Source organism: Cellulomonas humilata, from assembly GCF_013359775.1.
GTDB lineage: Bacteria > Actinomycetota > Actinomycetes > Actinomycetales > Cellulomonadaceae > Cellulomonas > Cellulomonas humilata.
In genome coordinates, this window is sequence record NZ_JABMCI010000066.1 from 55,712 (window position 1) to 111,136 (window position 55,425).

63 protein-coding genes and 1 tRNA gene (2 of these 64 only partly in view) are annotated in these 55,425 nt (G+C 70.4%); 53 read left to right on the forward strand and 11 right to left on the reverse strand.

The window, feature by feature from the left end; all coding sequences use genetic code 11:
• The 3 genes in view from HP550_RS12305 to HP550_RS12315 are tightly spaced (at most 59 nt apart) and all read left to right on the forward strand, a layout consistent with a single transcriptional unit that may run on beyond the window.
• A protein-coding gene (locus tag HP550_RS12305) for an MFS transporter (protein WP_343048151.1) crosses the window boundary here: on the forward strand, positions 1-450 show its 3' end. The gene continues 927 nt to the left of window position 1, outside the view; 450 of the gene's 1,377 nt are visible here — the last part of the coding sequence; the start codon falls outside the window, past its left edge; its stop codon occupies positions 448-450.
• 19 nt (positions 451-469) lie between these two features.
• Positions 470-1,738: an MFS transporter gene (locus HP550_RS12310; RefSeq protein ID WP_246280828.1), complete on the forward strand. Its 1,269-nt coding sequence runs from the start codon at positions 470-472 to the stop codon at positions 1,736-1,738.
• A 59-nt stretch (positions 1,739-1,797) separates the two neighbouring features.
• Positions 1,798-2,901 carry a UDP-N-acetylmuramate dehydrogenase gene (locus tag HP550_RS12315; RefSeq protein ID WP_175348201.1) on the forward strand — a complete coding sequence of 368 codons (1,104 nt, stop codon included), beginning with the start codon at positions 1,798-1,800 and terminating at the stop codon, positions 2,899-2,901.
• Here HP550_RS12315 and HP550_RS12320 read toward each other — a convergent pair.
• The 8 genes from HP550_RS12320 to HP550_RS12355 form a co-directional block, all read right to left on the reverse strand.
• The gene (locus tag HP550_RS12320) at positions 2,823-3,263 is read right to left on the reverse strand and encodes a GntR family transcriptional regulator (RefSeq protein ID WP_175347982.1); all 441 of its coding nucleotides are present in this window, start codon (positions 3,261-3,263) and stop codon (positions 2,823-2,825) included. The genes HP550_RS12315 and HP550_RS12320 overlap by 79 nt on opposite strands.
• Positions 3,260-4,183 (reverse strand): hypothetical protein, encoded by a 924-nt coding sequence (locus HP550_RS12325; protein ID WP_175347983.1) that lies wholly within the window; start codon positions 4,181-4,183, stop codon positions 3,260-3,262. Before HP550_RS12325 ends, HP550_RS12320 begins: the two co-directional genes overlap by 4 nt.
• 64 nt (positions 4,184-4,247) lie before the next feature.
• Positions 4,248-5,279, reverse strand: coding sequence for an adenosine deaminase (locus HP550_RS12330; protein WP_175347984.1), 1,032 nt, complete (start codon positions 5,277-5,279; stop codon positions 4,248-4,250).
• Positions 5,276-5,959 carry a response regulator transcription factor gene (locus HP550_RS12335; protein ID WP_175347985.1) on the reverse strand — a complete coding sequence of 228 codons (684 nt, stop codon included), beginning with the start codon at positions 5,957-5,959 and terminating at the stop codon, positions 5,276-5,278. Before HP550_RS12335 ends, HP550_RS12330 begins: the two co-directional genes overlap by 4 nt.
• Positions 5,956-7,500, reverse strand: a complete 1,545-nt coding sequence (locus HP550_RS12340; RefSeq protein WP_175347986.1) for a sensor histidine kinase — start codon at positions 7,498-7,500, stop codon at positions 5,956-5,958. Before HP550_RS12340 ends, HP550_RS12335 begins: the two co-directional genes overlap by 4 nt.
• A 49-nt stretch (positions 7,501-7,549) precedes the next feature.
• Positions 7,550-8,386 (reverse strand): ABC transporter permease, encoded by an 837-nt coding sequence (locus tag HP550_RS12345; protein ID WP_175347987.1) that lies wholly within the window; start codon positions 8,384-8,386, stop codon positions 7,550-7,552.
• Positions 8,383-9,228 (reverse strand): ATP-binding cassette domain-containing protein, encoded by an 846-nt coding sequence (locus HP550_RS12350; RefSeq protein WP_175347988.1) that lies wholly within the window; start codon positions 9,226-9,228, stop codon positions 8,383-8,385. Before HP550_RS12350 ends, HP550_RS12345 begins: the two co-directional genes overlap by 4 nt.
• Positions 9,229-9,234: 6 nt before the next feature.
• A complete protein-coding gene (locus HP550_RS12355; protein WP_175348203.1) occupies positions 9,235-10,464 on the reverse strand; it encodes a pyridoxal phosphate-dependent aminotransferase in 1,230 nt (409 codons plus the stop codon).
• Between the two features lie 256 nt (positions 10,465-10,720).
• On the opposite strand from HP550_RS12355, the gene HP550_RS12360 reads away from it, so the two are divergent.
• The 5 genes from HP550_RS12360 to rplA all read left to right on the forward strand — a co-directional run bounded on the left by HP550_RS12360 (position 10,721) and on the right by rplA (position 13,483).
• Positions 10,721-10,793, forward strand: a tRNA-Trp gene (locus HP550_RS12360).
• Between the two features lie 150 nt (positions 10,794-10,943).
• Positions 10,944-11,237: a preprotein translocase subunit SecE gene (secE, locus tag HP550_RS22360; RefSeq protein WP_056088859.1), complete on the forward strand. Its 294-nt coding sequence runs from the start codon at positions 10,944-10,946 to the stop codon at positions 11,235-11,237.
• A 107-nt stretch (positions 11,238-11,344) separates the two neighbouring features.
• Positions 11,345-12,172, forward strand: a complete 828-nt coding sequence (nusG, locus tag HP550_RS12370) for a transcription termination/antitermination protein NusG (protein ID WP_175347989.1) — start codon at positions 11,345-11,347, stop codon at positions 12,170-12,172.
• A gap of 79 nt (positions 12,173-12,251) precedes the next feature.
• Entirely contained in the window at positions 12,252-12,683 is a 432-nt protein-coding gene (rplK, locus tag HP550_RS12375; RefSeq protein WP_175347990.1) for a 50S ribosomal protein L11, read from the forward strand.
• A gap of 83 nt (positions 12,684-12,766) precedes the next feature.
• Positions 12,767-13,483, forward strand: a complete 717-nt coding sequence (rplA, locus tag HP550_RS12380; RefSeq protein WP_175347991.1) for a 50S ribosomal protein L1 — start codon at positions 12,767-12,769, stop codon at positions 13,481-13,483.
• Positions 13,484-13,556: 73 nt separating this feature from the next.
• Here the strand turns inward: rplA and HP550_RS12385 are convergent, their stop codons facing one another.
• Entirely contained in the window at positions 13,557-14,543 is a 987-nt protein-coding gene (locus HP550_RS12385) for a phosphotransferase family protein (RefSeq protein WP_175347992.1), read from the reverse strand.
• 44 nt (positions 14,544-14,587) lie between these two features.
• Entirely contained in the window at positions 14,588-16,315 is a 1,728-nt protein-coding gene (locus HP550_RS12390) for a trypsin-like peptidase domain-containing protein (RefSeq protein WP_175347993.1), read from the reverse strand.
• 291 nt (positions 16,316-16,606) lie between these two features.
• Between HP550_RS12390 and HP550_RS12395 the strand changes: the two genes are divergently transcribed.
• From HP550_RS12395 to HP550_RS12615, 45 genes are all read left to right on the forward strand, one after another.
• A complete protein-coding gene (locus HP550_RS12395; protein WP_246280829.1) occupies positions 16,607-17,236 on the forward strand; it encodes an RNA polymerase sigma factor in 630 nt (209 codons plus the stop codon).
• A complete protein-coding gene (locus HP550_RS12400; protein WP_175347995.1) occupies positions 17,233-17,736 on the forward strand; it encodes a carboxypeptidase regulatory-like domain-containing protein in 504 nt (167 codons plus the stop codon). The genes HP550_RS12395 and HP550_RS12400 overlap by 4 nt, the downstream gene beginning before the upstream one ends.
• A gap of 5 nt (positions 17,737-17,741) precedes the next feature.
• Positions 17,742-20,348, forward strand: coding sequence for a CHAT domain-containing protein (locus tag HP550_RS12405; protein WP_175347996.1), 2,607 nt, complete (start codon positions 17,742-17,744; stop codon positions 20,346-20,348).
• A gap of 262 nt (positions 20,349-20,610) precedes the next feature.
• Complete coding sequence (gene rplJ / locus HP550_RS12410) at positions 20,611-21,144, forward strand: 50S ribosomal protein L10 (protein ID WP_175347997.1); 534 nt, start codon at positions 20,611-20,613, stop codon at positions 21,142-21,144.
• Positions 21,145-21,228: 84 nt separating this feature from the next.
• Entirely contained in the window at positions 21,229-21,618 is a 390-nt protein-coding gene (rplL, locus tag HP550_RS12415) for a 50S ribosomal protein L7/L12 (protein ID WP_175347998.1), read from the forward strand.
• Positions 21,619-22,054: 436 nt separating this feature from the next.
• The gene (gene rpoB, locus HP550_RS12420; RefSeq protein WP_175347999.1) at positions 22,055-25,561 is read left to right on the forward strand and encodes a DNA-directed RNA polymerase subunit beta; all 3,507 of its coding nucleotides are present in this window, start codon (positions 22,055-22,057) and stop codon (positions 25,559-25,561) included.
• Positions 25,562-25,678: 117 nt separating this feature from the next.
• Entirely contained in the window at positions 25,679-29,548 is a 3,870-nt protein-coding gene (locus HP550_RS12425; RefSeq protein WP_175348000.1) for a DNA-directed RNA polymerase subunit beta', read from the forward strand.
• A 143-nt stretch (positions 29,549-29,691) separates the two neighbouring features.
• Positions 29,692-31,128 carry a C2 family cysteine protease gene (locus tag HP550_RS22365; protein ID WP_175348001.1) on the forward strand — a complete coding sequence of 479 codons (1,437 nt, stop codon included), beginning with the start codon at positions 29,692-29,694 and terminating at the stop codon, positions 31,126-31,128.
• On the forward strand, positions 31,125-31,496 hold the full coding sequence (locus HP550_RS12435; RefSeq protein ID WP_175348002.1) for a hypothetical protein: 372 nt from the start codon (positions 31,125-31,127) through the stop codon (positions 31,494-31,496). Before HP550_RS22365 ends, HP550_RS12435 begins: the two co-directional genes overlap by 4 nt.
• A gap of 416 nt (positions 31,497-31,912) precedes the next feature.
• Positions 31,913-32,284 (forward strand): 30S ribosomal protein S12, encoded by a 372-nt coding sequence (gene rpsL, locus HP550_RS12440; RefSeq protein WP_013770160.1) that lies wholly within the window; start codon positions 31,913-31,915, stop codon positions 32,282-32,284.
• Positions 32,284-32,754: a 30S ribosomal protein S7 gene (rpsG, locus tag HP550_RS12445; protein WP_028045072.1), complete on the forward strand. Its 471-nt coding sequence runs from the start codon at positions 32,284-32,286 to the stop codon at positions 32,752-32,754. The genes rpsL and rpsG overlap by 1 nt, the downstream gene beginning before the upstream one ends.
• 89 nt (positions 32,755-32,843) lie before the next feature.
• Positions 32,844-34,946, forward strand: a complete 2,103-nt coding sequence (fusA, locus tag HP550_RS12450) for an elongation factor G (RefSeq protein ID WP_175348003.1) — start codon at positions 32,844-32,846, stop codon at positions 34,944-34,946.
• Positions 34,947-35,071: 125 nt separating this feature from the next.
• A complete protein-coding gene (gene tuf, locus HP550_RS12455; protein WP_175348004.1) occupies positions 35,072-36,265 on the forward strand; it encodes an elongation factor Tu in 1,194 nt (397 codons plus the stop codon).
• Positions 36,266-36,667: 402 nt separating this feature from the next.
• Entirely contained in the window at positions 36,668-36,976 is a 309-nt protein-coding gene (gene rpsJ / locus HP550_RS12460; protein WP_013117879.1) for a 30S ribosomal protein S10, read from the forward strand.
• A 22-nt stretch (positions 36,977-36,998) separates the two neighbouring features.
• Complete coding sequence (gene rplC, locus HP550_RS12465) at positions 36,999-37,658, forward strand: 50S ribosomal protein L3 (protein ID WP_175348005.1); 660 nt, start codon at positions 36,999-37,001, stop codon at positions 37,656-37,658.
• Positions 37,659-37,660: 2 nt separating this feature from the next.
• Positions 37,661-38,332 carry a 50S ribosomal protein L4 gene (rplD, locus tag HP550_RS12470; RefSeq protein WP_175348006.1) on the forward strand — a complete coding sequence of 224 codons (672 nt, stop codon included), beginning with the start codon at positions 37,661-37,663 and terminating at the stop codon, positions 38,330-38,332.
• Positions 38,329-38,631: a 50S ribosomal protein L23 gene (rplW, locus tag HP550_RS12475; RefSeq protein WP_056088917.1), complete on the forward strand. Its 303-nt coding sequence runs from the start codon at positions 38,329-38,331 to the stop codon at positions 38,629-38,631. The genes rplD and rplW overlap by 4 nt, the downstream gene beginning before the upstream one ends.
• 18 nt (positions 38,632-38,649) lie before the next feature.
• On the forward strand, positions 38,650-39,489 hold the full coding sequence (gene rplB, locus HP550_RS12480) for a 50S ribosomal protein L2 (protein WP_055912153.1): 840 nt from the start codon (positions 38,650-38,652) through the stop codon (positions 39,487-39,489).
• Between the two features lie 12 nt (positions 39,490-39,501).
• Positions 39,502-39,783, forward strand: coding sequence for a 30S ribosomal protein S19 (gene rpsS / locus HP550_RS12485; protein ID WP_055912154.1), 282 nt, complete (start codon positions 39,502-39,504; stop codon positions 39,781-39,783).
• Between the two features lie 57 nt (positions 39,784-39,840).
• Positions 39,841-40,209, forward strand: coding sequence for a 50S ribosomal protein L22 (gene rplV, locus HP550_RS12490; protein ID WP_056088920.1), 369 nt, complete (start codon positions 39,841-39,843; stop codon positions 40,207-40,209).
• Positions 40,209-41,051 (forward strand): 30S ribosomal protein S3, encoded by an 843-nt coding sequence (gene rpsC / locus HP550_RS12495; RefSeq protein WP_175348007.1) that lies wholly within the window; start codon positions 40,209-40,211, stop codon positions 41,049-41,051. The genes rplV and rpsC overlap by 1 nt, the downstream gene beginning before the upstream one ends.
• Before the next feature lie 2 nt (positions 41,052-41,053).
• Entirely contained in the window at positions 41,054-41,470 is a 417-nt protein-coding gene (gene rplP / locus HP550_RS12500) for a 50S ribosomal protein L16 (protein WP_055912160.1), read from the forward strand.
• Positions 41,470-41,709 carry a 50S ribosomal protein L29 gene (gene rpmC / locus HP550_RS12505; protein WP_055912162.1) on the forward strand — a complete coding sequence of 80 codons (240 nt, stop codon included), beginning with the start codon at positions 41,470-41,472 and terminating at the stop codon, positions 41,707-41,709. Before rplP ends, rpmC begins: the two co-directional genes overlap by 1 nt.
• Before the next feature lie 5 nt (positions 41,710-41,714).
• Positions 41,715-42,008: a 30S ribosomal protein S17 gene (gene rpsQ, locus HP550_RS12510; protein ID WP_175348008.1), complete on the forward strand. Its 294-nt coding sequence runs from the start codon at positions 41,715-41,717 to the stop codon at positions 42,006-42,008.
• A 138-nt stretch (positions 42,009-42,146) separates the two neighbouring features.
• Entirely contained in the window at positions 42,147-42,515 is a 369-nt protein-coding gene (gene rplN, locus HP550_RS12515) for a 50S ribosomal protein L14 (RefSeq protein WP_028045058.1), read from the forward strand.
• Between the two features lie 2 nt (positions 42,516-42,517).
• On the forward strand, positions 42,518-42,859 hold the full coding sequence (gene rplX, locus HP550_RS12520; RefSeq protein ID WP_175348009.1) for a 50S ribosomal protein L24: 342 nt from the start codon (positions 42,518-42,520) through the stop codon (positions 42,857-42,859).
• Positions 42,859-43,431, forward strand: coding sequence for a 50S ribosomal protein L5 (rplE, locus tag HP550_RS12525; RefSeq protein WP_175348010.1), 573 nt, complete (start codon positions 42,859-42,861; stop codon positions 43,429-43,431). The genes rplX and rplE overlap by 1 nt, the downstream gene beginning before the upstream one ends.
• A 2-nt stretch (positions 43,432-43,433) precedes the next feature.
• Entirely contained in the window at positions 43,434-43,619 is a 186-nt protein-coding gene (locus HP550_RS12530; RefSeq protein ID WP_028045055.1) for a type Z 30S ribosomal protein S14, read from the forward strand.
• A gap of 89 nt (positions 43,620-43,708) precedes the next feature.
• Entirely contained in the window at positions 43,709-44,107 is a 399-nt protein-coding gene (gene rpsH / locus HP550_RS12535; protein ID WP_055912171.1) for a 30S ribosomal protein S8, read from the forward strand.
• A 24-nt stretch (positions 44,108-44,131) separates the two neighbouring features.
• Positions 44,132-44,671 carry a 50S ribosomal protein L6 gene (gene rplF, locus HP550_RS12540; RefSeq protein ID WP_175348011.1) on the forward strand — a complete coding sequence of 180 codons (540 nt, stop codon included), beginning with the start codon at positions 44,132-44,134 and terminating at the stop codon, positions 44,669-44,671.
• 2 nt (positions 44,672-44,673) lie between these two features.
• The gene (gene rplR / locus HP550_RS12545; RefSeq protein WP_175348012.1) at positions 44,674-45,045 is read left to right on the forward strand and encodes a 50S ribosomal protein L18; all 372 of its coding nucleotides are present in this window, start codon (positions 44,674-44,676) and stop codon (positions 45,043-45,045) included.
• Positions 45,046-45,082: 37 nt separating this feature from the next.
• Positions 45,083-45,751 carry a 30S ribosomal protein S5 gene (rpsE, locus tag HP550_RS12550; protein ID WP_056088942.1) on the forward strand — a complete coding sequence of 223 codons (669 nt, stop codon included), beginning with the start codon at positions 45,083-45,085 and terminating at the stop codon, positions 45,749-45,751.
• A complete protein-coding gene (gene rpmD / locus HP550_RS12555) occupies positions 45,751-45,933 on the forward strand; it encodes a 50S ribosomal protein L30 (RefSeq protein ID WP_028045050.1) in 183 nt (60 codons plus the stop codon). Before rpsE ends, rpmD begins: the two co-directional genes overlap by 1 nt.
• 2 nt (positions 45,934-45,935) lie before the next feature.
• Positions 45,936-46,715 (forward strand): 50S ribosomal protein L15, encoded by a 780-nt coding sequence (gene rplO, locus HP550_RS12560; RefSeq protein ID WP_175348013.1) that lies wholly within the window; start codon positions 45,936-45,938, stop codon positions 46,713-46,715.
• A gap of 159 nt (positions 46,716-46,874) precedes the next feature.
• Complete coding sequence (gene secY, locus HP550_RS12565; protein WP_175348014.1) at positions 46,875-48,170, forward strand: preprotein translocase subunit SecY; 1,296 nt, start codon at positions 46,875-46,877, stop codon at positions 48,168-48,170.
• Positions 48,167-48,748, forward strand: coding sequence for an adenylate kinase (locus HP550_RS12570; protein WP_175348015.1), 582 nt, complete (start codon positions 48,167-48,169; stop codon positions 48,746-48,748). The genes secY and HP550_RS12570 overlap by 4 nt, the downstream gene beginning before the upstream one ends.
• 2 nt (positions 48,749-48,750) lie before the next feature.
• Positions 48,751-49,593, forward strand: coding sequence for a type I methionyl aminopeptidase (gene map, locus HP550_RS12575; protein ID WP_175348016.1), 843 nt, complete (start codon positions 48,751-48,753; stop codon positions 49,591-49,593).
• Between the two features lie 249 nt (positions 49,594-49,842).
• The gene (locus tag HP550_RS12580; RefSeq protein WP_175348017.1) at positions 49,843-50,799 is read left to right on the forward strand and encodes an LPXTG cell wall anchor domain-containing protein; all 957 of its coding nucleotides are present in this window, start codon (positions 49,843-49,845) and stop codon (positions 50,797-50,799) included.
• 286 nt (positions 50,800-51,085) lie between these two features.
• Complete coding sequence (gene infA / locus HP550_RS12585; protein WP_013770189.1) at positions 51,086-51,307, forward strand: translation initiation factor IF-1; 222 nt, start codon at positions 51,086-51,088, stop codon at positions 51,305-51,307.
• 60 nt (positions 51,308-51,367) lie between these two features.
• Complete coding sequence (gene rpmJ / locus HP550_RS12590) at positions 51,368-51,481, forward strand: 50S ribosomal protein L36 (protein ID WP_013117849.1); 114 nt, start codon at positions 51,368-51,370, stop codon at positions 51,479-51,481.
• A gap of 198 nt (positions 51,482-51,679) precedes the next feature.
• Positions 51,680-52,060 (forward strand): 30S ribosomal protein S13, encoded by a 381-nt coding sequence (rpsM, locus tag HP550_RS12595; protein WP_175348018.1) that lies wholly within the window; start codon positions 51,680-51,682, stop codon positions 52,058-52,060.
• Between the two features lie 71 nt (positions 52,061-52,131).
• Positions 52,132-52,533 carry a 30S ribosomal protein S11 gene (gene rpsK / locus HP550_RS12600; protein ID WP_055912186.1) on the forward strand — a complete coding sequence of 134 codons (402 nt, stop codon included), beginning with the start codon at positions 52,132-52,134 and terminating at the stop codon, positions 52,531-52,533.
• Between the two features lie 145 nt (positions 52,534-52,678).
• Complete coding sequence (locus HP550_RS12605) at positions 52,679-53,689, forward strand: DNA-directed RNA polymerase subunit alpha (protein WP_056088961.1); 1,011 nt, start codon at positions 52,679-52,681, stop codon at positions 53,687-53,689.
• Positions 53,690-53,763: 74 nt separating this feature from the next.
• The gene (gene rplQ, locus HP550_RS12610; RefSeq protein ID WP_175348019.1) at positions 53,764-54,309 is read left to right on the forward strand and encodes a 50S ribosomal protein L17; all 546 of its coding nucleotides are present in this window, start codon (positions 53,764-53,766) and stop codon (positions 54,307-54,309) included.
• An 83-nt stretch (positions 54,310-54,392) separates the two neighbouring features.
• On the forward strand, positions 54,393-55,121 hold the full coding sequence (locus tag HP550_RS12615; protein ID WP_175348020.1) for an alpha/beta fold hydrolase: 729 nt from the start codon (positions 54,393-54,395) through the stop codon (positions 55,119-55,121).
• Positions 55,122-55,125: 4 nt separating this feature from the next.
• Here HP550_RS12615 and HP550_RS12620 read toward each other — a convergent pair whose 3' ends face one another.
• Positions 55,126-55,425, reverse strand: partial view of an ROK family protein gene (locus HP550_RS12620; protein ID WP_175348021.1) — the end only. It continues 459 nt past the right edge of the window; 300 of the gene's 759 nt are visible here — the last part of the coding sequence; the start codon falls outside the window, past its right edge; the stop codon is at positions 55,126-55,128.

Consider the following 55,425-nt stretch of genomic DNA (forward strand, 5'->3'; position numbering starts at 1 on the left):
TTCGGGTTCGCGCCCAGCTTCCTGCTGGCCGGCGTCGGCATCGTGCTCTGGGGTTTCGGCGCCGCGCTCGCCGTCCCCGTGGGCATCGCCGCCGCGTCCGACGACCCGATGCGGGCAGCCGGACGGGTGGCGGTCGTGTCGGCCTTCGCATCGGTCGCCTCCATCGCGGCTCCGCCGCTCCTCGGGATCGCCGCTGCCTCCACCGGTGCCCGGCACGCCCTGGTGCTCATCGCGGTCGCGATGGTGGCGAGCGTGCTGCTGGCCGGCCGCGTCGCACCCGAGCCGGCGTCGAACGACGACGTGCCCGCACGTCATGACGACGACGAGCCGCTCGCGCACCTCGCGGACGCCGACCCCGACCCCTACGGCGCGATTGTGGCCCGGCATGCCGACCATGTGACCGCCCGCACCCGCAGCTCTCGGCGCCGCCGCCTGCTGCGCGTGCCCTGACGAACGAACGGACGACATCATGAGCACCGGAGGGCCGATGACGACGCCAGCGGGACACGACGACGAGCTGACCCTCCCGAGCGCGCCCGGACGCGCTTCGCGGGCGGTCGAACGGGCGTCGATCGCCGTCTTCGCCGTCTTCTTCCTCAACGGGTTCAACTTCGCCAGCTGGGCGGCGCGACTGCCGGCCATCCGTGACGGGCTGGACTTCTCGCCCGCGCAGATGGGCCTGCTGCTCCTCGTCGGCTCGGTGGGCTCGCTCGTCTCGCTGCCGCTGTCGGGCATGGTGGTCGAGCGCCTCGGTGCCCGCCGCACGGTGCTCGCGTTCGCGATCCTCAACGCCTCGGGGCTGGTCGTCGCGTCGGTCGGCGTCGCCCTGGGCCAGGTGCTGGTCGTCGGGCTGGGCCTGGTCCTGTTCGGGATCGGCACGGGCGTCTGGGACGCGTCGATGAACGTCGAGGGCGCGGCCGTCGAGCAGCACCTCGGCCGGACCGTGATGCCGCGGTACCACGCCGGGTTCTCGTTCGGCACGGTCGCCGCCGCCGGGGTCGCCGCCGTCGCGGCCGGGCTGCACGTGCCGGTCGTGGTGCACATCCCGATCGCCGTCGGCCTGTCGGTGATCGGTGTCGCGTTCGCGGTCCGGGTGTTCCTGCCGACCGCCGACGAGCCCGAGGTCCGGCACGCGACCGACCGCCCGGCGAAGGGCGCCCGGGGTGCCCTGGCCGCCTGGCTCGAGCCGCGCACGCTGCTCATCGGCCTCGTCGTGCTCGCGGCGGCGCTCACGGAGGGGTCGGCCAACGACTGGGTCAGCCTCGCGGTGGTCGACGGGTTCGACGTGACGGACGCGGTCGGCGCGATCGCGTTCGCGGTGTTCGTCACGGCGATGACCGCGATGCGCTGGTTCGGCACCACGCTGCTCGACCGGTACGGCCGGGTCGCGGTCCTGCGCCTGTGCGCCGGGCTGTCCCTCGTGGGCCTGCTGATCTTCGGGCTCGCCGACCCGCTGTGGCTCGCGGTGGTGGGCATCGTGGCGTGGGGTGCGGGCGCGGCCCTCGGCTTCCCGGTGGGCATGAGTGCGGCGGCCGACGACCCCCTGCGGGCGGCCCAGCGCGTCAGCGTCGTGTCGACCATCGGGTACAGCGCGTTCCTCGCTGGCCCGCCGCTGCTCGGGCTGCTCGCGCAGCAGGTGGGCTACCGCCACGCGCTGCTGGTCATCATCATCCCGATCGTGCTGGGCCTCCTCGTGGTCAACGCCGCCGCGCCGCTGACGAAGGACCGCGTAGCCTGAGAGGCGTGCAGAGTGAGCTGAGCACGGCCGACTGCTCGCCGGCGACCGTCCCTCCGACGATCACCTGGCCGGCCCGGACCGCCCCCTCGTCCACCACCCTCGCGGACCTCACCACCCTCCGGGTAGGCGGTGCGCCGCGGCGGTACGTGGAGACGACGACGGAGGCTGAGCTGATCGACGCGGTCCGCGCGGCCGACGCCGACTCCGAGCCGGTCCTCGTGCTCGGCGGCGGCTCCAACCTGCTCGTCGCCGACGCCGGGTTCGACGGGGTGGTCGTGCGGGACGTGCGCAGCGGCATCGAGGTGCCCGACGCCTCCGCGTGCGCCGGCGCCACCCTCACCGTCCCGGCCGGCACCCCGTGGGACGACGTGGTGCGCTACGCGGTCGAGCAGGAGCTCACCGGCATCGAGACGCTCTCCGGCATCCCGGGGTCCACGGGCGCGACGCCGGTGCAGAACGTCGGCGCCTACGGCCAGGAGGTGTCGCAGAGCATCGCGACCGTCCGGGTCTGGGACCGCGGACGCGGCAAGGTCCGCACGCTGCCCCTGGTCACGCTCGCGTTCGGGTACCGCACCTCGTTGCTCAAGCGCTCGATGCGCGAGGTCGACCCGGCGGACCCGCAGTCGCCGTGGTCGCCGACCCCGCGCTACGTGGTGCTCGACGTGACGTTCCAGCTGCGCCCGGGCTCGCTGTCCCGCCCGATCGCGTACGCCGAGCTCGCCCGCACGCTGGGCGTCGAGGTGGGCGGTCGCGCCCCGCTGGCCGAGGTGCGCGACACCGTGCTCGCCCTGCGCGCCCGCAAGGGCATGGTGCTCGACGCCGCCGACCACGACACCTGGAGCGCGGGCTCGTTCTTCACCAACCCGTTCCTCGACCCGGCCCAGGCAGCCGCGCTGCCCGACGACGCCCCGCGCTTCCCGGCCGACGGCGACCGCGTGAAGACCAGCGCCGCCTGGCTCATCGAGCGGTCCGGGTTCTCCCGCGGCTTCGGCGCCCCCGGCCCCGCGACCCTCTCCACCAAGCACGCGCTCGCCGTGACCAACCGCGGGGGAGCGAAGGCCGAGGACCTCCTCGCGCTGGCGCGTCAGGTGCGCGACGGCGTCCGGTCCACCTTCGGTGTGGAGCTCGAGCCGGAGCCGGTGCTCGTCGGCGTCACTCTCTGACTCCCGAGCAGTGCGCCGTGCACCAGCACGAGCGCCTCGTCGTCGGTCAGCCCCGCCGCCCGCACCGCGCTCACGTAGGTCTCGGCGGCCCGTCGTGCGATGTCGGTCGGGACCGAGGCTCCCTCGGCGATGACCGTCCCCGCGCGGCGGCGGGTCTCGACGACCCCCTCCGCCTCGAGCTCGCGGAACGCACGCGCCACGGTGCCGGCGGCGAGCCCGAGGTCCGTGGCCAGCGCGCGGATGGTGGGCAGCCGGTCGCCGGCGACGAGCCGGCCCGCAGCCACGTGCGCGACGACCTGCGCGCGGATCTGCTCGAACGCGGGGACGCCGGAGGTGAGGTCGACCTCGAGCTGCGCGGTCATGCGGTCTGCGGCTGGCTGTGGGCGTCGGAGTGCTGGTCCACGGATCCGGCGTGGCGGCGGGGCGCGCCCGCGGAGCGCCAGGCGACCACCGCGCTGACGATCACTACGGCCGGTGCGGCGCACATCCCGATCACGGCGACGGTGACGAGGGCCGGACTGCCCAGGTCGACGCCGTCGAACGAACCCTCCTGGGTCCTGCGCAGGGCGTCGGCCGCGTAGAACAGGCAGCCGGCGAGCGTCCACGCCAGGACGAGCTGGACGCCGCCGAGGAGCCGTCGGGCGGAGAGCCGCCGCAGGGCGGTGTCGTCGCCCGGTGCGGCGTCGCTGACCGCGGGCCGGCGGGCGATGAGCACGAGGACCCCGACACCCCCGGCCAGCACGGCGATCGCGCCGAGTCCGAGCGGGACGCCGTAGTACCACCCGGGGAACGGGCCTGCACCGCTGGTCGCGCTCGCGGACAGCTGCCAGGTCAGCGAGCGGCCGTCGTCGGCGGCCGCCGCTCCGCACAGGACGAGCAGGGCGCCGAGGGCGGTCGTCCACACCGCGACGAGGCGGACCAGGCCGGCCGGCGCGAGGGCGTGCAGTCCGCGGCGGGCGAGGGGTGCGCGGCGGACCGCGCCGGTCGGACGGGGCCAGGTGAGCTCGCCCGCCGCCAGCACCGCGAGGAACGCGATCCCGCTCGCCGCCGGGACCAGTCCGAACCCGAAGCCTCGCACCATCGTCGACGCCCCGACCATCACCAGGAGCTGGGTGCCCAGCAGCACCGTCCAGGCGACGGTCGCCACCCGGCGGGCATGGCGCGCCGCCGTGAGCCAGGCCTCGGACGTGCTCACCGGGCCGGGCGGGCGGATCGGGCGCAGCGCCACGCCGACGGCGACGCCGAGCAGCAGGAGCGCCGCGATCACGTACAGCCCGGCCATCGGGACATCCTCTCTGTATCAATCAGTCAACTGATTGATACAATGGCGCGATCGCCCTCGCGAGTCAAGAGGCCAGCCAGTCGTCCACCCCGGCCAGCAGCCGCGCGCGCACGTCGTCGGCGGCGCGGCTGGCCCGGATCGACGACCGGGCCAGCTCCGCCAGCTCCTCGTCGGAGAACCCGTGCACGTCCCGCGCGATCGCGTACTGGTCCACCAGCCGCGAGAGGAACAGGAGCGGGTCGTCGGCGCCCAGCGCCACGGTCGCGCCCGCGTCCACGAGCGCGCGCAGCGGGACGTCCGCCGCGGTCGCGTACACGCCGAGCGACACGTTCGACGCCGGGCACACCTCCAGCGCCACGCCCTCGTCGACCACGCGCTCGAGCACCCGGGGGTCCTCGGCGGACCGGACGCCGTGCCCGAGCCGGTCGGGGTGCAGGTGCCCGACGACGTCCTCCACGTGCGCGGGACCGAGGAGCTCACCGCCGTGCGGCACCGACGCCAGCCCGGCTCGGCGTGCGATGGCGAACGCCGACGCGAAGTCGGGGGTCTCGCCGCGGCGCTCGTCGTTGGACAGACCGAAGCCGACCACCTGCCCCGGCCCGTCGCCCGCGTGGTGCGCGGCGAGCCGGGCGAGCGTCCGAGCCTCGAGCGGGTGCCGCATGCGCGACGCCGCCACGATGACCCCGATGTCGACGCCCGTGGCCGCAGATGCCTCGCGGGCCGCGTCCAGAACGATCTCCAGTGCGGGAGTCAGCCCACCGACGAAGGGTGCGTACGACGTCGGGTCCACCTGGATCTCGAGCCGGCCGGACCCCTCGCGCGCGTCGTCCTCGGCGGCCTCCGCGACGATCCGGCGCATGTCGGCCTCGCCGCGCACGCACGCCCGCGCGGCGTCGTACAGCCGCTGGAACCGGAACCACCCCCGCTCGTCGGCGGGCACGTGCAGGGGATCCGCGTCGAGCAGGGCGGCCGGGAGGCGGATGCCGTACGTCGTCGCCAGGTCGGCCAGCGTGGAGATCCGCATCGAACCGGTGAAGTGCAGGTGCAGGTGCGCCTTGGGCAGGAGAGCCAGATCGCGACGGATGAGCGTGCTCACACGCCTGCCGCGGTCGCGTCGATCAGCCGGTATCCGACGCCGCGGACGGTGTCGAAGTGCTCGGCACCCACCTTGCGGCGCAGGTACCGCACGTACACGTCGACCACGTTGGAGCCCGGGTCGAAGTCGAAGCCCCACACCTCCGACAGCAGGCGCTCCCGGGTCAGCACGTCGCCGGGGTGCCGCAGGAACGTCTCCGCCAGCGCGAACTCGCGGGCGGACAGGTCCACCTCCTGCGTCCCCACCTTGATCCGCCGGGTGCGCAGGTCCAGCTGGAGCGCGCCGTGCCGGAGCACCGACGCCTCGCCCGCGGCCACGCCCTGCGCGCGCAGCCGGAGCCGCACCCGGGCCAGCAGCTCCTCGAAGCGGAACGGCTTGGCCATGTAGTCGTCGGCGCCCGACTCCAGCCCTGTGACCGTGTCGGTGACGGACGAGCGCGCGGTCAGGACGATGACCGGCACGGTGTGCCCGGCCGCGCGCAGACGGCGCAGGACCTCGAACCCGTCGATGTCCACCAGACCCAGGTCCAGGATCAGCAGGTCGACGCCGCCCGACTGCACCGTCGCCAGAGCCTCCTCGCCCGAGGTCACCGCGCTGGTCTCGAAGCCGGAGGCGCGCAACCCCTTGGCGACGAACGCGGCGATGCGCTCCTCGTCCTCCGCGATGAGGATGTGCGTCATAGGTACTCCACCAGCTCCGTGACGGGTCGGGGTTCGCCGTCCACGAGGTCGACGGCCGGCAGGTCCAGCACGAAGACCACGCCGCGCCCGACGTTAGCCGGTGGATGCTCCACGAACACACGCCCGTGGTGCGCGCGCGCGATGGCCGCGACGATCGGCAGACCCAGGCCGGCGCCGTGCGAGAGGCGGTCGGCCTGTCCGCGGTGGAACCGTTCGAAGATCCGTTCGGCCTCCTCCGGGGGGACGCCGAGCCCCTCGTCGCGCACCCAGAGCAGCAGCCGGTCGCCCGACACCTCGCTCCCCAGGCGCACGGTGGAGCCGGGCGACGAGTACCGGTGCGCGTTGGCCAGCAGCTGCAGCCACGCCTGGGTGATGCGCTGCGCATCGAGCAGGACGGTCACGTCCGCCCGGGCGGCGACCACCCAGCGCCGGTGGCCCAGCCCGCGAGCCTTGTCGTGCACGTCGTCCGTGAGACGGCCGACGTCCGTCGGTGCGGACTGGACGAAGTCGGGGCGGTCCGCCGTGGCCAGCGTCATCAGGTCGTCGACCAGCCGCTGCATCCGGTCCAGCTCGTCGAGGGCGAGCGCCTGCGTGGCCCGGACGTCGTCGGGGTCGTCGGGGTCCAGCAGCTCGAGGTGGCCGCGGACGATCGTCAGCGGCGTGCGCAGCTCGTGGCCCACGTCGTCCAGGAGCTCGCGCTGGGACCCGAAGGCCCGCTCGAGCCGGTCGAGCATCGCGTTCACCGTGCGGGCGAGGTTGGACAGGTCGTCCTTGCCGGTCACGGTGATGCGTTCGGACAGGTCCGACTCGGTGATCCGGCGGGCGGTGTCCCGCAGCAGCCGGATCGGCCGGAGCAGGCGCCCGACGACGAACCAGGCGACGCAGGCGATGACGGCGAGGGCCGCGAGCCCGACCGCCGAGTACATGACGAACGTGCTGCCCAGGCTGGACCGCTCGGCCGCGCGGTCGAACCCGACGACGAACAGTCCCCGGCCGACCGGGTCCGCGTCGAGTAGCACGGGCACCGCGATGAGGCGGTACTGCGTCTCCGGGGTGGAGATCGTCCGCGCGACGACCGGTGCGTCGGCGGGGATCGCGGCCAGCGCAGCGACGAGGGCGAGGTCCTGCTCGAGCTGCACGGCCCGGGTCTGCGGCCCGGCCCAGTAGACCGGCAGACCGTTCAGCAGAGCGACCACACCCTCGTTCTTGCCGGGCACGCGGTTGCGGACGCCCTCGTACAGCACAGCCCTCACGGTGGTGAACGGCAGTCCCGTGCTCGGGTCCTTCTTGGCCTGCACGCTGCGGAGCGCGGCGACCGCCCGGGCGAGGGAGTTGTCGATCCGGGCGTCGGTCGCCCGCGCCTGGAGCGCGAAGGCGGTCCCGCCGGTGATCATCACGGCGAGCGCGGCGAGCATGACGACGGCGGTGAGCAGGCGCGCCCGGACCGTCAGGTGCGCGAGCGTGCGCTGGTACGCGGGGATCGAGCCCGTCGTCGCGCCGGGGAGGTCGGCACGGCCGCCGGCCCTGGCGCTGCGTGACATGGACGCAAGTATGTCCGCCTTGCCCCACCCCGTGCAGTCGCCGTCCGGGTCAGCCGTCGTCGCGCCGCTGCCACCGGAAGGTGCGGACCCCGACCACCAGCGCACCGACCGCCCACACGAGCAGCACCGCGGCCGTCGCCCCGTGCTGCCACGAGCCGCTGACCTCCCACGCCTCGGCGCTGGGCGGCAGGAACACCGACCGCATGCCCTGCGCCATCCACTTCAGCGGGAACACCGACGCCACCTGCTGCATCCAGGTGGGCAGGTCCTGGAACACGAAGAACACCCCGGAGATGAACTGCAGGACCAGGACCACCGGGGTGACCACCGCGCTCGCGGACTTCCCGCTGCGGGGGACCGAGGAGAACGCGACCCCGGCCAGCGTCCCGGCGGCCGTCCCCAGCACGAACACCCACGCGAAGGTGGCCCACGCGGTCGCGGTCGTCGGCAGGGGGACGCCGAAGAGCAGCGCCGCCGCGGCGAGCAGCAGCGTCGTCTGGACCAGCGAGGTCGCCAGGACCTCGCCGGTCTTGCCCAGGAAGTACGCCGCCGACGGCAGCGGCGTCCCGTGCAGACGCTTGAGACCGCCGTCGTCGCGCTCGACGGCGATCGAGATGGCGAGCTGCTGGAAGCTCGAGAGCATGACGCCCGTCGCGACCATGCCGGGCAGGAAGTACTGGGCGAACGGGATCCCGGGCTCCGGGCCGACCGTCGCGCCGTCCTGGCCGAAGACCGTCGCGAAGATCGCGAGCATGATGATCGGGTACGCGAAGATGAAGACGACCGCGTCGCGCTCGCGGAAGAACGTGCGCACCTCGTAGCCGGTGCGGGCCAGCCCGAGGCGCAGCACGCCGGGCAGGCGGGTGCGGGTGTCGACGCTGCTCACGAGGTGCCTCCGTCGATCAGGCTCAGGTACACGTCCTCCAGGGTGGGACGCAGCACCTCCAGCCCGGGGACCTCGCCGCCGAGCGTGCCGGTCAGCTCGACGACCACCTGGGTGGGCGTGTCCGTCCGCACCTCCCGGGGCTGGCCGTCCTGCGTCCAGCGCACGACGGCCTGCCGGGCCGTCCGGCCGCCGAGGCTCGCGGGCGGTCCCTCGGCGACGACCCGACCGTCACGGACCACCAGCACCCGGTCCGCGAGGCGTTCGGCCTCCTCCAGGTAGTGCGTGGTGAGCAGGATGGTCGTGCCGCCGTCGGCGAGCGCCTCCACCAGGTCCCAGAACGAGCGGCGGGCCTGCGGGTCGAACCCGGTCGTCGGCTCGTCGAGGAACAGCAGCTCCGGCCGGCCGACGATGCCCAGGGCCACGTCGAGGCGTCGACGCTGGCCGCCGGACAGCTGCCGGGCGCGGGTGGTGACCTTCTCCCGCAGCCCCACGGAGTCGATCACCTCGTCGGGGTCGCGGGGATCCGGGAAGAACCGCGCGAAGTGGTGCACCAGCTCCCCGACGGTCGCCTCGGCGAGGTCGTTGTTGGTCTGGAGCACGATGCCGAGGCGCGAGCGCCAGGCCCGGTCGCCGGACTGCGGGTCCTGCCCGAGCACCCGGACGTCGCCGGCATCCCGCGACCGGTACCCCTCGAGGATCTCGACGGTCGTCGTCTTCCCGGCGCCGTTGGGCCCGAGGATCGCGACCACCTCGCCGTGCGCGACGTGCAGGTCGAGCCCGTCGACCGCGTGCTTCTCGCCGTAGGACTTCCGGAGCCCGGCGACCTCGACGGCGTTCGGCACGGCCGGCTACTCGGCCTCGGCCAGCAGCGCCTGGATGCGCGTGACGCCCTCGACGAGGTCGTCGTCGCCCAGCGCGTAGGACAGGCGCAGGTAGCCGCTCGGGCCGAACGCCTCGCCCGGGACCACCGCGACCTCGGCCTGCTCGAGGATCAGCGTGGCCAGCTCGGCCGACGTGCTCGGGGTGACGCCCCGGATCGTCCTGCCGAGCACCCCCTCGACCGACGGGTACACGTAGAACGCGCCCTCGGGGGTCGGCACCTGCACGCCGTCGATCTGCGACAGCATGTCGACGATCGTGCGGCGCCGACGGTCGAACGCGGTGCGCATCGCCTCGACCGCCGTGAGGTCCCCGCTCAGGGCGGTGATGGCGGCGCGCTGGGAGATGTTCGCGACGTTGGACGTCAGGTGCGACTGGAGGTTGGTGGCGGCCGTGATGACGTCCGCGGGCCCGATCATCCAGCCGACGCGCCACCCGGTCATCGCGTAGGTCTTGGCGACGCCGTTCAGCACGATCGTCGTGTCCGCGAGCTCCGGCACCACGCGCACGATGGGCGTGAAGACGGCGTGGTCGTACGTCAGGTGCTCGTAGATCTCGTCGGTGATCACCCACACGCCGTGCTCGAGGGCCCACCGCCCGATCGCGGCGGTCTGCTCCGGGGAGTAGACCGCGCCGGTCGGGTTGGACGGGGAGTTGAACAGGAGCACCTTGGTCTTGGGGGTGCGGGCCGCCTCGAGCTGCTCGACGGTCACCAGGTAGCCCTGGTCCGCCCCGGCGAACACCTCGACCGGCACGCCCCCCGCCAGGCGGACGGCCTCCGGGTACGTGGTCCAGTACGGCGCGGGCAGGATGACCTCGTCGCCCGGGTCCACGATGGCCGCGAACGACTGGTACACCGCCTGCTTGCCCCCGTTCGTGACCAGCACGCTCGACGGCTTCACCTCGTAGCCGGAGTCGCGCAGCGTCTTGGTGGCGATCGCCTCGCGCAGCGCGGGCAGGCCGGCGGCGGGCGTGTAGCGGTGGTTGGCCGGGTCCTTCGCGGCGGCGATCGCGGCGTCGACGATGTACGCGGGCGTCGGGAAGTCCGGCTCCCCGGCGCCGAAGCCGATCACCGGACGCCCGGCGGCCTTGAGCGCCTTGGCCTTGGCGTCGACCGCGAGCGTCGCGGACTCGGCGATGGCGGCCAGCCGTGCGGACACGCGGGGACGGGGGGAGGTCTGCTCGCTCACGGGGCCCATAGTGGCAGAGGTCACGCGCGCTCGTGCCCGCCATTTCTGTCCGTCGGTTCGGCCGTCGGTTCGGTCCGTCGGTGCCCTTCGGGACGGTTCGACCCACGAGCGCTCGTCGCGTACAGTGGACCCCCGGCGGTTGACGTCCGCCATGATGAGCCGTGCCCCGGAGGATTCCGGGAGCCCGCGCGGACCCCCCTGCGGGTGGTGTCCGTCGGTGCGCGCCTGCGGGTGTGCGGATCGTCGTGGAGGCCCAGGCCGCCGTAGGGCAGTGGCGCAATTGGTAGCGCAGCGGTCTCCAAAACCGCAGGTTGCAGGTTCGAGCCCTGTCTGCCCTGCGCACGCGTCTCTCCGTCCGGGTCCGCCCGGACGGAGAGGTGGCGAGCAGGACCGCCGGTCGGTCCGGCGCGATGCGTCGGCCGCTCGGGCTGCTGGGATCCGCACGGAGCCCGGCATCACGAACCACCACGAGAACGTAGGGGCCTGACGTGAGCGAAACAGCACCGGCTGCGGCGTCCGACGCCGAGGGTTCGGCGGCGCGCCCGTCGGCTCCCAAGGCCGCCGGCAAGGGCTCGTCGCAGTCTCGTGGCGGCCTGTTCGCCCGCATCGCACTCTTCGTCCGCCAGGTCGTCGCGGAGCTGAAGAAGGTCGTCCGGCCCACGCGGTCGGAGCTGATCACGTACACGAGCGTCGTGCTGGTGTTCGTCGCGGTGGTCATGGCCTTCGTCACCGTGGTCGACCTGGGCATCGGCAAGCTCACGTTCTGGGTCTTCGGAGGCTGACAGCCCCTCGGGGCCAGCCCCGACAGTCAGGCAGTCGCCCCACCCGGGTGGAGCACTCATCGCCCCGGTCCGCCGGGGCGCACACGCAGGAGAAAGCAGGTTCGCACGTGTCGCAGGAGTCGCAGGAGCCCACCACGGGCGCCGAGGCGGAGCTCGAGGACGCCATCGCGTCGGTCGAGGCCGTCGAGTCGTCGGCTGTCGAGGACGCCTCCACCGAGGATGTCAGCGCCGACGCCACCGAGAGCGACGAGCCGGCTGACGAAGGCGCCGAGCCTGCCGCCGACGAGGACGCGGAGGAGGTCGAGGCCGACGCCGACGACGAGCCCGACGTCGAGGAGGACCCGGTCGCCGCGTTCAAGGCGCAGCTCCGGAGCCAGCTGGGTGACTGGTACGTCATCCACTCCTACGCCGGCTACGAGAACCGCGTGAAGGCGAACCTCGAGAACCGTCGCCAGAGCCTCAACATGGAGGACTTCATCTACGCGGTGGAGGTTCCCATGGAGGAGGTCGTGGAGATCAAGAACGCGCAGCGCAAGGTCGTCAAGCGCGTCCGGATCCCCGGCTACGTCCTCGTCCGCATGGACCTCACCGACGAGTCGTGGGGCGCCGTCCGGCACACGCCGGGTGTCACGGGCTTCGTCGGCCACACGCACCAGCCCGTCCCGCTGACGCTGGACGAGGTCTTCTCGATGCTCGCGCCGTCGCTGGAGCCCAAGCAGTCGACCACCGCTGCCGGCGCCGCCAAGGCCGCTTCCCAGATCAAGGTCGACTTCACCGTCGGCGAGTCGGTCACCGTCACGGACGGCCCCTTCGACACGCTGCCGGCCACGATCTCCGAGATCAACGCCGAGAGCCAGAAGCTCAAGGTGCTCGTCTCCATCTTCGGCCGGGAGACCCCGGTCGAGCTGTCCTTCAGCCAGGTCGCCAAGATCTGACCGAATGCCCTGGCAGTGCCAGGGTCTGCAACCGGGTCATCGCCCACGGCGTCGGCCCACGACACGAACGGAAGCAGCTATGCCCCCGAAGAAGAAGGTCACCGGCCTGATCAAGCTCCAGATCAAGGCCGGCGCAGCCACCCCCGCGCCGCCGATCGGTCCGGCGCTGGGTCAGCACGGCGTCAACATCATGGAGTTCTGCAAGGCGTACAACGCGGCCACCGAGGCGCAGCGCGGCAACGTCATCCCCGTGGAGATCACGGTGTACGAGGACCGCTCGTTCACCTTCATCACGAAGACGCCGCCGGCCGCCGAGCTGATCAAGAAGGCCGCCGGTGTGGCCAAGGGGTCCCCGACCCCGCACACCGTCAAGGTCGCCAGCCTCACCCGGGCCCAGGTCACCGAGATCGCGAGCACCAAGCTCGAGGACCTCAACGCGAACGACCTGGCCGCGGCCGAGAAGATCATCGCGGGCACCGCCCGTTCGATGGGCATCACCGTCCAGGGCTGAACCCAGCCCAGCTCTACCCGGAAATGTGGCAGGGCCATGTGCGGCCCGCAGACCACGACTGCTGATCAAGGAGAACCAAGCAGATGGCTAAGCACAGCAAGGCGTACCGCGCCGCGGTCGAGAAGATCGAGGAGGGCCACCTCTACAGCCCCCTCGAGGCTGTCCGGCTCGCGCAGACGACGTCCACCACCAAGTACGACTCGACCGTCGAGGTGGCCTTCCGCCTCGGTGTCGACCCGCGCAAGGCGGACCAGATGGTCCGTGGCACGGTCAACCTGCCCCACGGCACCGGCAAGACGGCCCGCGTCATCGTGTTCGCCACCGGCGAGCGCGCTGAGCAGGCCCGTGCCGCGGGTGCCGACGAGGTCGGTGGCGACGAGCTCATCGACAAGGTCGCGGCCGGCTGGACCGACTTCGACTCCGCCGTCGCGACGCCCGACCTCATGGGCAAGGTCGGTCGACTGGGCAAGGTCCTGGGCCCGCGTGGTCTCATGCCGAACCCGAAGACCGGCACCGTGACGATGGACGTGGCCAAGGCCGTGTCCGACATCAAGGGCGGGAAGATCGAGTTCCGCGTGGACCGTCACGCGAACCTGCACTTCATCATCGGCAAGGTGTCGTTCTCCGACACCGCGCTCGTGGAGAACTACGCCGCGGCGCTCGACGAGATCCTGCGGCTGAAGCCGTCGGCCTCGAAGGGCCGCTACATCGCCAAGGCGACGGTCTCGACGACGAACGGCCCCGGCATCCTCGTCGACCAGAACAAGACGCGGAACCTGCTCGAGGACGACGCCGCCTGACGTCTGGCAGCACGCACGACGAAGGCCCGGTCCCCCCTGCGGACCGGGCCTTCGTCGTTCTTGACGGCCGGGGTCAGCGCATGCGCCGCGCCGCCCCCGGTCGGGCTGCCCCGACCAGCTCCAGCGGTCGGGTCCACAGGCCCGAGAGCCAGCTGAGCTCGTCGTCGGTGGGCTCCTGCGCGACGGCGAGCTGTGCGCTCCACTCGATCGCGGTGCTCACAGTCCGCGCGACGGCCAGCGCGCGGGTCGGTGTCGCGTCGCCGCCGAGGCTGCGGTACTCCGCGAGGAACGTCGCCACCGGGTCCAGCGCCCAGCCCGGGTCGAGGACCGGACCGAGCGCGATGGCGACCCAGTCGAGCGCGGTGGCCACGTCCCACCGCGGGTCACCGCAGCCGGCACCGTGCTCGCGGCCCACGACCGTGCCGTCCGGCTGCACGGCGCCCCCCAGCAGGACCGCGCGCACGGAGCCGTTCACCCGGGTCACCGCGACGTCGTCGCCGGTGGGCTCGCCGTGGATCCACTGCGCGGTCGTCCACGTGGAGCGGGCGTCCGCGAGGGCACGCGCGATCGCGGGATGGGCCCGCACCGCCCACACCGGCCCCGCCTGCGCCGGCAGCGTGTCGAGCCAGTCCGGCAGGGCCCCGTCGAGCACCCAGGGCACGTCGGCGGTCGGGGTGAGGGACGTCAGCGGCGTCCGGTGCAGGCGCACCAAGGACGCCGCCCACGCGGACAGCAGTGTGGTCAGCCCCGCGCGCAGGACGGGCGTCGGCCCGTGGAGGTGGAGACGCCCGACGAGGTCCTCCAGCTCCCGCACCAGTGGTCGTGCATCCGGCTCGAGCGCCGGCGCGGACCCCTGACCGCGCTGGTGTCGGGCCGGATGCACGGGACCGGGTGCGGGTGGGGCCGCGGGATCCGCGACCAGCGCGACGACCTCCGGCGAGGGGCCGGCCGCCGTGTGGCGACCGACCCGCGGGCGCAGCGCGACGACGCGTGCCGACGGGCTCCGGTCGACCGCGGTGCGGTCCCGGCCGGTGGCCGTGCTCTCGACATCGACGGACATCGCGCTGTCCTACCTCTCTGCTGGTGGGTGTCGGGTGGGTCCGGTCAGCGGGCCCGGCCGCGGACGATCGCCGTGACGTAGCCGGCCCAGAACGCCTCGCGGAGCCGCAGCGCCGCGTACGCCTGGGCACCGGCCGCGCCGCCCGACGGGACCCGTGAGGCGTAGGCCTCGGTGAAGGGCTCCGTGAACGGCTCTGTGAACGGTTCGGTGAAGGGCTCGGTGAACGGTTCGGTGAACGGGTTGGCTCCGAACGCCTCGGTGAAGGGCTCCGTGAACGGCTCGGTGAAGGGCTCGGTGAACGGTTCCGTGAACGGCTCGGTGAACGGCTCGGTGAACGGGTTGGCTCCGAACGCCTCCGTGAAGGGCTCCGTGAAGGGCTCGGTGAAGGGCTCCGTGAACGGTTCCGTGAACGGCTCGGTGAAGGGCTCCGTGAACGGGTTGGCTCCGAACGCCTCGGTGAACGGCTCCGTGAAGGGCTCCGTGAACGGTTCGGTGAACGGTTCCGTGAACGGCTCGGTGAACGGTTCGGTGAACGGCTGCGCATCCGCGCCGGCGGTCGCGGCGGACCGGGCGGACGGCGCTGCCGTCGGGTGCGCCTGAGCCGCCGCCCGGCGACCGGTGGTGCCGTTCGCGCTCGTCGCCGTCCCCCGCGCAGCGGGACGGCGGCGGGCACGGCGGCCACCGAAAGCCGCCTGGACCGGTGGGAAGAGCGAGGCAGCGGCGGTCGCCCGCACCGGGCGGGACCGGTGCGACCGGCGGGCGGCCAGGGCGCGTGCCGCGGTCGGGGTGAGGACGTCGACCCCGAGGGTGTCCAGCACGGCGGCGATGGGGTTCGCGACGGAGAAGGACCCGTCGTCCTCGCCCGCCCACAGCAGGCCCACGACGCGTCCGTCCTCGGTGACGATCGCCGAGCCGGAGTCGCCCTCGGCCGAGAAGGCCTCGACGCCCTCGGCGGGCTCGATGCGGATCTGGTCCCGCAGGGTCTTCCACCCGATGCCCGGACCGAAGTCGACGGCGGTGGTGTAGTCGGTCGAGGTGATGGTGCCGGTGGTCAGGCCCGTCGTGCGACCGGTCTTGCGGACCGAGGAGCCGTCGGTGGCCGGCTCGGAGCCGGTGACGGCGCCGATGCCCACGATGCCCGGGAGCCACGGCGCGCCCGGTGCCAGGGCGACGACGGCCGCGTCGATGTGGTCGGTCAGTGCCCCACGCACGAGCGCGCCCACGCGGTCGGAGCGCGGGTTGCCGCCGTCCGCCAGGGCCGGCTGGATCCAGGTGCTCGCGACGTCCTCGAGCCCGTCACCCGCGGCGACGTGCCAGTTGGTGAGGCCGAACGTCTGGCCGGTGTGCCGCTCGTAGACCAGCACACCGAGCGTGCCGTTGACCGACCGCAGCTGGGCCTTGCCGTCGACCGGGATCGTCACCGGGGTCGCAGGTCCGATGCTGATGCCACCGGCGAGGGGCCGGACGCGCTTGCTCGCCGGGGTCGGGTCCGTGCCGGACAGGAGCCGCACGCGGTGCTCGACGACGTCGGTCGGGATGCCGCCGAACTCGCTGGGGATGCGCTCGCTGTCGGACAGGTCGCCGTCGGCGCGCTTGCGCTCGACGTGGACCACGATCGCCTGCCGGCCGGTGGGTGATCCGTCGGACCACTTCTCGCCGATGTCGACACCGACCACGCCGGGCCGGGCGATGAGCGCGTCCTCCACGGTGCGCTTCGTCGTACGGATCTGATCGCGGGTGTACGGGTCGGGTGTGGGGTCCTGCTCAGTCATGTCGCGCGTCTCCTCAACCGGTCGGGTGCTCGTCAGGAGCGGGTGTACCGGGACCAGATACATCCACCCGGATGAACAGTTGCAGAGATGTATCTGGCTGCCGAGGGGGTGCTCCTCTTCGTCGACCCCGTCGAGTGGGGTCGCCCGCGGGTGCTCGCGGGGGCAGGTCGTCACCAGCGGCCTGCCCGGGGCAGCAGCGAGCGACGTCAATCGTCCTTGTCGGGGTTGTCCGGGTCGTCCTACTGTGTGCGGGGCGGCCGCCCGACGAGGCCTGCCTGTGAGGGGTCCATGATGAGTGACGACCTGGTGGAGCCGGTGGACACCGAGCTCCGCAGCCAGGGTGAGGGGCTCGCCGACCAGGCGGCCCGCGCGGTGGTGGCCTACCGCGACGGAGACCGTGCGCCGCTCGCCGCCCTGGTGCAGGTGATGACCCCGCTGCTGTGGCACACGGTGCGCGCGCAGGGGGCCGATCAGGAGCTGGCGCAGGACATCGTGCAGAACACCTGGTTGACGCTCGTGCGGGACATCGAGTCGATCCGCGATCCCCGGGCGACGCTCCAGTGGATGCTCGTGACGGCCAAGCGCGCGGCGTGGAGGTCGGTGCGCCGCAGCCGCGACGAGATGGTGCGGCACGAGCAGGACGAGCACGTCACCGACTGGCTGGCCGCGCCGGCGGACGACCTGCCGGACACGGTGGCGGTGCGCTCCGAGCGCGACCGCCTGCTGTGGCAGCACGTGTCGGAGCTGCCCGACCGGTGCCGACGCCTGCTCGGACTCGTCGCGCTGGTGGACCGGCCCGACTACGGGGTGGTGTCCCGGGCCTTGGGCATGCCTGTCGGGAGCATCGGTCCCACGCGCGGCCGCTGCCTCGCCAAGCTTCGCGTCGCACTGGCCTCCGACCCCGCCTGGAGCGTGTCATGAGCACCGACGAGAGGACCCTCGCGCTGGTCGCCGCGGGTGGCCTGGACCTCGACGACCGGCGGATCCTCAACCACCTGGCGGAGCTGGTCGAGCGGGCGGACCCCGTCCCGCCCGGTCTCATCGAGAGCATCGGCATGGCGCTGACCATCGAGGCGATGCACGCCGAGGTGGCGGAGCTGCACCTGGTCGGTGAGCCCGCGCTGGCCGTCCGCGCCGACGAGACGAGCATCGAGGCGGGCACGATCACGTTCACCACCGACGTGCTCACCGTGATGATCTCGGTGCACGCCGAGGCCGGTCGCGTCCGGGTCGACGGCTGGGCGGCGCCCGCGGGCGAGCTGTCGGTGGAGCTGCACCAGGGCGGCGACATGACGAGCACGACGTCGGACTCGGACGGCCGCTTCTCGTTCTCCGACATCGAGCGCGGACCCGCGCGGCTGGTGCTCCGTCGACCCTCGGAGCCCACGATCCCCATCGTCACGCCCCAGATCGAGCTCTAGCGCAGATGTCCGAACCCGGCGGTCCGGCGGCGACCGGACCGCCGTCACTCGGCGCCCTGGCCGAGCAGGTGCAGCGAGCCGACGACGACAACGCGGAGGGCAGACCCACCCGCGCCCGTCGCCGGCTGCGGCCTGCCCTGCGCGCGCTCGACGCGATGCCGTCGACGCCGGAGGTCGCGCACTGGCGTGGCCGGGCGCTGATCGAGCTGGCCAAGTGCGACTTCGAGACCCGGGGCGGCCCGCGCCCCGTCCTCGACCGGCTCGACGCGATGCTGGCCGCGCAGGAGGCGTCCGGCGAGGGGTGGCGCGGGCTGCCGGCGGCGGTCGCGGGGCTGCGCGGGTTGCTGGCGCTGCGGGCCGGCCGGCAGGACGACGCGCTGCGGGAGCTGGACGTGGCCATCGCGGCCTCCGACGAGGCCGACCCCATCGACGCGTGCCGCTCCCTGCTGAACCGGGGCGTGCTGCACATCGAGCGGCGGGAGGTCGCGGCGGCGAGGGCGGACTTCGCCGAGTGCGCCCGCCGCGCGCGCGAGGCAGGCTTCGTCCGCCTCGTGTTCAAGGCCGAGCACAACCTCGGCTACCTGAGCTTCGTCGCCGGGCGCATGCCGGAGGCGCTCGCGGTGATGGAGGCCGCGGCCGCGATCCTGCCCGGGCCGCCCCGGCCCACCGCGCTCCAGGACCGCGCCCGGGTGCTGCTCGAGGCGGGTCTCGTCGGTGTCGCGGACAGCACCCTGGCGGAGGCCGCCGCCCGGTTCGCGGAGCAGCACCTTCCCCGCGACGTCGCCGAGTGCGAGCTCGGTCGGGCGGAGTGCGCGATGCTGCGCGGCGACCTCGCCGCGGCGCGCGACTTCGCCCTGTCCGCCGAGCGACGGTTCCGTCGACGGGGCGACGACGCCTGGGTGGTCCGGTCGTCGCTGCTGGCGCTCCAGGCGGACGCCGAGGCGTACGCGGCCGCGCCGGGGGACGTGCACTCCCGCGCCCGCTGGGCCGCGCTGGCCCGCAGCGCGGGACGGCTGGAGCAGATGTGCGTGTCCACCGGCCGCACCATCTGGGCCACGGCCGCCGCGTACGTGCGGATCGAGGCCGACCTGGCGCGGGGCGTGCTCACCGACCCGGCCGGCACGCTGGAGGCGCTGGGGGCCGTGCGGAACAGCGACCCGATCGCGGTCCGTCTGCACGGACGCCGCATCCGCGCCATGCTCGCCCTGGAGGCGGGGGATCGGGAGCGCGCCGGACGGTACGTCCGGGCAGGTCAGCGCGATCTCGGGCTGCACCGGTCGCGGTTCGGCTCGCTCGACCTGCGGACCGCGGGGGCGGTGCACGGGACCGGCCTCGCAGCCCTCGACGTGTCGCTGGCGCTGGCCACCGGGCGCGCCTCGGCGGTGCTCGACGCCGCGGAGCGGGTGCGGTCGGTGATCGGCGGCACCCCGCGGGTCAACCCGCCGAGCGACCCGGTGTCCGCGGCCCTGCTCGAGGAGCTGCGCGAGCTGATCGACAAGAACCGGGGCGTCCGGCTGCGGGTGGGCGGCGACCCGCGGCTCGTCCGTGTCGAGCGCGAGGCCCAGCGCCTGAAGCACGAGATCCTGGCGCGCTCCTGGCACGAGAGCGGTCGGGCGGGGGGTGACCGCGCGGGCCGCACGGTCGAGGTGCGCCGCCTGCTGCGCGACCGGCCCGGTGGTGTGGTCCTCGACGTGCTCGAGCACCGCGGCGAGCTCCTGGCGGTCGAGGTCGGCGACGACCGCACGGTCCTGCACCACCTCGGGGAGACGGCGAGCATCGCCGAGCTGGTCCGACGCGTGCACGCGGACCTCGAGGTGACCGCGAACCCGCTGGTGCCGGCCGACCTGCGCGGGGTGGCGCTGAGCTCGCTGCACAACGGCATGACCGGGCTGGAGCGGCGGCTCAGGCCGGCGCTGGGTGCGCCGGGGGAGCTGGTCGTCGTGGCGACCGGCTGGCTCGGCGTGCTGCCGTGGTCGATGCTCCCGTCGCGCGTGGGCCTGCCGACCGTCGTCGCCCCGTCGGTGCACCACTGGATGACCTACGCCGGCACGGCGAGCACCGTCCCCACGCGGGTCAGCGCTGCCGCCGGACCGGGTCTGCGGCATGCCGAGACGGAGGCCGAGGAGATCGGCCGGCTGTGGCCCGGGGGAGAGGTCGTGGTGGGCGAGGAGGCGACGGTCTCCCGGATGATCGCGCTGCTGGGCTCCCCGGGCATCGTGCACCTGGCCGCGCACGGCCGTCACGAGCCCGACAACCCGCTGTTCTCGTCGGTGCGGATGGCCGACGGACCCCTGTTCGCGCACGAGCTGGACTCGGGCGGAGGGTCGCCGGACCTGGTCCTGCTGTCCAGCTGCGAGGTGGGCCGGGCGAGCATCCGGGCCGGGGGAGAGGCGCTCGGGCTGGCCAGCGTGCTGCTGCGCACCGGGGTCGGCTGCGTGGTCGCGGCGCTCGCCCCGCTGCCCGACGCCACCGCGCTGAAGGTGATGACGCGCACGCACGCCCTGCTGGCCACGGGCGTGCCGGTGGCGCAGGCCGTCGCGACGGCGACCGCGGAGGACGCGGCTGAGACCGGGGTCGTCGCGCCGCTGGTCTGCCTGGGCGCGCCACTCTGAGCTCTCCGGGACCGCGATTTGGTCGCTCTCCGTGGGTGCCGTACCCTGGCAGGACCCAAAGACCGCCGGTCGTCGACCGTGTCGTGCGCACGCAGTGCTCACGCCCGATCGCCCGAAGTCCCGCAGCAGCGGAGGCCAGCGCAGGTGAGTGTTCCCGGATGGTTCGGCTTGCGCCGAGCTGCCTGCCGAGCCCCGCGCCTGCGCGGGGCTCTTCTCGTTGGTGGACGTGACGACCGGTGGCACCACCATCGGAAGGATTGCCATGGCGAGGCCGGACAAGGCAGCCGCTGTCGCAGAGCTCACGGACCTGTTCCGCGACTCCAACGCAGCCGTGCTGACCGAGTACCGCGGGCTCACCGTTGCTCAGCTCAAGAAGCTGCGCAAGGCGCTCAGCGGCAACGCAACCTACGCCGTGGTGAAGAACACGCTGACCGCGATCGCGGCCAAGGATGCCGGCCTCGAAGGCCTCGACGACGCGCTCAAGGGCCCGTCGGCGATCGCCTTCGTCTCCGGTGACCCGGTCGAGGCCGCCAAGGGACTGCGTGACTTCGCCAAGGCGAACCCCGCACTGGTCATCAAGGGCGGTGTCCTCGACGGACGCGCCCTGACCGCTGCGGACGTCACCAAGCTCGCGGACCTCGAGTCCCGTGAGGTTCTGCTGGCCAAGGCTGCCGGCGTGTTCAAGGCGTCGCTCTACCAGGCGGCCTACCTGTTCACGGCCCCCGCCGCTCAGGCTGCACGCACCGTCGACGCTCTCCGGCTCAAGCTCGAGGAGTCGACCGAGGTCGCTGCCTGAGCCGTCCGGCTCCAGGCACTTTTTGAACCCCCGCCCAGGGTGGCCGCACCGGCTCCCGGGCATCGAACGGAAGGAACCGCCATCATGGCGAAGCTCACCACCACCGAGCTCATCGACGCGTTCAAGGAGCTCTCCCTCATCGAGCTCTCCGAGTTCGTGAAGGCGTTCGAGGAGACCTTCGAGGTCACCGCTGCCGCTCCGGTCGCCGTCGCGGCCCCCGCCGGCGCCGGTGGCGCCGCCGAGGTCGAGGCCGAGGAGGAGAAGGACTCGTTCGACGTCGTTCTCGAGTCCTCCGGCGAGAAGAAGATCCAGGTCATCAAGGAGGTGCGCGTCCTGACGAGCCTCGGCCTGAAGGAGGCCAAGGACCTCGTGGACGCCGCTCCCAAGGCCGTCCTGGAGGGCATCACCAAGGAGGCCGCCGAGAAGGCCAAGGCGACCCTCGAGGCCGCCGGCGCCACGGTCACCCTCAAGTGATCGCCGCCTCCGTCGCCGGTCAGCCGGTCGCACGGAGGTAGCACGCCAGCCTGCACGACGAGGCCCGCGTCCCCTCAGGGGCGCGGGCATCGTCGCGTCCGGACGAGGGACGGACTTTCGCCGGCCCGCCGCGTGTGCCACCATGTGCGCGACGACAACGACGTCGTCGTGCGGGCGGAGCCGCCCGTTCGTACCGGACGCCTCAGGGTCGGTCACCCATCTCGGTGGGGGACTCCAGGGGGTGTCGATGCCGGGTGGACTTTCACTCGGCGGCCGAGTATGCTAGCGCTTTGCGCTGGCCTGTGCCCGCGATCCCGTATAACCCGAGCCCACCTTCGTCGTCAATACACGACGTCGTGGGGCTCGCCGGCCGGGGGATCGCGCCTAGCCAGGACCAGCGCAGCGTGCACTCGATCCGCTGGGAAGGACCCCTCTTTTGGCTGCCTCGCGCACCCCTTCTGCTCCGACCGCCGACGCCATCGCGAACCGCACCGCCTCTCGCCGTATCTCCTTCGCCAAGATCCACGAGCCCCTCGAGGTCCCGGACCTGCTCGGTCTGCAGACGGAGAGCTTCGACTGGCTGCTCGGCAACGAGAAGTGGCAGGGCCGTGTGGCCAAGGCCCTCGAGGCCGGTCGGCAGGACGTTCCCGAGACCGCTGGTCTCGAGGAGATCTTCGAGGAGATCTCGCCCATCGAGGACTTCGGCGGCTCCATGTCGCTGTCGTTCCGCGAGCACCGCTTCGAGCCGCCGAAGTACACGGCCGAGGAGTGCAAGGAGAAGGACTTCACCTTCGCCGCCCCGCTGTTCGTCACGGCGGAGTTCGTCAACTACACCACCGGTGAGATCAAGAGCCAGACGGTCTTCATGGGCGACTTCCCGCTCATGACGGAGCGCGGCACGTTCATCATCAACGGCACCGAGCGCGTCGTCGTCTCGCAGCTCGTCCGGTCGCCGGGCGTGTACTTCGAGCGCACCGCTGACAAGACGTCCGACAAGGACGTCCTCACGGCCAAGGTCATCCCGAGCCGTGGCGCCTGGCTCGAGTTCGAGATCGACAAGCGCGACAACGTCGGCGTGCGCGTCGACCGCAAGCGCAAGCAGAACGCCACCGTGCTGCTCAAGGCGCTCGGCATGACGGACGCGGAGATCCGCGAGGAGTTCGCCAACTACCCCGCCGTGATCGACACGCTGGACAAGGACCACGTCCAGACGCAGGACGAGGCGCTGCTCGACCTCTACCGCAAGATCCGCCCGGGCGAGCCGCCCACGGTCGAGGCCGGCCGCGCGCTCATCGAGAACTTCTACTTCAACCCGAAGCGCTACGACCTCGCCAAGGTCGGCCGCTACAAGCTGAACAAGAAGCTCGGCCTGGACGTCCCGCTCGCGGACTCGGTCCTGTCCAAGGACGACGTCGTCGCCACCATCAAGTACCTCGCGTCGCTGCACATCGACATGCCGTCGCTGCCGGGCACGCGTGGGGGCGAGTCCGTCGAGATCCGCGTCGAGCCCGACGACATCGACCACTTCGGCAACCGTCGCATCCGCGCGGTCGGCGAGCTCATCCAGAACCAGGTCCGCACGGGCCTGTCGCGGATGGAGCGCGTCGTGCGCGAGCGCATGACGACGCAGGACGTCGAGGCGATCACGCCGCAGACCCTGATCAACATCCGCCCCGTGGTGGCGTCGATCAAGGAGTTCTTCGGCACGTCGCAGCTGTCGCAGTTCATGGACCAGAACAACCCCCTCGCGGGCCTGACGCACAAGCGTCGCCTGTCCGCGCTCGGCCCGGGTGGTCTGTCCCGCGACCGCGCCGGCATGGAGGTCCGTGACGTCCACCCGTCGCACTACGGCCGCATGTGCCCGATCGAGACCCCTGAGGGCCCGAATATCGGCCTCATCGGCTCGCTCGCCACGTACGGGCGGATCAACCCGTTCGGCTTCGTCGAGACCCCGTACCGCAAGGTCATCAAGGGCAAGGTCTCGGACGAGGTCCACTACCTGACGGCCGACGACGAGGACCGCCACGTCATCGCGCAGGCCAACGCCCCCCTCAAGGCCAACGGTGCCTTCGAGGAGGACCGCGTCCTGGTGCGCGTCAAGGGCGGCGAGATCGAGTACGTCGCCGGCGAGGCCGTCGACTACATGGACGTCTCCCCGCGCCAGATGGTGTCGGTGGCCACGGCCCTGATCCCGTTCCTGGAGCACGACGACGCCAACCGCGCCCTCATGGGTGCCAACATGCAGCGCCAGGCCGTCCCGCTGGTCCGTTCCGAGGCCCCGCTCGTGGGTACCGGCATGGAGCGTCGTGCGGCCATCGACGCGGGCGACGTCATCGTCGCGACGAAGCCGGGTGTCGTCACCGAGGTGTCGGCGGACCTGATCGTCGTCGCCAACGACGACGCCACCACGTCGACGTACCGCGTCGCCAAGTTCCGTCGCTCGAACCAGGGCACGTCCTACAACCAGCGCGTGCTGGTCGACCAGGGCGCCCGCGTCGAGGTCAACTCGGTGCTCGCCGACGGTCCGGCCACGGACGAGGGCGAGCTCGCGCTCGGCCGCAACCTGCTGGTCGCGTTCATGTCGTGGGAGGGCCACAACTACGAGGACGCGATCATCCTGTCGCAGCGCCTCGTGCAGGACGACGTCCTGTCCTCGATCCACATCGAGGAGCACGAGGTCGACGCTCGCGACACCAAGCTCGGCCCGGAGGAGATCACGCGGGACATCCCGAACGTCTCCGAGGAGGTCCTCGCGGACCTGGACGAGCGCGGGATCATCCGCATCGGCGCCGAGGTCGCGGCCGGCGACATCCTCGTCGGCAAGGTCACGCCCAAGGGCGAGACCGAGCTGACCCCGGAGGAGCGTCTGCTCCGCGCGATCTTCGGTGAGAAGGCGCGCGAGGTCCGCGACACGTCGCTCAAGGTGCCCCACGGCGAGTCCGGCACGGTCATCGAGGTCCGCACGTTCAGCCGGGAGGACGGCGACGAGCTGCCCGCCGGCGTGAACGAGCTGGTCCGCGTGTACATCGCGCAGCGACGCAAGATCACGGACGGCGACAAGCTGGCCGGCCGTCACGGCAACAAGGGCGTCATCTCCAAGATCCTGCCGGTCGAGGACATGCCGTTCCTCGCCGACGGGACCGCGGTCGACGTCGTCCTCAACCCGCTCGGCGTGCCCGGCCGCATGAACGTCGGCCAGGTCCTCGAGACGCACCTCGGCTGGGTGGCCAAGCAGGGCTGGGACATCCAGCTCGCCGAGGGCGACGTGTCCTGGCGGGACGACGTCCCGGCCATCGCCGCGTCGTCGCCGGCCGGCAACCCGGTCGCCACGCCCGTGTTCGACGGTGTCCCGGAGACGACCCTCACCGGTCTGCTCTCGGCCACGCTGCCGAACCGTGACGGTGTGCGCACCGTGGGTGGCGACGGCAAGGCGCGCCTGTTCGACGGGCGCTCCGGCGAGCCGTTCCCGGACCCGGTCGCGGTCGGCTACATGTACATCCTCAAGCTGCACCACCTCGTCGACGACAAGATCCACGCACGTTCCACGGGTCCGTACTCGATGATCACGCAGCAGCCGCTGGGTGGTAAGGCGCAGTTCGGTGGCCAGCGGTTCGGCGAGATGGAGGTGTGGGCCCTCGAGGCGTACGGCGCTGCCTACACGCTGCAGGAGCTCCTCACCATCAAGTCGGACGACGTCCCCGGACGCGTCAAGGTCTACGAGGCGATCGTCAAGGGGGAGAACATCCCCGACTCGGGCATCCCGGAGTCCTTCAAGGTCCTCCTCAAGGAGATGCAGTCGCTCTGCCTGAACGTGGAGGTGCTCTCCTCGGACGGCGTCTCCATCGACATGAAGGAGAACGACGACGAGGTCTACCGCGCCGCGGAAGAGCTCGGCATCGACCTGTCCCGGCGCCCGAACGCCAGCAGCGTCGAAGAGATCTGACGTCGAGCCCCCGGTCGGCTGCTCGCACGAGATGCCGACCGGGGTGCCCGCACCCTTTAGCAACATTTCCGTTCCGCTGGTGCTCGACACCGGCAAGCGAAGGAAGTAGGACCCCTCTTGCTCGACGTCAACGTCTTCGACGAGCTGCGTATCGGCCTTGCCTCGGCCGACGACATCCGTGCCTGGTCGCACGGCGAGGTGAAGAAGCCCGAGACCATCAACTACCGGACCCTGAAGCCGGAGAAGGATGGCCTGTTCTGCGAGAAGATCTTCGGTCCCACCCGGGACTGGGAGTGCTACTGCGGCAAGTACAAGCGCGTGCGCTTCAAGGGCATCATCTGCGAGCGCTGCGGCGTCGAGGTGACCCGCTCGAAGGTCCGTCGTGAGCGCATGGGCCACATCGAGCTCGCCGCGCCCGTCACGCACATCTGGTTCTTCAAGGGTGTGCCGTCGCGCCTCGGCTACCTGCTCGACCTCGCCCCGAAGGACCTCGAGAAGGTCATCTACTTCGCGGCCTACATGATCACCTGGGTCGACGTCGACGGCCGGCACGAGGACCTCCCCAACCTCCAGAACGGGATCGACCTGGAGAAGAAGGAGATCTCGGACCGCCGCGACAACGACATCAACACCCGCGCCAGCAAGCTCGAGGCCGACCTGGCCGAGCTCGAGGCCGAGGGTGCCAAGGCCGACGCGCGCCGCAAGGTGCGCGACTCCGCCGAGCGCGAGATGGCTCAGATCCGCAAGCGTGCGGACGCCGAGCTGGACCGCCTCGACGCGGTCTGGGACCGGTTCAAGAACCTCAAGGTCGCTGACCTCGAGGGCGACGAGATGCTCTACCGCCAGCTCCAGGACCGGTACGGCAACTACTTCGAGGGCTCGATGGGCGCCGCGGCGATCCAGAAGCGCCTCGAGGCGTTCGACCTCGAGGCCGAGTCCGACTCGCTGCGCGAGATCATCAAGACCGGCAAGGGCCAGCGCAAGACGCGTGCCCTCAAGCGGCTCAAGGTCGTCAACGCGTTCCTCACGACGACCAACTCGCCCACCGGCATGGTGCTCGACGCCGTCCCGGTCATCCCGCCGGACCTGCGTCCGATGGTCCAGCTCGACGGTGGCCGGTTCGCCACCTCGGACCTGAACGACCTGTACCGCCGCGTGATCAACCGGAACAACCGCCTCAAGCGGCTGCTCGACCTGGGCGCGCCCGAGATCATCGTCAACAACGAGAAGCGGATGCTCCAGGAGGCCGTCGACTCGCTGTTCGACAACGGCCGCCGTGGCCGTCCGGTGACCGGACCGGGCAACCGCCCGCTCAAGTCGATCTCGGACATGCTCAAGGGCAAGCAGGGTCGGTTCCGTCAGAACCTGCTCGGCAAGCGCGTCGACTACTCGGGCCGTTCGGTCATCGTCGTCGGCCCGCAGCTCAAGCTGCACCAGTGCGGTCTGCCCAAGCAGATGGCTCTCGAGCTGTTCAAGCCGTTCGTGATGAAGCGCCTGGTGGACCTCAACCACGCGCAGAACATCAAGAGCGCCAAGCGCATGGTCGAGCGCGCCCGTCCCGTCGTCTGGGACGTGCTCGAGGAGGTCATCACGGAGCACCCGGTGCTGCTCAACCGCGCACCCACGCTGCACCGTCTGGGCATCCAGGCGTTCGAGCCCCAGCTGGTCGAGGGCAAGGCCATCCACCTGCACCCGCTCGTCTGCGCCGCGTTCAACGCGGACTTCGACGGTGACCAGATGGCGGTCCACCTGCCCCTGAGCGCCGAGGCGCAGGCCGAGGCCCGCATCCTCATGCTCTCGAGCAACAACATCCTCAAGCCGTCGGACGGTCGTCCGGTGACCATGCCCTCGCAGGACATGATCATCGGCCTGTACCACCTGACCAACGACAAGGACGAGGCGCTCGGGAACGGCCGTGCGTTCAGCACGGTCTCCGAGGCGATCATGGCGTTCGACCAGGGTTCCCTGGACCTGAACGCCGTCGTGCGGATCCGCTTCGACGACCTGGTCCTGACCGAGGAGGCCGCGCCCGAGGGCTGGTCCGAGGGCGACACGCTGCTCTACGAGACGACCCTGGGTCGTGCGCTGTTCAACGAGCTGCTGCCCGTGGACTACCCGTACGAGAACGGCGTCGTCGACAAGAAGCGCCTCTCGGTCATCGTCAACGACCTGGCCGAGCGGTACCCCAAGGTCGAGGTCGCTGCCTCGCTGGACGCGCTCAAGGAGGCCGGCTTCCGCTGGGCCACCCGCTCGGGCGTCACGATCGCCATCTCGGACGTCACGACCCCGGCCGCCAAGGCGGCCATCCTCGAGGAGCACGAGGGACGCGCGGCGAAGGTGCAGGGCCAGTACGAGAAGGGCCTGATCACCGACGACGAGCGTCGCCAGGAGCTCATCGAGATCTGGACGCAGGCCACCGACAAGGTCGCCAAGGCTATGCAGGACAACTTCCCGAAGCACAACACCGTCTACAAGATGGTCGGCTCTGGTGCGCGTGGCAACTGGATGCAGGTCCGCCAGATCGCCGGTATGCGTGGCCTCGTCGCCAACCCCAAGGGCGAGATCATCCCGCGCCCGATCAAGTCGAACTACCGCGAGGGGCTGTCGGTCCTCGAGTACTTCATCGCGACGCACGGTGCCCGCAAGGGTCTGGCGGACACCGCTCTGCGGACCGCCGACTCGGGCTACCTGACCCGTCGTCTGGTGGACGTCTCGCAGGATGTCATCGTCCGTGAGGACGACTGCGGCACCGAGCGTGGTCTGACCATGCCGATCGGCGTTCCCGGCACCGACGGCGCGCTGCGTCGTCACGACAAGGTCGAGACGAGCGTCTACTCGCGCACGCTGGCGACGGACGTCGAGATCGACGGCGAGGTCATCGGTCACGCCGGTGACGACGTCGGCGATGTGCTGCTCGACCGCCTGCTCGAGGCCGGCGTCACCGAGATGAAGATCCGCTCGGTGCTCACCTGCGAGTCCCGCGTCGGCACCTGCGCGCGCTGCTACGGCCGTTCGCTGGCCACCGGCAAGCTCGTCGACATCGGCGAGGCCGTCGGCATCATCGCGGCCCAGTCGATCGGTGAGCCCGGCACACAGCTGACGATGCGTACCTTCCACACCGGTGGTGTGGCGTCGGCCGACGACATCACGCAGGGTCTGCCGCGTGTCCAGGAGCTCTTCGAGGCCCGCACCCCCAAGGGTGAGGCGCCGATCGCGGAGTTCTCCGGCCGCATCGCGGTGGAGGACGGCGACCGTTCGCGTCGCCTCGTCCTGACGCCCGACGACGGCTCGGAGGAGATCGCCTACCCGATCACCAAGCGTTCGCGCCTGCTGATCTCGGACGGCGACCACGTCTCCGTCGGTACCCAGCTCGTCGTGGGTGCGGTGGACCCGAAGAAGGTCCTGCGCATCCTCGGCCCGCGTGCCACGCAGAAGCACCTGGTCGACGAGGTGCAGGTCGTCTACTCCTCGCAGGGTGTGGACATCCACGACAAGCACATCGAGGTCATCGTGCGGCAGATGCTGCGCCGCGTGACGGTCCTCGACTCCGGCACCACCGACCTGCTGCCCGGCGAGCTCGCCGAGCGTGGGCGCTTCGAGGACGCGAACCGCGCTGCGGTGTCCGAGGGCGGTCAGCCGGCGTCGGGTCGTCCGGAGCTCATGGGCATCACGAAGGCGTCGCTCGCGACAGACTCGTGGCTGTCGGCGGCCTCCTTCCAGGAGACCACCCGGGTGCTCACCGAGGCCGCGATGTCGGGTCGTTCCGACCCGCTGCTCGGCCTCAAGGAGAACGTCATCCTCGGCAAGCTCATCCCGGCCGGCACGGGCCTGCCCCGCTACGGCAACATCGCGGTGGAGCCCACCGAGGAGGCCAAGGCCGAGCTGTACCCGACCTTCGGCTACGACGAGATCGACTTCCCCGCCCTGGGCCTCGGCTCCGGCGAGGCGATCCCGCTCGAGGACATCGACTTCGGTGACTACCGCTGACGAGGTCCACTGACCGACCCTGATCGACCCTGAGGGGGCCCACCGCGAGGTGGGCCCCCTCAGTCGTGCTCCGGGCGCGACGGGCCCGGATCAGGGCCCGTGGGCCCACCACGCCGATCGTGCCCCCTGTGATGCTGACCGGCGTGATCACACGTGGCCGACGCAGGGGCGCACCAGGACCGGGCGACCGGGGGGCCGGGACGCTCGAGTACCTCGGGATCGTCGTCGTCGCTGCTCTGCTCGTCGGCGCACTGGTCACGGCGTTCGTGCGCGCCGACATCGGCACGGTCCTGGCGTGCGAGCTGCGCTCGATCGTCGACCAGTCGGGCACCTGTGGCGGGGCCGACGTGCCGACGACGTACGACGCCGACGGCGAGGACGACGGGGTCAGCGCGGTCGGCGACCAGCCGACCCGCATCGACGACGGCCCGGCCACCGACACCGGCGGCGGGGACACGGTCTACGACACCGCGACGCCGACGACGGACACGGTCGACCAGGACGCCGTCGACGACGCCCTGGACGACATCCGCGACGCCCTCGACGGCGGCTTCTTCGGCGTCCGCGGCGGGGACCTGGACGACGCGAAGGACGCCCTCGACGGCCTCAACGGTGCCGAGATCGACGCGCTGATCGCCTCCATGTCCGACGACGAGCTCCGGCACTGGATCAACGAGCTCGAGGACGGCTGGGTCGGCGGGGGCTGGGACCGCGAGCAGCGCCGCGAGCTGTGGGAGCTGATCGTCAGCAAGGCGAGCAAGGCGACCCTGGACCGGCTCGCGGGCCTGACCGACGAGATCCAGCCGTCGTTCGACGACGTGGGCGGCGACGGCGCCCGGGACGACCCCGAGAGCGTCGCCAACACCGCCGACTACGACGAGGTCAACCACCAGCTGGTCGTCGGCGGAATCAAGCCCATGGACATCGCCCAGGGCGCCATCGGCGACTGCTGGTACATGGCGTCCCTGATGGCGGTCGTGCAGGCCGACCCGAGCGTGATCGGCGGCGCGATCACCCAGAACGCCAACGGCACGTACACGGTGCGGCTCTACGACGACGGCAAGCCCGTGTACATCACCGTCACGCCCGACATGGTGGTCCGGGACGACAACCCCGCGTTCTCCTACCAGTCGCCGCAGGAGCTCGCCGACGGCACGCAGGGGTACGAGCTGTGGCCGCTGGTGATGGAGAAGGCGCTCGCGCTGCACTGGGGCGACTACGCGGCCATCGAGGGCGACTCCCCGGGGCTCGGCCTCGAGGTGGTGACGGGTCAGTCCAGCTCGTCGTCCTCCCTCGACGACGCGCCCAGCGTGTCCGAGCTCAGCTCCCTGCTGGACGGCGGGGGAGCCGTGACGCTCGCCTCGTTCGGGGAGGGCGACGACCTGCCCGACACCTACGGCAACGCGTCCGACGGGGGCCTCGTGACGGGGCACGCGTACTACGTGAAGTCCGTCGACCCGAAGAAGGGCACCGTCACGGTGGTCAACCCCTGGGGCTCGGCGTATGCGCCGATCACGCTGTCGTACGCTGAGTTCCAGGACAGCTTCAGCACGATCTACACGAACGAGGTGAACCCGTGACCGGCTCGGTGAGGGGACGGGGCGGGGCCCTCGCGGCGCTGCTCGTCGGGACCGCGCTGGTGCTCGCCGGGTGCGGGCCGTCGGACGACGAGGGAGACGCCGTGGAGCACCCGGAGGGTTCGCGCGCGCTGGTGCTCAACCAGCCCACCGCGATCGGCGACTACCGGGTGGTGGCCTCGAACGTGACCGAGGACGAGGCCGGCATCGACGTCGTCGGCGACGGCCCGGCCGAGGGGGACCGGGTGGCGCTGGGCGACGAGGCCACCATCGGCGGGTTCACGTTCACGCTCGTGGACATCGTGCTGGACGGGAAGGACTCCGCCCCGGGCGGCAGCGGGACGACGGTCTGGATCCTCCCGGCCGACTGACGGGCCCACCGGGAACAGGTGCGGCCGCTGGGATGTTCTTCCTGGTGTCCTCACGGCAGCCGGCCGACACCTCGTGTGACGGCCACCGCTTTGACGCCCTACCAGGCGCCAGGTAACGTAGGACACCGTGCCCGCGCCGTCGGGCTCTCGCGCATGCATTCGGTGGACGCCTCCCTCGCTGGGATGGGCGGGTCCGGCTGCATCGGGTGGTTTCCCCCACCGCGCCGTCTCTCCGCCAAGGCAACCTTGCGGACCGCGGTGCGGAGGACCGGGGCGACACGCCCGGGCGCGGGGGTCGGTTCGGGACTCAAGATCTGCGAGGTAGTCGCGCGACGGGCGACGATCCTCGACCATGCCGGCCGTCCAGGGTGACGGGTGCCGGTCGACCAGAGATTCATCCAACAGACGGAGACGTAGTGCCTACGATCCAGCAGCTGGTCCGCAAGGGCCGGCAGGCGAAGACGAACAAGTCGAAGACGCCTGCCCTCAAGGGCTCCCCCCAGCGACGCGGTGTGTGCACCCGCGTCTACACCACGACCCCGAAGAAGCCGAACTCCGCGCTCCGCAAGGTCGCGCGCGTCCGCCTCTCGAGCCAGGTCGAGGTCACCGCGTACATCCCCGGTGTCGGTCACAACCTGCAGGAGCACTCGATCGTGCTCGTGCGCGGTGGCCGTGTGAAGGACCTCCCGGGTGTCCGGTACAAGATCGTCCGTGGTGCCCTCGACACGCAGGGCGTCAAGAACCGTAAGCAGGCGCGCAGCCGCTACGGCGCGAAGAAGGTGGGCTGATGCCTCGCAAGGGTCCGGCCCCGAAGCGGCCGCTCGTCATCGACCCCGTCTACGGGTCCCCGGTCGTCACGCAGCTGATCAACAAGGTCCTGCTCGACGGCAAGAAGTCCGTGGCGGAGCACATCGTCTACGGCGCCCTCGAGGGTGTCCGTGAGAAGACCCAGGGCGACCCGGTCGTCGTGCTCAAGCGCGCGCTGGACAACGTCCGCCCGTCGCTCGAGGTGCGGTCGCGCCGCGTCGGTGGCGCCACGTACCAGGTGCCCGTCGAGGTGCGCCCGGTCCGTCAGACCACCCTCGCGCTGCGCTGGCTCACCGACTACTCGCGCGCACGTCGCGAGAAGACGATGACCGAGCGCCTCATGAACGAGATCCTCGACGCGTCCAACGGCCTCGGTGCCGCGGTGAAGCGTCGTGAGGACATGCACAAGATGGCCGAGTCCAACAAGGCCTTCGCGCACTACCGCTGGTAATCCCGGCACCCACGGGCGCTGCGCCGCCGGTCCGATCCTCGGGCCGGACCGGTGGCGCCACCCAAGCCAACCGACAAGGGGCAACTCACGTGGCACTGGATGTGCTGACGGACCTCACGAAGGTCCGCAACATCGGCATCATGGCGCATATCGATGCCGGCAAGACGACCACCACCGAGCGGATCCTGTTCTACACCGGGGTCAACTACAAGATCGGTGAGACGCACGACGGTGCGTCGACGATGGACTGGATGGAGCAGGAGCAGGAGCGCGGCATCACGATCACGTCCGCCGCGACCACCTGCTACTGGCACGACAACCAGATCAACATCATCGACACCCCGGGCCACGTGGACTTCACGGTCGAGGTCGAGCGCTCGCTGCGCGTCCTCGATGGTGCCGTCGCCGTCTTCGACGGCAAGGAGGGCGTCGAGCCCCAGTCGGAGACCGTCTGGCGTCAGGCCGACAAGTACGACGTCCCGCGCATCTGCTTCGTCAACAAGATGGACAAGCTCGGCGCGGACTTCTACTTCACGGTCGACACCATCGTGAACCGCCTCAAGGCCAAGCCGCTGATCATCCAGCTGCCCATCGGCGCCGAGAACGACTTCATCGGCGTCATCGACCTGGTCACCATGCGTGCGCTCGTCTGGCGCGGCGAGACCGCCCTGGGCGAGAAGTACGAGGTCGAGGACATCCCGGCCGACCTGGTCGAGAAGGCGGACAAGTACCGCGCCGAGCTCCTCGAGGCCGTCGCCGAGACCGACGACGTGCTGCTCGAGAAGTTCCTCGGCGGCGAGGAGCTGACGATCCCGGAGATCAAGTCCGGCATCCGCAAGCTCACCGTCACGTCGGCGGCCTACCCGGTGCTGTGCGGTTCGGCGTTCAAGAACAAGGGCGTGCAGCCCATGCTCGACGCCGTCATCGACTACCTGCCGACGCCCCTGGACGTCCCGGCGGTCGAGGGCCACGACATGAAGGACCCCGAGCTGGTCGTCGAGCGGCACCCCGACTCGACGGAGCCGTTCTCGGCCCTCGCGTTCAAGGTCGCCACGCACCCGTTCTTCGGCAAGCTCACCTACGTCCGGGTGTACTCGGGCAAGGTGGCGCAGGGCGCCCAGGTGCTCAACTCGACCAAGAACAAGAAGGAGCGCATCGGGAAGCTCTTCCAGATGCACGCCAACAAGGAGAACCCGGTCGAGGACGCCACGGCCGGTCACATCTACGCGTTCATCGGTCTCAAGGACGTCACCACCGGCGACACCCTCAGCGACCCGGCCCACCCCGTGGTGCTGGAGTCGATGACGTTCCCGGAGCCGGTCATCGACGTCGCCATCGAGCCGAAGACGAAGGGTGACCAGGAGAAGCTCTCCGTGGCCATCCAGAAGCTGGCCGAGGAGGACCCGACCTTCCGCGTCAAGCACGACGAGGAGACCGGCCAGACCGTCATCGGCGGCATGGGCGAGCTCCACCTCGACATCCTCGTCGACCGCATGCGGCGCGAGTTCAAGGTCGAGGCCAACGTCGGCAAGCCGCAGGTCGCGTACCGCGAGACCATCCGCAAGTCGGTCGTCAAGATCGACTACGTGCACAAGAAGCAGACCGGTGGCTCGGGCCAGTACGCGAAGGTCCAGATGACCTTCGAGCCGCTGGACCCCGCCGAGGGCGAGCTGTACGAGTTCTCGAACAAGGTCACCGGTGGCCGCATCCCGCGCGAGTACATCCCATCGGTCGACGCCGGCATCCAGAGCGCGATGCAGCTGGGCGTCCTCGCGGGCTTCCCGCTCGTGGGCGTCAAGGCGATCCTGCTCGACGGTGCCGCGCACGACGTCGACTCCTCGGAGATGGCGTTCAAGATCGCGGGCTCGATGATCCTCAAGGAAGCGGTCCGCAAGGCCGACCCGGTTCTCCTGGAGCCGGTCATGGCCGTCGAGGTCCGTACTCCTGAGGAGTACATGGGTGACGTCATCGGCGACATCAACTCGCGTCGCGGCATGATCCTCGCCATGGAGGACGCAACGGGCGTGAAGGTCATCCGCGCCACGGTGCCTCTCTCCGAGATGTTCGGGTACGTCGGTGACCTGCGGTCGAAGACCCAGGGTCGCGCGGTGTACTCGATGCAGTTCGACAGCTACGCCGAGGTTCCTCGGAACGTTGCCGAGGAAATCATCAAGAAGACCCGGGGCGAGTAGTCCCACAGGTCGAACCCTGTAGTTCCATCACACAAACCGACCCGTAGGACGCCGCGTCGAGCGGCTACCGTCCGGTAGCCGCAGAACGTCGGCCAATCTCTACCAAGTCCTGAGGAGGACACCCAGTGGGCAAGGCGAAGTTCGAGCGGACGAAGCCGCACGTCAACATCGGCACCATCGGTCACGTCGACCACGGCAAGACGACGCTGACGGCGGCCATCTCCAAGGTTCTGCACGACATGTACCCGGACCTGAACCCCTTCACGCCGTTCGACCAGATCGACAAGGCGCCCGAGGAGAAGCAGCGCGGGATCACCATCAACATCGCGCACGTGGAGTACCAGACGGAGAAGCGTCACTACGCTCACGTCGACGCTCCCGGTCACGCGGACTACATCAAGAACATGATCACGGGTGCCGCGCAGATGGACGGCGCCATCCTCGTGGTCGCGGCCACCGACGGCCCGATGGCCCAGACGCGTGAGCACGTCCTGCTCGCCCGTCAGGTCGGCGTGCCGTACCTGCTCGTCGCGCTGAACAAGACCGACATGGTCGACGACGAGGAGATCCTGGAGCTCGTCGAGGTCGAGGTGCGCGAGCTTCTCACCGCGCAGGGCTTCGACGGCGACGACGTCCCCGTCGTGCGCGTCTCCGGCCTCAAGGCCCTCGAGGGTGACCCGATCTGGGTCCAGTCCGTCAAGGACCTGCTCGACGCGGTCGACGAGAGCGTCCCGGACCCGATCCGCGACATCGACAAGCCCTTCCTCATGCCGATCGAGGACGTCTTCACGATCACCGGTCGTGGCACCGTCGTCACCGGTCGCGTGGAGCGCGGCAAGCTCAAGGTGAACGAGGAGGTGGAGATCGTCGGCATCAAGGAGAAGGCGATCAAGACCACGGTCACCGGCGTCGAGATGTTCCGCAAGCTGCTCGACTACGCCGAGGCCGGCGAGAACGTCGGTCTGCTCCTGCGTGGCACGAAGCGCGAGGAGGTCGAGCGCGGCCAGGTCGTCGTCAAGCCCGGCTCGATCACGCCGCACACCGAGTTCGAGGGCCAGGTCTACATCCTGGCCAAGGACGAGGGTGGCCGTCACAACCCGTTCTACGGGAACTACCGCCCCCAGTTCTACTTCCGCACCACCGACGTCACCGGCGTCATCACGCTGCCCGAGGGCACCGAGATGGTCATGCCCGGCGACAACACCGAGATCCACGTGAACCTCATCCAGCCCATCGCGATGGAGGAGGGCCTCGGCTTCGCCATCCGTGAGGGTGGCCGCACCGTCGGCTCGGGCAAGGTCATCAAGATCATCAAGTGAGGCGAGCCCCTCGGGGCAGCTGATCTGACAGGAGGGCCCGGGAGCTTCGGCTCCCGGGCCCTTCGTCGCGTCCGCGCCGGCGGCACGCCCGAGCGCGTGTGGGGGAGATCACGCGCGAACAGGACGGCGGTGTGACGGAGGCGATTGGAGTTCCACGGCGCACTCTGGCACACTGTTCAGGTTGCCTAGTTGAGGGCGGCGCGTTCGCGCGCGCAGCACACGACAGGGCTCACACACGTGGAAGGCGTCTGGACCCCGGGATCACCCGGTGGTTGACGCCCGACAACAACCACCGATCTCGTGCCGGAAACGGTACGCAGCGCAACGGTGTGTCGCGCCTAGCGACACGCCCGAGTGCGGGGGTCGGACGGGCCGGTTCAAACAGAGGGAAGTAGAAGCGCCATGGCGGGACAGAAGATCCGCATCAGGCTCAAGTCCTACGACCACGAAGTCATCGACAGCTCGGCGCGCAAGATCGTCGACACGGTGACTCGCGCTGGTGCGTCGGTCGTGGGTCCGGTGCCGCTGCCGACGGAGAAGAACGTGTTCTGCGTCATCCGGTCGCCCCACAAGTACAAGGACAGCCGCGAGCACTTCGAGATGCGTACTCACAAGCGGCTCATCGACATCATCGATCCCACGCCGAAGGCCGTCGACTCGCTCATGCGTCTCGACCTGCCTGCTGACGTGAACATCGAGATCAAGCTCTGACGCTGGGAAGGAACTGATTTCCATGGTTACCCAGCAGAACGAGCGCCCCGTCACGGCCTTGATCGGCACGAAGCTCGGCATGACCCAGGTGTGGGACGACAACGGTCGTCTCGTCCCGGTCACCGTCGTCGCTGTCGGTACGAACGTCGTGACCCAGGTGCGCTCCGCCGATGCTGACGGCTATGCCGCGGTCCAGCTGGCCCACGGCCAGATCGACCCGCGCAAGGTCACCAAGCCGCTCAAGGGCCACTTCGAGAAGGCCGGGGTCACCCCCCGCCGGCACGTGGCCGAGATCCGTACGCCGAACGCCTCCGAGTTCACGCTCGGCCAGGAGCTCACGGCCGCCCTCTTCGAGGCCGGCTCGCTCGTGGACGTCATCGGCACCACCAAGGGCAAGGGCACCGCCGGTGTCATGAAGCGTCACGGCTTCCACGGCGTCGGCGCCTCGCACGGTGCGCACCGCAACCACCGCAAGCCCGGCTCGATCGGTGGCGCTTCGACGCCGTCGCGCGTGTTCAAGGGCATCAAGATGGCCGGTCGCATGGGCGTGGACCGCCAGACCACCCAGAACCTGACCGTGCACGCCGTCGACGTCGAGCGAGGATTCATCCTCGTCAAGGGTGCCGTTCCCGGCCCCAAGGGTGGCGTCGTGGTCGTGCGTTCCGCTGTGAAGGGGGCGTGACCATGAGTGACACGCTGACTGTCGACGTGGTCGACTCCGAGGGCAACAAGGCCGGCTCCGCCGACCTGCCCGCGGACGTCTTCGACGTGCAGACCAACATCCCGCTGATCCACCAGGTCGTCGTCGCGCAGCTCGCGGCGGCTCGCCAGGGCACCCACGACACGAAGTCTCGTGGCGAGGTGCGCGGTGGTGGGCGCAAGCCGTACAAGCAGAAGGGCACCGGCCGCGCCCGTCAGGGTTCGACGCGTGCTCCGCAGTTCGCCGGTGGTGGCGTCGTCCACGGCCCCACCCCGCGTGACTACTCGCAGCGCACCCCCAAGAAGATGAAGGCCGCGGCGCTCCGCGGTGCTCTCTCGGACCGCGCTCGTGCCGGTCGCGTGCACGTCGTCTCGGGCTTCGCCCCGGGCACCGCGCCGTCGACCAAGTCCGCGCTCGCCGTGCTCGACAACCTGTCGGGGCGCAAGCACGTCCTCGTGGTCGTCGAGCGTCAGGACGAGATCACGTGGAAGTCGCTGCGGAACGTCGAGCGCGTGCACCTGCTCGTCTCGGACCAGCTCAACACCTACGACGTCCTGATCTCGGACGACGTCGTGTTCACGCAGGGCGCGCTCGACGCGTTCCTGGCGGGTCCCGTCAAGGGCTCCTCCGCCGTGACCGAGGAGGAGACGAAGTGACCGACATCGGCAAGAACCCGCGCGACATCCTGATCGCGCCGGTCGTCTCCGAGAAGAGCTACGGCCTGCTCGACGAGGGCAAGTACACGTTCCTCGTCGACCCGCGGGCCAACAAGACCGAGATCAAGATTGCCGTCGAGCAGGTCTTCGGCGTCAAGGTCGACTCGGTCAACACCGCGAACCGGCAGGGCAAGGCCCGTCGGACCCGTTTCGGCATCGGCCGCCGCAAGGACACGAAGCGTGCGATCGTCACCCTCCGCGAGGGAACGATCGACATCTTCGGCGGTCCGGTCGGCTGAGCGAAGGACTGAGAACTCATGGGAATCCGTAAGTACAAGCCGACCACGCCGGGCCGTCGCGGCTCCAGCGTCGCCGACTTCGTCGAGATCACGCGCTCCACTCCGGAGAAGTCGCTCGTCCGTCCCCTCCACAAGACGGGCGGCCGTAACTCCACGGGTCGCATCACCACGCGCCACCAGGGTGGCGGTCACAAGCGTGCGTACCGCGTCATCGACTTCCGTCGCCATGACAAGGACGGCGTGCCGGCCAAGGTCGCTCACATCGAGTACGACCCCAACCGCACCGCCCGCATCGCGCTCCTGCACTACGCGGACGGCGAGAAGCGCTACATCATCGCGCCGAACAAGCTGTCGCAGGGTGACCGCATCGAGAACGGCCCCGGCGCCGACATCAAGCCCGGCAACAACCTGCCGCTGCGCAACATCCCGACCGGTACGGTCATCCACGCCATCGAGCTTCGGCCCGGCGGCGGCGCGAAGATCGCCCGCTCGGCTGGGGCGTCCGTGCAGCTCGTCGCCAAGGACGGTCCCTACGCCCAGCTGCGTATGCCGTCCGGTGAGATCCGCAACGTCGACCTGCGCTGCCGCGCCACGGTCGGCGAGGTGGGCAACGCCGAGCAGTCGAACATCAACTGGGGCAAGGCCGGCCGCATGCGCTGGAAGGGCAAGCGCCCGACCGTCCGTGGTGTCGCCATGAACCCGATCGACCACCCGCACGGTGGTGGCGAGGGCAAGACGTCCGGTGGACGTCACCCCGTCAGCCCGTGGGGCCAGGCCGAGGGCCGTACCCGCCGTCCGAACAAGCCGAGCGACAAGCTCATCGTGCGCCGTCGGCGCACCGGCAAGAACAAGCGCTGATAGGAGCCTGAGATGCCACGTAGCCTGAAGAAGGGCCCGTTCGTCGACGGTCACCTGCAGAAGAAGGTCGACGTCCAGAACACCGCCGGCACGAAGAACGTCATCAAGACGTGGTCGCGCCGTTCGGTCATCACGCCGGACTTCCTCGGCCACACGTTCGCTGTGCACGACGGACGCAAGCACACCCCGGTGTTCGTGACGGAGGCGATGGTCGGGCACAAGCTCGGCGAGTTCGCCCCGACGCGGACGTTCCGCGGCCACGAGAAGGACGACCGGAAGGGTCGTCGCCGCTGACCCCCGGGTCAGCCAGGCGACGCCCTTAACCGGCAGAGACAAGAAGGCAGGACAGCAATGGAAGCCAAGGCGAAGGCGCGGTTCGTCCGCGTCACGCCCCAGAAGGCCCGGCGCGTCGTGGACCTCATCCGTGGCAAGCAGGCCGGCGAGGCTGTGGCGGTGCTGAAGTTCGCACCGCAGGCCGCGGGGGAGACGGTGCTCAAGGTTGTGGAGAGCGCGATCGCGAACGCTCGTGAGGCTGCCAAGCGCAGCAACGAGCGTCTCGACGAGGCGGACCTCTACATCTCCGAGGTATTCGTCGACGAGGGTCCGACGCTCAAGCGGTTCCGTCCGCGGGCGCAGGGTCGGGCAAGCCAGATCCTCAAGCGGACGAGCCACATCACCGTGGTCGTCGCTGAGCGCGAGACGAAGGGACGGGCCCGATAGTGGGACAGAAAGTCAACCCGCTCGGGTACCGCCTGGGCATCACGACCGACCACCGGTCGCGTTGGTTCGCCGACTCGACCAAGCCGGGTCAGCGCTACCGCGACTACGTGGGCGAGGACGTCAAGATCCGCAAGCTCATGGCCACGGGCCTCGAGCGTGCCGGCATCGCCAAGGTCGAGATCGAGCGCACGCGTGACCGCGTTCGTGTCGACATCCACACCGCCCGCCCGGGCATCGTCATCGGGCGTCGTGGCGCGGAGGCCGACCGCATCCGTGGCGAGCTCGAGAAGCTCACGGGCAAGCAGGTCCAGCTGAACATCCTCGAGGTCAAGAACGCCGAGATCGAGGCTCAGCTGGTCGCCCAGGGCATCGCCGAGCAGCTGGCGAGCCGCGTCTCGTTCCGCCGCGCCATGCGCAAGGGCATCCAGTCGGCCCAGCGTGCCGGTGCCAAGGGCATCCGCGTGCAGGTCTCCGGCCGCCTCGGTGGCGCGGAGATGAGCCGCACGGAGTTCTACCGCGAGGGTCGTGTGCCCCTGCACACGCTCCGCGCGAACATCGACTACGGCTTCTTCGAGGCTCGCACCACCTTCGGGCGCATCGGCGTCAAGGTGTGGGTCTACAAGGGCGACATGACCGAGAAGGAGTTTGCTCGCGAGCAGGCGACCCAGCCCTCGCGGCCGGCTCGTGGCCCGCGGACGGACCGCCCCGGTGGCGAGCGTTCGGACCGCGGTCCGCGCGCAGGTGCTCCTCGTCGTGAGCGCTCTGACGCCCCTGAGGCAGCCGCTCCTGAGGCCGCCGCCGCTCCGGCAGCGACGACCCCCGACAGTGGAACGGAGGCCTGACCGTGCTGATCCCGCGCAGGCTGAAGCACCGCAAGCAGCACCACCCGGGGCGCTCCGGCGCCGCGACCGGTGGTACCGCGATCTCCTTCGGTGAGTACGGCATCCAGGCTCTCGAGCCCGCCTACGTCACCAACCGGCAGATCGAGGCTGCTCGTATCGCCATGACCCGCCACATCAAGCGTGGAGGGAAGGTCTGGATCAACATCTACCCGGACCGTCCCCTCACCAAGAAGCCTGCCGAGACCCGCATGGGTTCCGGTAAGGGTTCGCCCGAGTGGTGGATCGCCAACGTCAAGCCCGGCCGAGTTCTCTTCGAGCTCGCCGGCGTCCCGGAGCCCCTGGCTCGCGAGGCCATGCGCCGCGCGCAGCACAAGCTCCCGATGAAGACACGTTTCGTGGTTCGCGAGGGTGGTAACTGATGACTATCGGCACCAAGGAACTGGCTCCCAGCGAGCTGGACACCTTCGACGACGAGAAGCTTGTCGCCGAGCTGAAGAAGTCCAAGGAGGAGCTGTTCAACCTCCGCTTCCAGTCGGCGACGGGCCAGCTCGAGAGCCACGGGCGTCTCAAGGCCGTTCGCCGCGACATCGCGCGGATCTACACGATCCTGCGTGAGCGCGAGCTCGGCATCCGTACCGCCCCGAGCGCGAGCGAGTGAGACTGATGAGCGACGAGAAGAACGACAAGACAACAGCTCTCGCTGAGAAGCGTGGCGACCGCAAGACGCGGCGCGGCTACGTGGTCAGCGACAAGATGGAGAAGACCGTCGTGGTCGAGGTCGAGGACCGGGTCAAGCACCCGCTCTACGGCAAGGTCATCCGGCGGACGAGCAAGGTCAAGGCGCACGACGAGCTCAGCTCGGCGGGCGTGGGCGACCTCGTGCTCATCATGGAGACCCGGCCGCTGAGCGCCACCAAGCGGTGGCGCCTGGTCGAGGTCCTCGAGAAGGCCAAGTAACCAGCATCATCCCCAGTTGCCCACGGGCGCCGGGTGGACGTCCTCGACACCACCCGGCGCAACGTGTGCATCACGGCAACTACCCGTTCGGCCAGGCTCGGGCCCGCCCGAGAACCCGCCAGACGACAGGAGCAGGTAATGATCCAGCAGGAGTCGCGACTTCGTGTCGCCGACAACACTGGTGCGAAGGAGATCCTTTGCATCCGTGTGCTCGGCGGCTCCGGCCGTCGCTACGCAGGCATCGGTGACGTCATCGTCGCCACCGTCAAGGACGCCATCCCCGGCGGCAACGTCAAGAAGGGCGACGTCGTCAAGGCTGTCATCGTGCGCACCCGCAAGGAGCGCCGCCGTCCGGACGGTTCCTACATCAAGTTCGACGAGAACGCGGCCGTGATCCTCAAGGCCGACGGCGAACCCCGTGGCACGCGCATCTTCGGCCCGGTGGGCCGCGAGCTGCGCGACAAGAAGTTCATGAAGATCATCTCGCTGGCACCGGAGGTGCTCTGACCATGGCCAAGATCAAGAAGGGCGACCTCGTCCTCGTCATCTCGGGCCGCGACAAGGGCAGCACCGGTCGCGTCCTCGAGGTTCTCGTCGAGTCGCAGCGGATCGTCGTCGAAGGCGTCCAGCGCGTGCAGAAGCACGTGAAGGCCGGCCAGACGCAGCGCGGCACGCGCACCGGCGGCATCGAGACGATCGAGGCGCCCATCCACATCAGCAACGTGATGCTCGTGGACCCGGAGACCAAGAAGGGCACCCGGGTCGGCTACCGCACCGAGCAGGTCGAGCGCGACGGCCGTACCCGCACCGTTCGGGTCCGCGTCGCCAAGCGCTCCGGTAAGGACATCTGATGACCGAGACGACTCTCACGGCTCCGGCGCTCCCGCGTCTGAAGTCCAAGTACAACGACGAGATCAAGACCGCTCTCTTCGAGCAGTTCTCGCACGAGAACATCAACCAGGTTGCACGCCTGGTGAAGGTCGTCGTGAACATGGGCGTCGGCGAGGCCGCCAAGGACTCCAAGCTCATCGAGGGCGCGATCCGCGACCTGACCCTGATCACGGGTCAGAAGCCGCAGGTCACCAAGGCTCGCAAGTCGATCGCGCAGTTCAAGCTGCGTGAGGGAATGCCCATCGGCGCCCACGTCACCCTCCGGGGCGACCGTGCCTGGGAGTTCCTGGACCGCCTGCTCTCCACCGCGCTGCCGCGCATCCGTGACTTCCGTGGCCTCTCGCCGCAGCAGTTCGACGGTCACGGCAACTACACCTTCGGCCTCGTGGAGCAGTCCGTGTTCCACGAGATCGACCAGGACAAGATCGATCGGGTCCGCGGCATGGACATCACGGTCGTCACGACGGCCGACACGGATGACGAGGGTCGCGCTTTCCTCAAGCACCTCGGCTTCCCGTTCAAGGAGATCTGACCATGGCGAAGACTGCCCTCAAGAACAAGGCTGCTGCCAAGCCGAAGTTCGCAGTGCGTGGCTACACGCGCTGCCAGCGTTGCGGCCGGCCCCACTCGGTGTACCGCAAGTTCGGCCTGTGCCGGATCTGCGTGCGCGAGATGGCCCACCGCGGCGAGCTCCCCGGCGTCACCAAGAGCAGCTGGTAACACACTCCAGCACAACCCAGCAACACGAACGTCGGTAGGTCCCGCTCTCTCGAGGGCGGGATACCCCGGCGAGGAAGGGCGGAAGCCCCATGACCATGACCGACCCCATCGCAGACCTGCTCACGCGGCTGCGTAACGCGAACTCGGCTCACCACGACACCGTGCTGATCCCGTTCTCGAAGCTGAAGTCGCACATCGCGGAGATCCTCCAGGCGGAGGGCTACATCACGGGCTGGAAGGTTGAGGACGCCGTCGTCGGCAAGAACCTCATCATCGAGCTCAAGTACGGCCCCAACCGCGAGCGTGCGCTCGCCGGCGTCAAGCGCGTGTCCAAGCCGGGCCTGCGCGTGTACGCCAAGTCCACCAACCTGCCCAAGGTGCTCGGCGGCCTGGGCGTGGCGATCCTGTCCACGTCCTCCGGTCTCCTCACCGACAAGCAGGCCGCCAAGAAGGGCGTGGGTGGGGAAGTCCTCGCCTACGTCTGGTAAGTCCGAGACGGAAAGGAGCTAGCCATGTCCCGAATCGGCAGAGTCCCCGTCCCGGTCCCCACCGGCGTGGATGTCGACATCAACGGTGCCGTCGTGACGGTCAAGGGCCCCAAGGGCACCCTGACGCACACGGTCGCCGCCCCCATCGTGGTGGAGCGCGACGAGGCAGGTGCCCTCGTGGTCACCCGCCCCGACGACGAGCGCGCCTCGCGCTCGCTGCACGGCCTCACCCGCACGCTGCTGGCCAACCTGGTCATCGGTGTGACGGAGGGCTACATCAAGAAGCTCGAGATCGTCGGCACCGGTTACCGCGTGACCGCGAAGGGCTCGGACCTCGAGTTCGCGCTCGGCTTCAGCCACTCGGTCACGGTCAACCCGCCGGAGGGCATCACCTTCGTCGTCGAGGCGCCCACCCGCTTCTCGGTGCAGGGCATCGACAAGCAGCAGGTCGGCGAGGTCGCCGCGAACATCCGCAAGATCCGTAAGCCCGAGCCGTACAAGGGCAAGGGCGTCCGGTACGCGGGCGAGAACGTGCGCCGCAAGGTCGGAAAGGCCGGTAAGTAATCATGGCTCTCAAGATCCTCGGCAAGGGCAAGCGTGTTGCCCGCCAGCGCCGTCACCTGCGCCTTCGCAAGAAGGTCGCCGGCTCCTCCGTTCGTCCCCGTCTCGTCGTGACCCGGTCCGCCCGGCACATCTCGGCGCAGGTCGTGGACGACGGCATCGGTCAGACGCTCGTCTCCGCATCGACCCTCGAGGCCGACCTGCGCAGCTCGAACGACGACAAGACCGCCAAGGCCCGCAAGGTCGGCGAGCTCATCGCCGAGCGTGCGAAGGCTGCCGGCCTTGACGCTGTGGTCTTCGACCGTGGCGGCAACAAGTACCACGGCCGTGTTGCCGCGGTGGCCGACGGCGCTCGCGAGGGCGGTCTGAAGCTGTGACGACGACGAACTGCGACATGAAGAAGAGGACTCACTGATGGCTGCTCCTCAGCGCAGCAACACCGGGGCGCCCGCGGGCGGCACCGGCACCGGCGGCGGTGACCGCCGCGACGGCGGTCGCGGCCGTGACGGCGGCGGCGGTCGCGGACGCGACGCCGCAGAGAAGAGCGCGTTCCTCGAGCGCGTCGTGACGATCAACCGCGTGGCCAAGGTCGTCAAGGGTGGCCGCCGCTTCAGCTTCACCGCGCTCGTCGTGGTCGGCGACGGCGACGGCACCGTGGGTGTCGGCTACGGGAAGGCCAAGGAGGTGCCCGCGGCGATCGCCAAGGGTGTCGAGGAGGCCAAGAAGAACTTCTTCAAGGTCCCGCGCATCCAGGGCACCATCCCGCACCCCATCCAGGGTGAGGCCGCTGCCGGTGTCGTCTTCCTGCGTCCGGCCTCGCCGGGTACCGGCGTGATCGCCGGTGGCCCGGTGCGCGCCGTGCTCGAGTGCGCCGGCATCCACGACGTGCTGAGCAAGTCGCTCGGCTCGTCCAACGCGATCAACATCGTGCACGCCACGGTCGCGGCCCTCAAGGGCCTCGAGCGTCCCGAGGCCGTGGCCGCGCGCCGCGGGCTCCCGGTCGAGCACGTCGTCCCGGCTGCCCTCCTCCGTGCCCAGGCTGCCGGCCTGGCCGCAGCGGCGGGCTCGAAGGCAGGTGCGTGATGGCTCGACTCAAGGTGACCCAGACGCGGTCTGGCATCGGCGGTAAGCAGAACCAGCGCGACACTCTGCGCACCCTCGGCCTCAAGCGGATCGGCGACGTCGTCGTCAAGGAGGACCGTCCTGAGATCCGCGGCATGGTCAAGACGGTGACGCACCTTGTCGCGGTCGAAGAGGTGGAGTGACCATGGCTGACGAGAACGAGAAGGGCACCGACGAGGTGACGGCCCCGAAGAAGGCCGCTGCCCCGAAGGCTGCTCCGAAGAAGGCTGCAGAGAAGAAGGCCGCCGACACGGAGTCCGCTCCGAAGGCGACCAAGGCGAAGGCGACCGCTGCTGCGGACAAGCCGGCCAAGGCCGAGAAGGCTGACAAGGCCGAGAAGGCCGTGTCGTCCGAGAAGGCAGAGACCAAGGCTGCACCGAAGGCGAAGGCCCCCAAGGCCGATCCCAAGGCTGCTGCGCCGAAGAAGTCGGTCTCCGCCGCGGCGGCGAAGGCGGCCGAGGCCGCTGCGCAGCCCGGCAACGGTGGCACGCTCAAGCTGCACCACCTCCGTCCGGCCCCCGGAGCCAAGACCGCCAAGACCCGCGTGGGTCGTGGCGAGGGCTCCAAGGGCAAGACGGCCGGTCGTGGCACCAAGGGCACCAAGGCCCGCTACCAGGTGCCGGTGCGCTTCGAGGGCGGGCAGATGCCTCTGCACATGCGCCTCCCGAAGCTGCGCGGCTTCAAGAACCCGTTCCGCGTCGAGTACCAGGTGGTCAACCTGGACAAGCTCTCGGCGCTGTACCCGAACGGTGGCGACGTGACGGTCGCCGACCTCGTGGCGAAGGGTGCGGTCCGCAAGGGCCAGCCCGTCAAGGTGCTCGGCACCGGCGAGCTCACGGTCAAGGTCTCTGTCGCGGTGGACGCCTACTCGGCGACCGCGAAGGACGCGATCGTGGCTGCCGGCGGAAGCGTCGCGCAGGACTGATCGAAGGACGGGACCGGTGGGACGTAGTTACCCACCGGTCCCGTTCCGTATGTCGGCGGGCATCAGTTAGGGTGCCCCGGTGCTCGCGACTCGTCGCGGGCTGCACGGCCGGAACGGACCGGTCGTACGTGATGCCGCTCCGGCGGCCCAGGAGGACAGGTGCTCAGCGCATTCGTGCGGGCGTTCCGGACGCCCGACCTGCGGCGCAAGCTGCTCTTCACCATCGGGATCATGGTGATCTTCCGTGCCGGCTCGTTCCTGCCGACACCGGGGGTCTCCTACCCGAACGTCCAGACGTGTATCGAGCAGTCTCAGGGCAACGACCTGCTCGGGCTGGTGAACCTGTTCAGCGGCGGAGCCCTGCTCCAGCTCTCGGTGTTCGCGCTCGGGATCATGCCGTACATCACGGCGAGCATCATCGTCCAGCTGCTCCGGGTGGTCATCCCCCGTTTCGAGGAGCTGCACCGTGAGGGCCAGTCCGGCACCGCGAAGCTCACGCAGTACACGCGGTACCTGACGATCGGCCTGGCGATCCTCCAGTCGACGACGATCATCACGGTGGCGCGCAGCGGTCAGCTGTTCAGCGGCTGCACCGTCGACGTCATCCCGAACGACACGTGGCAGACGCTGCTGCTCATGGTCATCACCATGACCGCCGGTACCGGCCTGATCATGTGGCTCGGTGAGCTGATCACGGAGCGCGGCGTCGGCAACGGCATGTCGCTGCTCATCTTCACGTCGATCGCGGCCAGCTTCCCCGGCGCCATGTGGTCCATCGCCGGTGGCGACAACGGCATCTCGAAGTTCATCGTCGTCATGGCGATCGTGGTCCTGGTCATCGCGCTGGTGGTGTTCGTCGAGCAGTCGCAGCGGCGCATCCCCGTGCAGTACGCCAAGCGCATGGTCGGTCGCCGGATGTACGGCGGCTCGAGCACCTACATCCCGATCAAGATCAACATGGCCGGCGTCATCCCGGTGATCTTCGCGTCGTCGCTGCTCGCGGTCCCGGGCCTGCTGGCCCAGTTCGGTGACCCGACGGCCGGCTGGGTCCAGTGGATCACCCGCTACCTGGCCTCGCCGAGCGCACCGCTGCACCTGGCGGTCTACGTCGTCCTGATCATCTTCTTCTGCTACTTCTACACCGCGATCACGTTCAACCCGGACGAGGTCGCCGACAACATGAAGAAGTACGGCGGCTTCATCCCGGGCATCCGCGCGGGCCGGCCGACGGCGGAGTACCTCGACTACGTCATCTCGCGGATCACGGCGCCCGGGTCGGTGTACCTGGCGATCGTCGCGCTCATCCCGACGATCGCGTTCATCGTGCTCGGCGTCGGGTCGAACATCCCGTTCGGCGGGGCGTCGATCCTCATCGTCGTCGGCGTCGGCCTGGAGACCGTGAAGCAGATCGAGTCCCAGCTCCAGCAGCGGCACTACGAAGGGTTCCTGCGGTGAGCACGCGTCTCGTCCTGCTCGGTCCTCCGGGAGCGGGCAAGGGGACCCAGGCCGCGCGGCTCGCCGAGCGGCTGGGGGTGCCGGCCATCTCGACGGGCGACATCTTCCGCGCCAACATCAAGGACGGCACCCCGCTCGGCAAGACCGTGCAGGAGTACACGTCACGCGGTGCACTGGTGCCGGACTCGGTCACCAACGAGATGGTGCGTGACCGGCTCGCCCAGGACGACACCGCGGACGGGTTCCTGCTCGACGGGTACCCGCGCAACGTGGCCCAGGTGGGGGAGCTGGACGCGATCCTCGCGGACGCCGGTCTGACGCTCGACCTCGCGGTCGAGATCACCGCGGACCCCGAGCTCGTCGTCGACCGGCTGCTCAAGCGTGCCCAGATCGAGGGCCGCGAGGACGACACCGAGGACGTCGTCCGGCACCGCCTCGACGTCTACGCCCAGGAGACCGCCCCCATCGCGCACGTGTACGCCGAGCGCGGCCTGCTCGCGCAGGTGGACGGGATCGGCGAGGTCGACGCGGTCACCGAGCGGTTGGTCGCGGCGATCGGTGCACCGAGCGCGGGCTGACGATGTTCGGCCGCGAGCGGATCGAGTACAAGACCCCTGAGCAGGTGCTGCTGATGCGGCGGGCCGGCCTGGTGGTCGCCGAGGCGCTGGCCGCCGTGCGGGAGCGGGCGGTCGCCGGCGTGACCACGGCTCAGCTCGACGTCGTCGCCGCGGAGGTCATCGGCGACCGCCACGCGACGGCGTCGTTCCTCGGCTACGAGGGCTATCCGGCGACGCTCTGCGTGTCGGTGAACGACGAGGTCGTGCACGGCATCCCGGGTCCTCGGGTGCTAGAGCCGGGCGACGTGGTGTCGGTCGACTGCGGCGCGATCGTCGAGGGCTGGCACGGCGACTCCGCGATCACGATCGTCCTCGACGGCGCCGAGCCCGAGGACGTCGCCCTGGCGGAGACCACGGAGCGGGCCATGTGGGCGGGGATCGCCGCCCTGGCCGGCGCCGAGCGGCTGGGCGCGGTGGGGGAGGCCGTCGAGGACGTCGTCGACGCCGCCGAGGCCGCCGGGCTCAACGGCGGGCAGCGGTACGGCCTGGTCGAGGAGTACGTGGGGCACGGCATCGGCACCGCCATGCACCAGCCGCCGGACGTACCGAACTTCCGCACCCGCGACCGCGGTCCGCGCGTGCGTGCGGGGTTGTGCGTGGCGGTCGAGCCGATGGTCGTCCGCGGTCAGCGGTTCACGCAGGTCCTCGACGACGACTGGACCGTGGTCACGGGCGACGGGTCGCGCGCGCCCCACTGGGAGCACACGGTGGCTGTGCTGGAGGACGGCATCTGGGTGCTGACCGCACCCGACGGCGGCGCGGAGAGGCTTGCCGCCCTCGGCGTCACCGTCGCACCCCTCGCCTGACCGCTCGGAGCTACTCCCGGGTAGGCCCAACAGGTGAACTTGTGTCCAGTTGGCGACAACTTGCCCGTGATCTGCCGAAACGTGGGCGGGATGACCGGTTTGTCGGATACGGTCCTGCTCGGCGGTGAACGATCCGCCACGGGCGTCCCTGGGGCCCGCGCGGCAAGGCTGCGCGGTGAAGGGGTGGGGCGCCCGACTCCGGCAGGCACGTGGTCAGCGCGCGCCTGCACTCGACGTGATGGGTGACTCATGCAGCGCAGCGTTCGTCCCTCCCCGATCTCCTCCCGCCGTCTCGGGCGCCACGCACGCGCGGTCGGCGCCGTCGTCGGCGTCACGGCGCTCCTCGGCGCCCTCGGCGGCGGCGTGGCGCAGGCGCACGACCGTGACGGTCGCTCCGGCGCGCGGACGCAGTCCACGGCGCAGACGCCGAAGCCGACGGTGACGACGACCGCGAAGCCGACGGTCGCACCGACGCAGTCGGGACAGCAGACCACGGGCGCCTACGTGTACCTGAAGAAGGACGCGAAGAAGGACGCCTCGTGGCCGAACTCGACCCAGCAGTACCTCGTGACCACGTGGCCCGACGCGTCCTGGCGGGACCTCACTCTCGCGGAGGTCGTCGCGGCCCTGCCTGCGGGGACGACCGTCTGCGGTGACGGCTGGGGGGTGCAGGAGGACCAGGCGTGGGGCGACGCGACCGTCTTCACCGGGAGCAAGGCGCCGAGCTACCCGAAGGACTTCATCGGCTGGGTCCAGAACGGTGGTCCCATCTTCGACGCGAAGCACTGGGACCTCACGGACATGGTGACCGTGCCCGCGTGCGGGCCGGCGCCGACCACCTCGCCGTCGGCCACGCCGACGGTGTCGCCGAGCCCGACCCCGACGCCCTCGCAGTCGGTGCCGGCGCCGACTGTGCCGACCGTGCCGGTGCCGAGCGAGACGCCGACCACGCCGGCGCCTTCGGTCCCGCCGGTCGCCGAGGTGGACGACTCGCCGGCGCCGACCACGCCGCCGACCGCCGGGTTGGTCGCGTCAACGCCGAGCCCGAGCGCGTCGTTCTACTCCGAGGTCCTGGCTGCCGGACCCACCGGCGGTGCGGCGCTCGCCGCGACCGGGTCGTCCCCGCTGCCCGGCCTGCTCGCGGGCGGGATCCTCGTCCTCTCGGGGGCGGCCCTGCTCCTGCTGCGGCGCCGACACGCCAGCTGATCGAGCACAGGAGGGCCGTCGTCCTGCGGGCGACGGCCCTCCGTGCGCGCACCGTGGCCTCGGTTGTGGCCAGGTGTGGCGGACGGCACGTGCCGGGAGCGGGGGGCGGTTTCGTCCCCTGGGCCTGATGGCGTAAGATCGTCCGTTGGGTGTGCGCCCGGTTCTCGTGGCGCGCTGTCCACATCAAGTTCCCACCTCGTCGTCGCCGCCCGTCCGGGCGGGGGCGGTCGTCGTGGGTAGATCCATCAGTACCGACAGTGATCAGAACCGACAGTTAGCGGAGGATATGGCGAAGAAGGACGGTGTCATCGAGATCGAGGGCAGCGTCGTGGAGGCTCTGCCTAACGCGATGTTCCGCGTGGAGCTCACCAACGGCCACAAGGTGCTCGCCCACATCTCGGGCAAGATGCGACAGCACTACATCCGGATCCTCCCCGAGGACCGGGTAGTGGTCGAGCTGAGCCCGTACGACCTGTCCCGTGGCCGGATCGTTTACCGCTACAAGTAACAGCCACTCGAACACGCCGTCAGCCCTGTCACGGGCGCAACGGCGGCGGAGGAACACGCGATGAAGGTCAAGCCCAGCGTCAAGAAGATCTGCGACAAGTGCAAGGTGATCCGCCGGCACGGTCGCGTCCAGGTGATCTGCGAGAACCTGCGCCACAAGCAGCGCCAGGGCTGATGCCCTGACGCCGGTCCGTCGGACCAGCAGCTCGACCAGCACCACCGGTTCCCCAGAGGAACTCCTTTGAGGGACCAGCAAGCGCACAGCCACTCCGGCGATCACTCGTCGGTGCACCCCCGGTCGGAGGCCGGGGCCCGCAGCACGCGGGAGGGCAGTGCGGCAGACCTCCGAAGCAGTGCAGGAGCCACCAGACACATGGCACGTCTTATCGGCGTCGACCTCCCCCGCGAGAAGCGGCTCGAGATCGCGCTCACCTACATCTACGGGGTCGGCCGTACCCGCGCCCAGGCAACTCTGGCCGCGACCGGCATCAGCCCGGACCTGCGCGTGAAGGACCTCGGCGACGCCGAGCTCGTCGCGCTGCGTGACTACCTCGAGACGAGCTACAAGCTCGAGGGTGACCTTCGCCGTGAGGTCGCTGCGGACATCCGCCGCAAGGTCGAGATCGGCTGCTACGAGGGCCTGCGTCACCGCCGTGGCCTTCCGGTGCGCGGACAGCGCACCAAGACCAACGCGCGTACCCGCAAGGGCCCGAAGCGCACCGTCGCCGGCAAGAAGAAGGCCGGGCGCAAGTAGCCCTCCCGGCTGGCTGCATCCCCGCGATGCGCCGCCCGGTCATCCCCAGCTGATCTCGAGAGAAGAAGAGCATGCCTCCCAAGACCCGTTCCGCCGTGCGCAAGCCGCGCCGCAAGGAGAAGAAGAACGTCTCCCACGGCCAGGCGCACATCAAGAGCACGTTCAACAACACGATCATCTCCATCACCGACCCGACCGGCGCCGTCATCGCGTCGGCCTCGTCGGGCCAGGTGGGCTTCAAGGGCTCGCGCAAGTCGACCCCCTTCGCGGCGCAGCTCGCCGCCGAGGCGGCCGCTCGTCGCGCCCAGGAGCACGGCATGAAGAAGGTCGACGTCTTCGTCAAGGGCCCCGGCTCCGGCCGTGAGACCGCGATCCGCTCGCTCCAGGCGACCGGCCTCGAGGTCGGCTCGATCCAGGACGTGACGCCCCAGGCGCACAACGGCTGCCGTCCGCCGAAGCGCCGTCGCGTCTGACCGTCGGCTCGATCGGGTCGGTGCGCTGCTGCGAGGCGCGCACCGACCCGGACATCCTTACGCCGACCGGGTAGACCGAGACCAGGCCGGCTCGTAGTACTGCGCAGCGTCATATGGCGGACGCCCGCTGAGAGGAAAACACACCGTGCTGATTGCACAGCGCCCCACCCTGACCGAAGAGGTCATCTCGGAGAACCGGTCGCGGTTCTCCATCGAGCCCCTGGAGCCGGGTTTCGGCTACACGCTCGGCAACTCGCTCCGCCGGACGCTGCTGTCCTCCATCCCCGGTGCCGCCGTCACGTCCATCCGGATCGACGGCGTGCTGCACGAGTTCTCCACCGTGCCGGGCGTCAAGGAGGACGTCACCGAGATCATCCTCAACATCAAGCAGCTGGTCGTCTCCTCGGAGAACGACGAGCCCGTGGTGATGTACCTGCGCAAGCAGGGTGCCGGTGAGGTCAGCGCCGCTGACATCGTGCCGCCGGCCGGCGTCGAGGTGCACAACCCCGACCTGCACCTGGCCACGCTGAACGACAAGGGCAAGCTCGAGATCGAGCTGACCGTCGAGCGTGGCCGTGGCTACGTGTCGGCGAACCAGAACAAGTCGTTCGACGCCGAGATCGGCCGCATCCCGGTCGACTCGATCTACTCGCCCGTCCTCAAGGTGACCTACAAGGTCGAGGCGACGCGTGTGGAGCAGCGCACGGACTTCGACAAGCTGGTCGTCGACGTCGAGACCAAGTCGGCCATCGGCCCGCGTGACGCGCTGGCCTCGGCCGGCAAGACGCTGGTCGAGCTGTTCGGGCTGGCCCGTGAGCTCAACATCGAGGCCGAGGGCATCGAGATCGGCCCGTCGCCGACCGACGCTGCGCTCGCCGCCGACCTCGCTCTGCCGATCGAGGACCTCCAGCTGACGATCCGCTCCTACAACTGCCTCAAGCGTGAGGGCATCCACTCCGTGGGTGAGCTCGTCGCGCGCTCCGAGGCCGACCTCCTGGACATCCGCAACTTCGGTGCGAAGTCCATCACGGAGGTCAAGGAGAAGCTGGCCGAGCTCGGTCTGACGCTCAAGGACAGCCCGCTCGACTTCGACCCGTCCGCCACCGCCTACTACGGCGACGACGAGGGCGACTTCGTCGAGGACGAGCAGTACTGACGCCGGGGAGCTAGACGGGTCGGCGTGAGCCGACCCGCCTGGCGCCCATCACTGGAACTCAAGGAGTAAAGACCATGCCTACGCCCACCAAGGGTCCCCGGCTCGGTGGCGGACCGGCGCACGAGCGGCTGATCCTCGCGAACCTCGCGACGTCGCTGTTCGAGCACAAGCGCATCACGACGACCGAGACGAAGGCCAAGCGCCTGCGTCCGCTCGCCGAGCGCCTGATCACGTTCGCCAAGCGTGGTGACCTGCACGCCCGCCGCCGCGTGATGACCGTCGTCAAGGACAAGTCCGTCGTGCACGTGCTCTTCACCGAGATCGCCCCGGCCGTCGCCGAGCGTCAGGGTGGCTACACGCGCATCACCAAGATCGGCCCCCGCAAGGGCGACAACGCCCCGATGGCCGTCATCGAGCTCGTGCTCGAGCCCCTCTCGCCGAAGCAGGCCGTCGTGAAGGAGGCCACCCAGGCCGCCTCCAAGGCTGCGCCGAAGGCGAAGGAGACCGCCAAGGTCGAGGACAAGCCGGTCGAGGACGCGCCCGTGGAGGACGCCGTCGTCGAGGACGCGCCCGTCGAGGACGCTCCGGTCGAGACCGCGGACGACGCCGACAAGGCGTGATCTGACAGCAGCACGCAGGAGGCCCGGGACCGGATGGTCCCGGGCCTTCGTGCGTCCGGGGCCGCCCGCCTAGAGTCGGACGCATGAGCCTGCCGGTCGTCCTGGTGCACGGGCTGCGGACGTCGCGGACCATGTGGCGCGCGCAGGTGGAGGCTCTGGAGCGGGTGGGCCGCCGGGCTGTCGCGGTCGACCTGCCCGGTCACGGCACCCGGATCGGGGAGCCGTTCACGCTGGACTCGGCGGTGGACACGGTCGTGGCCGCGATCGACGAGGTCGGTGGCCGCGCGTTCGTCGTCGGCCTGTCGCTCGGTGGGTACGTCGCGATCCGGCACGCGGCCCGGCACCCCGAGCAGGTGGCGGGGCTGATGGCGGCGGCGTGCTCCACCCAGCCGCACCGGGTGCTCCTGGCCGGCTGGTCCGTCGGGGCGCACGGCATCGCCCGGCTGCCGGACCGCGGAGCTCGCCTGAACCAGCTGCTGGTGGACCTCGCCCTGCCCCCCGAGGGGGCACGAGACGTGGGGGCCGGGGGGTTCGCGCTGGACGCGACCAACGAGGTGCTGCGCGAGATGACGGTGGCGACGCCGCTGGAGGACCTGGCGCGGACCGAGGCCCCGGTCTGGCTGGTCAACGGGGCGTTCGACCACTTCCGCGGGGAGGAGCGCCGGTTCGTCGCCGCCTGCCGGGACGGTCGCCTGGTCGTGGTGCCGCGCGCGACGCACCTGGTCAACCTCGTCGCCCCGGCGCGGTTCACGCGGGTGCTGCTCGAGGCGGTGGACGAGGCGGAGGAGCGGGCGATGGCGCCGGTGGAGTGAGGCGTCAGGCGCCCAGCGACCACGCCCGGACGCCGCCGACGATGCCCGCCTGGTTGGGCACCACCACGACGTCGTCCCCGAGCTTCGCCAATGTCGCCGGCGTGACCTGCCGGGCGTTCCCGCCACCCAGGTAGAGCCGGTCCCAGACGAACACCGGACGGAATCCGTCGACCACCCGCCGCACCCGGCGGGACCAGAGCCCGTCGCCGAGGCGCGCGCGCTCGACCTGCCCGATGTAGGCGTCGTACGTGGTGCCCCACCGGACGGGCGCGTGCGAGAGCTCCAGGTGGGGCGCGAGGACGCC

Coding starts and splice junctions, on each gene's coding strand:
- HP550_RS12310 (WP_246280828.1), top strand. CDS start 470: ATGAGCACCGGAGGGCCGATGACGACGCCAGCGGGACACGACGACGAG.
- HP550_RS12320 (WP_175347982.1), bottom strand. CDS start 3,263: ATGACCGCGCAGCTCGAGGTCGACCTCACCTCCGGCGTCCCCGCGTTC.
- HP550_RS12325 (WP_175347983.1), bottom strand. CDS start 4,183: ATGGCCGGGCTGTACGTGATCGCGGCGCTCCTGCTGCTCGGCGTCGCC.
- HP550_RS12335 (WP_175347985.1), bottom strand. CDS start 5,959: ATGACGCACATCCTCATCGCGGAGGACGAGGAGCGCATCGCCGCGTTC.
- HP550_RS12340 (WP_175347986.1), bottom strand. CDS start 7,500: ATGTCACGCAGCGCCAGGGCCGGCGGCCGTGCCGACCTCCCCGGCGCG.
- HP550_RS12355 (WP_175348203.1), bottom strand. CDS start 10,464: ATGGGCCCCGTGAGCGAGCAGACCTCCCCCCGTCCCCGCGTGTCCGCA.
- rplK (WP_175347990.1), top strand. CDS start 12,252: ATGCCCCCGAAGAAGAAGGTCACCGGCCTGATCAAGCTCCAGATCAAG.
- rplA (WP_175347991.1), top strand. CDS start 12,767: ATGGCTAAGCACAGCAAGGCGTACCGCGCCGCGGTCGAGAAGATCGAG.
- HP550_RS12385 (WP_175347992.1), bottom strand. CDS start 14,543: ATGTCCGTCGATGTCGAGAGCACGGCCACCGGCCGGGACCGCACCGCG.
- HP550_RS12390 (WP_175347993.1), bottom strand. CDS start 16,315: ATGACTGAGCAGGACCCCACACCCGACCCGTACACCCGCGATCAGATC.
- HP550_RS12395 (WP_246280829.1), top strand. CDS start 16,607: ATGAGTGACGACCTGGTGGAGCCGGTGGACACCGAGCTCCGCAGCCAG.
- HP550_RS12400 (WP_175347995.1), top strand. CDS start 17,233: ATGAGCACCGACGAGAGGACCCTCGCGCTGGTCGCCGCGGGTGGCCTG.
- HP550_RS12405 (WP_175347996.1), top strand. CDS start 17,742: ATGTCCGAACCCGGCGGTCCGGCGGCGACCGGACCGCCGTCACTCGGC.
- rplJ (WP_175347997.1), top strand. CDS start 20,611: ATGGCGAGGCCGGACAAGGCAGCCGCTGTCGCAGAGCTCACGGACCTG.
- rplL (WP_175347998.1), top strand. CDS start 21,229: ATGGCGAAGCTCACCACCACCGAGCTCATCGACGCGTTCAAGGAGCTC.
- rpsG (WP_028045072.1), top strand. CDS start 32,284: ATGCCTCGCAAGGGTCCGGCCCCGAAGCGGCCGCTCGTCATCGACCCC.
- rpsJ (WP_013117879.1), top strand. CDS start 36,668: ATGGCGGGACAGAAGATCCGCATCAGGCTCAAGTCCTACGACCACGAA.
- rplC (WP_175348005.1), top strand. CDS start 36,999: ATGGTTACCCAGCAGAACGAGCGCCCCGTCACGGCCTTGATCGGCACG.
- rplD (WP_175348006.1), top strand. CDS start 37,661: ATGAGTGACACGCTGACTGTCGACGTGGTCGACTCCGAGGGCAACAAG.
- rplB (WP_055912153.1), top strand. CDS start 38,650: ATGGGAATCCGTAAGTACAAGCCGACCACGCCGGGCCGTCGCGGCTCC.
- rpsS (WP_055912154.1), top strand. CDS start 39,502: ATGCCACGTAGCCTGAAGAAGGGCCCGTTCGTCGACGGTCACCTGCAG.
- rplV (WP_056088920.1), top strand. CDS start 39,841: ATGGAAGCCAAGGCGAAGGCGCGGTTCGTCCGCGTCACGCCCCAGAAG.
- rpmC (WP_055912162.1), top strand. CDS start 41,470: ATGACTATCGGCACCAAGGAACTGGCTCCCAGCGAGCTGGACACCTTC.
- rpsQ (WP_175348008.1), top strand. CDS start 41,715: ATGAGCGACGAGAAGAACGACAAGACAACAGCTCTCGCTGAGAAGCGT.
- rplN (WP_028045058.1), top strand. CDS start 42,147: ATGATCCAGCAGGAGTCGCGACTTCGTGTCGCCGACAACACTGGTGCG.
- rplX (WP_175348009.1), top strand. CDS start 42,518: ATGGCCAAGATCAAGAAGGGCGACCTCGTCCTCGTCATCTCGGGCCGC.
- rplE (WP_175348010.1), top strand. CDS start 42,859: ATGACCGAGACGACTCTCACGGCTCCGGCGCTCCCGCGTCTGAAGTCC.
- HP550_RS12530 (WP_028045055.1), top strand. CDS start 43,434: ATGGCGAAGACTGCCCTCAAGAACAAGGCTGCTGCCAAGCCGAAGTTC.
- rpsH (WP_055912171.1), top strand. CDS start 43,709: ATGACCATGACCGACCCCATCGCAGACCTGCTCACGCGGCTGCGTAAC.
- rplF (WP_175348011.1), top strand. CDS start 44,132: ATGTCCCGAATCGGCAGAGTCCCCGTCCCGGTCCCCACCGGCGTGGAT.
- rplR (WP_175348012.1), top strand. CDS start 44,674: ATGGCTCTCAAGATCCTCGGCAAGGGCAAGCGTGTTGCCCGCCAGCGC.
- rpsE (WP_056088942.1), top strand. CDS start 45,083: ATGGCTGCTCCTCAGCGCAGCAACACCGGGGCGCCCGCGGGCGGCACC.
- rpmD (WP_028045050.1), top strand. CDS start 45,751: ATGGCTCGACTCAAGGTGACCCAGACGCGGTCTGGCATCGGCGGTAAG.
- rplO (WP_175348013.1), top strand. CDS start 45,936: ATGGCTGACGAGAACGAGAAGGGCACCGACGAGGTGACGGCCCCGAAG.
- map (WP_175348016.1), top strand. CDS start 48,751: ATGTTCGGCCGCGAGCGGATCGAGTACAAGACCCCTGAGCAGGTGCTG.
- HP550_RS12580 (WP_175348017.1), top strand. CDS start 49,843: ATGCAGCGCAGCGTTCGTCCCTCCCCGATCTCCTCCCGCCGTCTCGGG.
- infA (WP_013770189.1), top strand. CDS start 51,086: ATGGCGAAGAAGGACGGTGTCATCGAGATCGAGGGCAGCGTCGTGGAG.
- rpmJ (WP_013117849.1), top strand. CDS start 51,368: ATGAAGGTCAAGCCCAGCGTCAAGAAGATCTGCGACAAGTGCAAGGTG.
- rpsM (WP_175348018.1), top strand. CDS start 51,680: ATGGCACGTCTTATCGGCGTCGACCTCCCCCGCGAGAAGCGGCTCGAG.
- rpsK (WP_055912186.1), top strand. CDS start 52,132: ATGCCTCCCAAGACCCGTTCCGCCGTGCGCAAGCCGCGCCGCAAGGAG.
- rplQ (WP_175348019.1), top strand. CDS start 53,764: ATGCCTACGCCCACCAAGGGTCCCCGGCTCGGTGGCGGACCGGCGCAC.
- HP550_RS12615 (WP_175348020.1), top strand. CDS start 54,393: ATGAGCCTGCCGGTCGTCCTGGTGCACGGGCTGCGGACGTCGCGGACC.